Below are 57,671 nucleotides of genomic sequence, written 5' to 3'. Positions count from 1 at the left end.
ACCGCATCCTACAAATACGATGCCTTCGGCCGCCGCATCGAGAAAACCGTCGACGGCCACACCACTGAATTCCTCTGGCAAGGCGAACGCCTGATCGCCGAAAGTGCAGAAAATCGTTATCGCAGCTATATCTACGAACCGGGCAGCTTCCGCCCGTTGGCAATGCTCGACGGCGAAGGCCCGCTAAAAGCGGCCCCGTTCTACTACCAACTGGACCATCTCGGCACGCCACAGGAACTGACCGACTACAGCGGCGAGATCATGTGGTCAGCGAAGTACCGCGCCTACGGCAATCTCGCTGCACTGGACGTCAGCGAAATCGACAATCCGCTGCGCTTCCAGGGTCAGTATTTCGACGCCGAGACAGGCTTACATTACAACCGCCACCGCTACTACAATCCGGGCACTGGGCGTTTTTTGACACCGGATCCGATCAAGCTTGCGGGTGGGTTGAATAGCTACCAATACGTGCCTAACCCTACGGGGTGGGTGGATCCTCTAGGATTGAATACATGCCCCGGAGCCGGAGATAAAAATTCATCGGGTAACCGAACTGACCAAGAAGAACAAAAATCAAAAGTTGAGACGGCAGCCCCGAAGCTCCATATACCGGGCCGATCCCCAAGGCAATGCAGGACAAAATACTGTATGACACACGGAGCCCCGGCCATAATAAACCAGTAGGCGGCCATTCAGCGCAGGTTATGAACTCCCCAAAATATCAGTACGATATTGTCAGTACTAATAAGGACGGAACTACTAGCGTAAAAAACTTTAAAATGATTTTAGAGCGTAAGGATGGAACCATCGGCTGGTCTGCAGCAAAGTCTCCAAATAGACATACATTTGCGCCGAAATCCTGGAGTGACGCGAAAATTTTGAAAGTTACTGATGAGGTAGCAGCAGAGCCAGGCAGAGTGTTACGGAATGATCCCGGCGCGCTCGTGACCGAACACACCAAAATCGTGGACGGGGTTCAATGGCAGGTTATTAAAGAAAACGATGTCATCACTTCTTCATACCCTACGGGAGCAACTCCATGACGACTAGCAATGAAGAAAATCTTTATAAAAAGCTGTGCTCATGGATAGGTGAATCTGAAGATTCGCACTGGACCGAATACAGCACCGAGCTAGTTGCAAAAACGGTACTCATAGACTTCAACGACAAGGACTGGGAGGTCCTAAAAAAAACAATACTAAAAATGCCGGAATTCTGGCAACAAAGATGCGCCGTTTCACTTGGAGAAAATCGTACTGACCAAGCCATAGAGATTTTGAAAATTTTACTTTCGGAATCGAACTATAAAGATGTTAAAATTATTTCTATTTACGAGCTCGACTGGGCCGAAATACCGATCGAAAAAAAGTACTCCTACCATATAAAGGAGATAATAGACACCACACCAAAAAGCGAAATCGAACCAGAAATTTATAGCTTACTTGCAAAAGCGGAATCATCAGAAACATAATGAGAAACTTTACTAATTTTTTATACTAGAAAAATTATGAAAGCATCGCAGGTAGAGCACAACCACTGACTTACCAGAAAAAGCGCCAATACAAGACCTGTAACTAATAGAGGCAGTTATTTGATCAATTGGATGTCGAGAGAGCAAAATGAATATTTTCATTGATATTACAGAATCTTTTGGCGCAATCGATTTCGATAATGCAGGTGGAATCATATCCTACATAAATATTCCTCCAACTGAAAACACACAGGAAAAATTCCAAGTCGAAATGTTCAACTTCGTTCTCAACCTGTCTGACGAGCCGATAACATCCGCAATAGAAAGCCAAGATTCATCCTTTCTAGACAACATGGACGAAGATGGGTTCTTGATAATCGATAACGCAATTGTCACATTTGAAAAAATAAAAGGACACGAAAAACTAGTACGAATCTTAGACCAAACTCAAGATTACTTATTACACGACGTTTACAGACCTAAGTTAGAAGACAAAGACAAAATCTATGATATCGGCGGAAGATCATTCACATCACCTCAACTATTAATCAACCTTGCGATTATTTCACCAAAAAAAGTAACTCTTGAATTCCTCTCCTCAAACCATGCTTACATAGCAACATACGACGAACTGCGAAACGGTGCAGAAACTTTGAATTTACGAGCAAAACGTACGCAACCGCCAATTCAGGGGGTATTCGACACGGGTTACAGCAATCTGCACACGGCAAGTGATTTTGATGCAGGCTATCGAGTTTACAAATCATAGAAAAGAGACGACTCGACAACTAAGGGTGTTTGCCTTTTCAATGCCACGTCTCTGCAAAATTATTCGGTAAACAGGCCGCGCGCACGTAAATGTTTTGGCTGGAAAAAGCCAGCAATACATTACTTTTAAATGCAGTAAAAGAGCATTAAAACTACCGACAGCACTAAACAACCGCCCCCTTCGATGAAGAACTTAAGAAATTTTATCAGACCCCAGCATCCACATATAAAACTTAATAAGCCAGCGAATATGTCGGGTGAAAATTTAGAAATACTGAAGAACTCAATACGATGATCGTGCAGCAGGTTCTTGAAGCGCTCGATTCGGAGATGGCCACGTTTGTTGATGGCGTGCCTCCCGGCAGAAAAATGATCACCGCCATGGACGACGGTAACAACGGATTCGAGCGCGGCGCATTACTGTTGGACGACAAGGGGCATTTGCTCGCCGTAGGATTGGTCAATGGCCACTGCACCGTCAAGTCTCGTGAGGAAGCATTGACTTGTAACGATGCGCCGGAAACAGTGCTGACTATTTTCCAGCCAGAAGGCGCCAAGAAGGCTGACGCTGACTCTTTGGTCTCCTGGAGTAAGCAGTTGCCTCCTATGATGGCGCTGTGGGCGGAGAGTGATGACCCAGAACGCCGAGCCGCTGCGCAGAAGATTGCCCACGTTGAGTACATCGTGACTCAGCCGAAACAGGGAGCCTGGACTGCGGCTCAATTACCGTCCGATTTTCCAAAAGCGATGCTGGCATTGCTTCCGCAGCGAGCTCACCTGATTGGCGCCGGTGCTCACGGTGTCTTTACGACACCGGGTATGGAAGGCACGCCAATTGACGGTGATTGGGACAAAATAGCCGGACGCCCTCAGCATGAATATGAGGTCATTCTCAGGACTTTTACCGAATACGCGGATGTTATCGAGTTCTATCAGCAGCATGCGAAGGACGCCGAAGTCAGCGGCAACGAGCGCAAAGCACTGGTTGAGGGTCACATTGATGGTGGAACTTACAAGGTAGAAATCACTAATAGAACAGACGAAGGCACAGTAATCACGTTCTCCGCCTGGCGGCAGGAGGTCTGATTCGCGCTTCCTGCGGCAGCCAGACAGCTGTAATCACAGGCGCAAAAAGCAGATCTTTCTAACCGCGCTCAACTGTCGCTTTCCTCCAGTCTGCAGGCAAAAAAATCGCAGCCTAACACTGCGATTTTTTTAACGATAACTTTAAGCCCCCGCCAACCGCACCTGCCTCTCCAACTCCACCTTCAACCCCGGCTCCAATTTCAACTGCCGCGCCAGTTCATCCAGATAACTCTTCTCCATAAAATTCTCCTCATCCACCAGCATCACACTGGCGATGTACATCTCCGCCGCCATTTCCGGCGTGCTGGCCGCGCGGGCGACGTCGGTGGGGTCGAGGGGTTTGTTGAGTTCGGCGTGGAGCCAGTGTTGCAGCTCCTGGTCGTTGTCGAGTTTGGTGAATTCGCCTTCGATCAGTTCGCGCTCGCGCTCGTCGATGTGGCCGTCGGCTTTGGCGGCCGCGACCAGGGCTTTGAGGATTGCCTGGCTGTGCTGCTCGACTTGCGCGGGTGGCAGGCGGTCGAGGGTTTGTGGTTCGCGTTGGGGTGCGCTGCCTTTCTGGGCGTTGTAGTTGCCGTAGGCCTTGTAGGCCAGCACGCCCAGCGCGGCGAGGCCGCCGTAGATGGCGACTTTGCCGCCGACCTTGCGGACTTTTTTGTTGCCGAGCAGCAGGCCCATCGCGCCAGCGGCCAATGCGCCGCCGCCCGCGCCGGAGAGCAGGCCGCCGAGGCCGCTGGAGCCTGACGAGCCGCCGAGCAAGCCGCCCAGTCCGCTGGCAGCCGACTTGTTGGAAGCGCCACCAGTCTTGTTCTGCAGCATTTCCTGCCCGGACTTGAGCAGTTGATCGAGCAATCCACGGGTGTTCATGTTCCGTCTCCAAACAAGGGTTATCCGGATCTAAGGCCCTCAGCCTAGTTCGAAAGTGCCCGAACCCGCCCCGCGAGTGTGCTTCGAGATGTTGCTCAACCAGCAGCCGTGTGGGATGTACAGCCAATCAATCAAACCAACGACGGTTAACGTCTGCTGCTTACGCTGCGTCAAACCGTCATTTTGGTCTTCCGGCCCGGGGGGTATTCGGGTGCGTCGCCAACGCCCTTCGCGCCGGCTACCACACTCTGCCGAAATCATAAACCCCGAAAAGCATCATCAAAACAAAAGCTCTGCCTGATCGTGTTTCAACAAGGAAATACGATCGAACAGCCTGATTTTTTCGTTGGCTTTTTGCCTGGCGTGGTCGGACATGACTGCAATCAACTCCTCGAGCTGGCTGACATCTCCGACCACTTTGAATTGCTTTTCCTTGTTGACGAATACAAGAGACTTCTTTTTTCGCGATAACAGTTCAATGACATTGCTGAGCGTACCGGTACTCTTGGCATCCCAGATCATCAAGCCATAATCAGCCGCTTCGGCCATGACCACGTCTTTTTCGGTGAAAAAGGCTCTTGATCCCTTGGTATGTTTTGAGGCCACGGGCCTGGCGGGCCATTGCCCAAGGTTATTCCTGGGCACCGAGCCGCTGCAGAACACCGTTGTTCTGGAAGCTTCGAGACTCAGCAGGTACTCCTGAATGGAGCTATCAGCGCCACCCGCATCACCCACCACCACCTCAAAATCAGACGCAACGATATTATTGATGCGCTCTTTAACCTTTGGATCAAGGTTCTTGATGTTGATAGAGCCAGCAATAAATACAGTGGTCATTGAGTTCATTTCCAGGTTAGTGCCGCTACGTAGATCTTTCCGACCTTTGGATATTTACGTAAAACGGCGCAGGCCGCGTCCATCGACGCCCCACTATCAAACAGATCATCTACTACCAAAACATTCCAGCGCCCGTCAGTAGTGATTTCATCATTGATGCTAAAACTGTTTCCAATCGCAGCAACTTTCTCTGCTTTGGAATGCAGATCCTTGAGCGACTTTCCCGCCGCCGCCTTTCTGAGCAAATCCGAAAAAACCGGCCGCCCGATGATTCGTCCCAACGCCAGGGCAACCTCAGTCACCGGTTGTCGCTGACGGATATTCGAAGCTGGCATAGGCACTACAAACCCGACCTGGTCCAGTCTGGGGAACACATTCGTCGCTACGGCTTGAGCAAGTGGGCCGACCTGGTTCCAATCCTTCTGGTACTTGAGCTGGTAGGTTGCCTCACCTATCTCGGTACGCTGATTATCGAAACATGGGTGTCCGCGATCATCGTTGCCCAGAAAGGTACTACTTACCATGTGTTTGTCCAGCACCCAGCCCTGATCCCAAGGGCCGTTGATCTGCTTGAGGGATACTTTCATCGAATTCTCCGTTATTCATGACAATCTCTTAAGCCCTGAAACCAAGGGCCGAGCATCTGCAGCGACGCGCAAGATCAAACAAATAACGGAAAAAACACCTGCTAGGGGTGGTCACGCTGATGCCTGCACAAAAACAGGCATTTCCTACAGATACGACCTTCCTGAAAAACTCCCATTTCCTACGACATCATCCCGTTGCTGCCAAAAAACTGTGGCGAGGGAGCAAACTCCCTCGCCACAGGTCAGGTTGATTTATCCGTCCACCGTGGAAGCCAAATGGCTTTCACGGTGACTGCTTCAGCGCTAAAACCGCGAAACACTGCGCATCGCATCCACCAGATAGCGCATGGCGATCCGATCGCTCTCTGACAGCTCTCGATAACGCTCCACCAATTTCAATTCTTCGGAGTTGAGGCGGCGTCTTCTGCGCCCGCCGCCCAAGCAAGGGAAGATGCCTAACATTTCGGTGATGCCTTGTATTTTTGCCATGGACGATGTCCTTCTCTATTGAGTCAAGAAACTGCTGAACCTCACATCGCCCTGCCTCTTCGAGCAGCGTCGTGTGCCCCGCCGGCACGAAGGCTTGTATCCGGTCTTGCCCATAGAATAGGAATTAAATCGGCGTTGAAAAGTGGTTTTTAGAGTAATTAATCGAAAAAAGCAGATATGCCCTCTAAATCAGAGAGCCCTGTCAGAAAAATTACAGACATGTCTTGTTTCATTGCCAGATGACACGGTGCAAACAACCCTTTTTGCCCGACAATCGAACCGATTAAGCTAGCGGGCATCTGTTTATAGTCCGTTGCGTTTGGCCGAAGGCATGACCGAACCGTAATTTCCGATCCGACACGTGCCAGGAAAGGCGCGGGATTGCACACGACAGGTTGTATTTATGCACCGCAGGAATTTGCTCAAAGCGTCCATGGCCATTGCGGCCTACACCGGTCTTTCCGCGTCGGGCCTGTTGGCCGCTCGCGCCTGGGCGGCCAATGGTGGCGCCGCCGATGGCGAGGCTCAGGCCTTCGATTTCGAGTCGTTGAAGCGTCAGGCCAAGCAGCTCGCCAGCAATGCCTATCAGGATACGAAACAGGTATTGCCGCCGACCCTGGCGACCATGACTCCACAGAATTTCAACGCGATCCGCTATGACGGCGAGCATTCCCTGTGGAAGGAGAACAAAGGCCAGCTGGACGTACAGTTCTTCCATGTCGGCATGGGTTTCCGTCAACCGGTGCGCATGTACAGCGTTGATCCGAAGACACGCATGGCTCGCGAAGTGCATTTCCGTCCGGCGCTGTTCAATTACGAGAACACTTCGGTCGACACCCAGCAGCTCAAGGGCGACCTGGGTTTCGCCGGTTTCAAACTGTTCAAGGCGCCGGAGCTGGATCGCCATGACGTGGTGTCGTTTCTCGGCGCCAGCTATTTCCGCGCAGTCGACGCCACTGGCCAATATGGCCTCTCCGCACGTGGCCTGGCCATCGACACCTACGCGAAGAAGCGCGAGGAGTTCCCCGACTTCACCAAGTTCTGGTTCGAAACGCCGGATAAAAACGCCACGCGTTTTGTGGTCTACGCCCTGCTCGACTCGCCGAGCGCCACTGGCGCCTATCGCTTCGACATCGATTGCCAGGCCGAGCGCGTGGTCATGGAAATTGACGCGCACATCAACGCTCGAACCACCATCGAGCAACTCGGCGTGGCGCCGATGACCAGCATGTTCAGCTGCGGCACCCACGAACGGCGCATGTGCGACACCATTCACCCGCAAATCCACGACTCCGATCGCCTGGCCATGTGGCGCGGCAATGGCGAGTGGATCTGCCGTCCGTTAAACAACCCGGCGACGCTGCAATTCAACGCATTTGCCGACAAGGACCCGAAGGGCTTTGGCCTGGTGCAGACCGATCACGAATTCGCCAACTATCAGGACACTGTCGACTGGTACAGCAAACGCCCGAGCCTGTGGGTAGAACCTACAACCGCCTGGGGCGAAGGCTCTATCGATCTGCTGGAAATTCCTACAACCGGCGAGACGCTCGATAACATCGTCGCGTTCTGGACGCCGAAGAAACCAGTGGCTGCCGGTGATTCGCTGAATTACGGTTACAAGCTGTACTGGAGCGCACTGCCACCGGTGGGCACGCCACTGGCAAGGGTGCACGCGACGCGTTCTGGCATGGGCGGCTTCACCGAGGGCTGGGCGCCGGGTGAGCACTACCCGCCGGTCTGGGCCCGGCGTTTTGCCGTGGACTTCACCGGTGGCGGCCTCGAGCGCCTGCCACAGGGCACCGGGATCGAGCCCGTGATCACTTGCTCCAACGGCAAGGTGCAGGACTTCAGCGTGCTGGTGCTGGATGACATCAAGGGTTATCGGATTCTGTTCGATTGGTACCCGACCAATGACAGCGTCGAGCCAGTGGAACTGCGCTTGTTCATTCGCACCAACGATCGCACGTTGAGCGAGACCTGGCTGTACCAGTATTTCCCGCCGGCGCCGGACAAGCGTAAATACCCTTGAGGTTCTAAGGCGGCTGTTCTGGCGTCATTCGCGAGCAGGCTCGCTCCCACAGGGGTCCGCATTCCTATTGTGGGAGCGAGCCTGCTCGCGAAGAGGCCCGCCTGACAACGCAAACTTGTGCCGAATAGAAAAGCCCCGACCGTCACCGGCTCGGGGCTTTTGCTTTCCAGCCTTCAATCAATCACGCAAATCAGACTCATGAATCGGCTGATCGCGATGGGTCGCGCGTTGGTATTGCGCCGGCCACACCGCCTTGCGCCCGCCCAGATCGTCATCGGCGTGCAGCGGCCAGTACGGATCACGCAGCAGCTCGCGGGCGAGGAAAATGATATCGGCCTGACAGGTGCGCAGGATGTGCTCGGCCTGCGCAGGCTCGGTAATCATTCCGACAGTGCCAGTGGCAATGCCTGACTCCTTGCGTACACGCTCGGCGAAGCGTGTCTGATAACCCGGCCCGACCGGAATCTCCGCGTTGGCCGCAGTCCCGCCCGACGACACGTCGATCAGATCCGCGCCAAGGGTGTGCAGACGCCGCGCCAGCTCCACGGTCTCATCCGGATTCCAGCCATCTTCAACCCAATCGGTCGCCGAAACGCGGACGAATACCGGCAGTTCTTCCGGCCACACCGCCCTCACCGCTTCTGTGACCTGCAGCACCAGACGGATGCGATTCTCGAACGAACCACCGTACTGATCGCGGCGTTGATTGCTCAGCGGCGACAGAAACTGATGCAGCAGATAGCCATGCGCGGCATGCACCTCGACCACGCTGAAACCGGCCGTCAGCGCGCGTTTGGCCGCGTCGACGAAGGCCTGGATCACTTCAGCGATCTGCCCTTCATCCAGCTGTTTCGGCTGCGTATGCTGCGGATCGAAAGCAATCGGCGATGGCCCGACCGGGGTCCAGCCGCCATCTTCGGGTTTGACGCTGCCATGCTTGCCGATCCACGGCCGGTGAGTGCTGGCCTTGCGCCCGGCATGGGCCAGTTGAATACCGGCGACCGCGCCCTGGGCGGTGATGAAGCGGGTGATGCGTTGCAGCGGAGCGATCTGTTCGTCATTCCACAGGCCGAGGTCTTCGGCGGTAATGCGCCCGTCGGCAGTGACCGCCGTGGCTTCGGTGAAAACCAGCCCGGCACCGCCCACCGCGCGGCTGCCCAAGTGCACCAGATGCCAGTCGTTGGCCAGGCCGTCGACGCTGGAGTACTGGCACATCGGCGACACGGCAATGCGGTTGGGCAGGGTCAGTTGGCGAAGGGTAAAGGGTTCAAGCAGCAGACTCATGGGGCACCTCTCGAATCAGTGGGCAGGCTCCAGGGTTCTGTTTGAAAAGTCGACGAGTGACAGAAAAAGGGTGCAGCACCCGCCCCCGCGGGCAAAAATTCGACAAGACGTCACAAGGCCAATCAAGCAGTGCTTAGAGCCTAGTCGACAACCGGGAATGACGGAGGGTTCAGAGTAATTCAGTGTGTGAAAGGACACTTTCGCGAGCAGGCTCGCTCCCACAAAACTGCACCGTACCTGTGGGAGCGAGCCTGCTCGCGAATGGCGTCAGCGCGGTTCGATGTGAGCAATCATCAACTGCACAGTCTCGTTGCCACGAAACTCGTTAACGTCAAGTTTGTAGGCCAACTCGACCCACTGAATCGTCGGGTTCGGCCAGATATCCCGATCGATCCCAAACGCGATGCCATCGAGTTTCACCGAGCCGCATTCGCTTTTCAGCACCACTTTCAAATGCCGTTCGCCAACCACGCGCTGCTCGACCAGCTGAAACACGCCATGAAACAGCGGCTCGGGAAAATGCTGACCCCACGGCCCGGCGTGGCGCAAGGCGCGGGCCAGTTCGAGGTGGAACTCTTCGACGGCCAGCGTGCCGTCCGACAACATGCGCCCGGTGAGGTCTTCCTCGCGAAGTTGCCTACGCACTTCGGCGTCGAATGCCTCGGCGAACAGCGGAAAATTCTCCTGCGGCAAGGTCAGACCAGCGGCCATCGCGTGACCACCATATTTGGCGATCAGGTTTGGATGCTGCGCCGCGACCACGCTCAGCGCATCACGTATATGGAAGCCCTGCACCGAACGCCCGGAGCCCTTGAGCAAGCCATCACCAGCATCGGCGAAGGCAATGGTCGGGCGGAAATAGCGTTCTTTCATGCGCGAAGCGAGAATGCCGATCACACCCTGGTGCCACTCCGGATCGAACAGGCACAGACCAAACGGCATCGATTCGACCGGCAGATCCTTGAGCTGCGCCAGGGCTTCACGCTGCATGCCCTGCTCGATGGATTTGCGATCCTGGTTCATGCCGTCCAGTTGTGCAGCCATTTCCCGGGCCAGATTGGCGTCGCCGGTGAGCAGGCATTCGATGCCCAGACTCATGTCGTCCAGACGTCCTGCGGCGTTGAGGCGCGGGCCGACGATAAAGCCAAGATCGGTGGAAGTGATCCGCGCCGCCTCTCGCTTGGCAACTTCGAGAATCGCCTTGATCCCCGGCCGCGCCCGCCCGGCGCGAATCCGCTCCAGACCTTGATGCACGAGGATACGGTTGTTGGCATCCAGCGGTACCACGTCCGCGACGCTACCCAGCGCTACCAGATCCAGCAGCTCGCCAATGTTCGGTTGCGGTTTGCTCTCGTACCAGCCGAGACTGCGCAGGCGCGCGCGCAAGGCCATCAATACATAGAAAATCACCCCGACGCCGGCCAGTGCCTTGCTCGGAAACTCGCAGCCTGGCTGGTTCGGATTGACCAATGCGTCGGCCTGCGGCAGTTCATCGCCGGGCAAGTGGTGGTCGGTGATCAGCACTTTCAGCCCGGCGCGCCTGGCCGCCGCGACGCCTTCGACACTGGAAATGCCGTTGTCGACGGTGATCAACAATTGCGGTTCGCGGGTCAACGCAACTTCGACGATTTCCGGAGTCAGGCCATAGCCGTATTCGAAACGGTTCGGCACCAGATAATCGACATGCGCCGCGCCCAACAGGCGCAAACCGAGCACACCGACGGTGCTGGCGGTGGCGCCGTCCGCGTCGAAGTCGCCGACGATCAGAATGCGCTGGCGTTGCTCCAGTGCCGTCACCAGCAGGTCTACCGCCGCATCAATGCCTTTGAGCTGCTGAAACGGGATCAAGCGCGCAAGACTTTTGTCCAGCTCCGCCTCCGACTGCACGCCCCGCGCCGCGTAAAGCCGGGTCAGCAGTGGCGGCAGATCACCGAGAAAAGGCAGTGTGGCAGGCAGTTGGCGAGGTTCGATACGCATGGGGTGACGGAGGCTTCTCTTTGATTCGTGGGAAATATCGGCGGTGTCGCGACTTTAGCCGCGCTCACCTTGCAGCCATTGCAACTGGACTTCGTGCTGACCGCGATCGTCGGTGACGAAGATCGTGCCTTCGCTGATCATCACGTCCCACTTGATGACGCGCGGCATGTCCTTGGCCAGGGTTTCCAGCACTTCCTGCGGGACGGCAGCGATGTTGACGTTTTTCAGATTCTTGATCGCCGGGATCACCTTGGTCTCCCACACGCGCAGGCTGCCGTAGGCCAACAGGCTGGTGCGCTCGGTGCGGCGCGAGCACCAGGTCAGGCGGTCGGCATCCGGCTGGCCGACTTCGATCCAGTGCAGGACGCGGTCGTCCAGGCTTTTTTCCCACAAGGCCGGTTCATCCACGTCTGACAGACCACGGCCGAACGACAGCTGCTCGTTATACCAGAGCGCGTAGGCCAGCAGCCGCACGGTCATGCGTTCTTCGGTCTCCGAAGGATGACGGGCGATGGTCTGCTTGACGCTCTCGTAGACGCTGCGGTCGAGGTCGGTGAGGTTCAGTTCGAATTTGTAGGTTGTGGACGGCTGGGCCATGAACGGGCTTCTTGATACGAGGAAAGTCGGCAAGTCTAACCGATGCCACAGGCAATCATCGAATTGATGGCGATCAAGCTGCGGCGTCGGACAGCCGGCTATGTTAAAACCCCCTATCCGCTCAGCCTTGTCCTACAGGATTTCGCATGCCGTTCACCAGCAAACCGCTCTCGGGTCTGAAAGTCATTGAATTGGGTACGCTGATCGCCGGGCCTTTTGCCTCGCGCATCTGCGGCGAGTTCGGCGCCGAAGTGATCAAGATCGAATCGCCGGACGGCGGCGATCCGCTGCGCAAATGGCGCAAGTTGTACGAAGGCACCTCCCTGTGGTGGTTCGTCCAGGCGCGCAACAAGAAGTCGCTGACCCTCAATCTGAAACACCCCGACGGCTTGGCGATCCTGAAACAGCTGCTTGGCGAAGCCGACATCCTCATCGAAAACTTCCGCCCCGGCGTGCTGGAAAAACTCGGCCTGAGCTGGGAAACCTTGCATGCGCTGAACCCGAAACTGGTGATGGTGCGCCTGTCCGGTTTTGGCCAGACCGGGCCGATGAAGGATCAGCCAGGCTTCGGCGCGGTTGGCGAATCCATGGGCGGCCTGCGGTACATCACCGGTTTCGAGGATCGGCCGCCGGTGCGCACCGGGATTTCCATCGGCGACTCGATTGCCGCGCTGTGGGGCGTGATTGGTGCGTTGATGGCTTTGCGTCATCGCGAGGTCAATGGCGGACTGGGCCAAGTGGTCGACGTTGCGCTGTATGAGGCGATTTTCGCGATGATGGAAAGCATGGTGCCGGAGTTCGACGTCTTCGGTTTCATCCGCGAGCGCAGCGGCAACATCATGCCGGGCATCACGCCCTCTTCGATCCACACCAGCGCCGACGGCAAGCATGTGCAGATCGGCGCCAATGGCGATGCAATCTTCAAACGGTTCATGCAGGTCATCGGGCGCGACGACCTGGCGAACGACTCGGTACTGGCCAGCAATGACGGCCGCGACAGTCGTCGCGACGAGTTGTATGGCGTGATTGATCGCTGGGTCAATTCCTTACCGCTGCAGACCGTTCTCGACTTGCTCAATCAGGCCGACGTACCGGTCAGCCGGATCTTCAGCGCCGAGGACATGTTCAACGATCCGCAATACCTGGCGCGGGAGATGTTCCTGCATGCCAAGCTGCCGGACGGCAAGGATTTCAAGATGCCCGGCATCGTGCCGAAACTCTCCGAAACGCCGGGTTCGTCAGAATGGGTCGGACCACAGCTTGGCGAACACAACGCGCAGGTGCTTGGCGAACTGGGCTACGACGCGGCGCACATCGTCAGGTTGCGTGAAGACGGAGCCATTTAAGCACCGCTGGGCACTCTGGCTTTCGAGCAACCCAATGCGCCGTGAGCAAACGCCAGGCAAAAAGAAACCCCGAGAAGTGGGGAGACGACTCGGGGTTAAACGTGGTCTGCTTCGAGACCCGTAGCAGCAAGCGACAAGCACCGGAGCACAATGCTTGATCCTGCTGTTATGGGGTCTGACTGACAGGGATGCAGGAAGGTTCCCACAAAAAATATTTCATCTTTACAGGGCCGGACGCTTGTCCAGTGCCGCATTGCGCAACGCCGCGATGACGCAGGGTTCCAGCCGTCCTTCGGCGATCATCACGTCGCGGTGCAGGCCGTCCACCACATCTGTCAGCAAGCGCTTGTCGCTCAACTGGGCCTGATTGAATTCGCGCTCCACCACAATGGCGCCGCTGCTGTTCTTCAGCGTCACCAGACATTCACCATGGCTGCCGCGAGGGGTCAGCGTCACCTGATACGGGCTCAGAGCCTCACCGAGCAATAGACTGATACTTTCCATCTCGATCTCCACTCAATAGTCCGAAAACACAGTGCCTGGGGCGTGTTCACATTAAATGACCACCGGCCCGAGAAGAAAGTTCTGCCTCTCGCGCCCCAATCTCGTGGGGGCTGCGTCTGACAGAGCATGCACGGCGAAGATGACAGAAAAATAACCGTCCCCCTCAGGCCTCGATGAGTTCCGGCGGCGAGATCAGATAACTGTCCAGCAGGCCCCTCATCAACACTGCCGAGACCGGCGTTTGCAGACGCCCCAGCAGGCGCAGGCGTTGCTGGCGAAGCACCGGTTCAAGGTCAGTCAACAGGCTCTGCGCGACCGAGCCCAGCAGAATCAGCGCCCGTGCCTCATGGTGCGCGGCCAGATGGTGGATCAGGGCCAGGCCATCCCCACCCTTGAGTTGCGGATCGCAAATGGCGATATCGACCGCACCGCGGTGCCCCAGGGAACATAAGGCTGACGCTAACGAGGGGGCGGTAAGGACGTCGTAGATGCCGATGGCATTGAGCATTTGATGCAATGCCATCAGCTGGAACGGATTGGGTTCAAGAATCAGGACTTTAAGCGAGCGCATGGGCGACCTCTGGAGCGATCATCGCGGACTCTCACCGCAGTTGTCGTCCACTCTAGGCCAGGCGTCTTAAGCCTCCCATCAGAAAAGTAGTCGCGTCTTGCAGGACATTTCCCTTCTTCAATGCAGACATCGGCAGCCGCTCTCAGTCCGGCGTTGAGTGATGTCGGTCCAGCCACCCAACAAGCCGCGCAATTTGCCGTCACCGCTGTAAAACGGCACCGTCCACTGATAGACCTCACGTGGGCCGCCATTGAATAGCAGCTCGCGCTTGCTGAAGCGCGACTTGCGAGTCTGCAACTGCGCGATGAACTCATCGTGCAGCATCCGCGCGGTCGTTTCGGGAAACGCATCGACCTCGATCAACAACCGCCCCTGCATCTGGTCCAGGCGCACCGACAGCGCCTCTTCGTAACTGCGGTTGCAGATGATCAGACGCCCCTGGAGATCGCGCACGAACACCGGATCCGGCATGGAATCAATCAGGGCATGTTGAAACGCCAACTGATCACCCAACTCCTTCTCCGCCTCACAGCGCAACTTGATCACCGCCGCCAGACGCCTGTTCCACACCAGCGACAGTATCCCGAAAACACCGATCACCCCCATCGCCCAGCATCCCCATTCAACCAACTGCTGCCAGATCGATGGCACGGGCGCCGGTGAAATGCCTTCGAGCCACTTAAGCCGGATCGCGCGCAACTCAGCGGCCGGGAAAGCTTCCAGTGCCTTGTTGAGAATACTCAGCAGCTCGGGCATGCCTTTTCGTACAGCCAGGTGATCGGCTTCCCACTTGCCCTCTACCAAGCCACCGACTTTGAGCATGCCCAGCGGGTAGAGCTGCGCGCCGATTTCGTTTTCGATCGTGGCGTAGGCTTCACCACTTTCAACCAGCGCCCGGGCTTCGGCGTAGGTTTTCACTGAGCGTATTTCAATCGAAGGGAAATCACGCCGAATCACATCTTCCAGTGCGTGCCGGGCAGGCAGCACCAACACGCGCTTCGCCAGTTGCTCGAAAGAGTCCACCACTGGCGCATCCGCATGGCCGACAAAAACCCAGCCCGCACCACCGAAAGCGTGGCTGAAATCAAGGAACAGCTTGCGATCATCGCTCATGGCCAGGGTCGTACTGATGTCCGCAACCCCGCTTTGCAGGCGTTCGAGCATGTGGTCGGTGGAAAAGGATTCCTGATGCTCGAATTGCAGCCCGGTCATCGCGGTGACACGCTTGAGCACGTCGTTGTTCAGACCGTTCCACTGCCCGTGCTCGTCCTGAAACAGATACAGCGGGTATTGCACTGATGCCACTGTCACCTTCGGGTTTTCGCGAATCCATTGACGTTCGCGTGCGTCCAGTTCGACAGGCTGCACATTGACGGGCGCATTCGCCTGATCAAGTACCATTTGCGCTGCCATGGCGCTGTGCATCCACCCCAGCACCGCCGACAAAAACAACCAGCCCAGTGCCGGTTTCAAACCTCTGTAAAACAGCATTGCCATTTCCTTCGTGATCGACTCACCCGTCCTTCGTGGGTGAAAACCCGAGCAGTGTGGCAGCAGAAACAAAAAAGCCCGTCAGGAGACGGGCTTCAAAATGTGACAGCTTTTTCAGGCTTAGAGTGGCTTGCCGCGGTTGCCATGCTGGCTGACAAAGGCTTGCACGGCTTTCAGGTCGTTCGGCAGAACCGTGCAGCGCTCGTTTCGCTCAAACAAATCAGAAAGATGTGCAGGTAGTTCGAGCGCTTTTCCTACACCCGCTTTCTCCACTGCCTCGGGAAACTTGACCGGATGGGCAGTGCCCAGAATCACCATCGGGATGTCCAGACTGCGACGGCACTCGCGCGCGGCTTTGACGCCGATGGCGGTGTGCGGATCGAGGACTTCACCGGTCTGCTCGTAGACTTCGGCGATGGTTTCACAGGTCTGGGCGTCATCCACCGCCAGCGAATCGAACAGTTTGCGCGCTTCGGTCCAGCGCTCCTGTTCGACGCTGAAGCTGCCGTCCTTTTTGAACGAGCCCATCAGGCCGGCGATTGCCGCACCGTTTCGACCATGCAGGTCGAACAGCAGGCGTTCAAAGTTGGACGAAACCATGATGTCCATCGACGGCGACAAGGTCGCGTGCAGGGTTTCCTTGACGTACTGGTTGCCGCTCATGAAGCGGTGCAGGATGTCGTTGCGGTTGGTTGCGACGATCAACTGGTTGATCGGCAGGCCCATGTTGCGTGCCAGGTAACCGGCGAAGATGTCGCCGAAATTGCCGGTGGGTACCGAGAACGACACCGAACGCGCCGGACCGCCCAACTGCAGGGCCGCATGGAAGTAGTAAACGATCTGGGCCATGATCCGCGCCCAGTTGATCGAGTTCACCGCCACCAGACGCGTGCCTTTGAGGAAGCTCTGGTCGGCGAAGCTGTTCTTGACCATTTCCTGGCAGTCATCGAAGTTGCCTTCGATGGCGATGTTGTGGATGTTCTCGCCGAAGATCGTCGTCATCTGCCGACGCTGCACCTCAGAGACGCGCTGGTGCGGGTGCAGGATGAAGATGTCGACGTTCTCGCAGTGCTTACAGCCTTCGATGGCCGCCGAACCGGTGTCACCGGAAGTGGCACCGACGATCACCACGCGCTCGCCGCGCTTTTCCAGCACGTAATCGAGCAGACGCCCCAGCAGTTGCAGGGCGAAGTCCTTGAACGCCAGGGTCGGACCGTGGAACAGCTCCAGCACCCACTCGTTGCCGTTCAACTGACGCAGTGGCGCAACGGCACTGTGGGCGAACACACCGTAGGTTTCTTCGAGGATCTTCTTGAAATCAGCATCCGGGATGCTGCCGGTGACGAAGGGACGCATCACTCGGAACGCCAGTTCGTGATACGGCAGGCCGGCCCAGGAAGCGATCTCTTCCTGAGTGAAACGTGGCAGGTTTTCCGGGACGTACAGACCGCCATCGGTCGCCAGACCGGCCAGCAGGACCTCTTCGAAATTCAGGGCCGGGGCCTGGCCGCGAGTACTGATATATCGCATTTTTTTCAAACCTTCGGTTTGAGCTGCAAGCTGCAAGCTGCAAGCTGCAAGTAAAAGCCAGACTGCTTCTCTCTTGCCGCTTGCCGCCCGAAGCCTGCCGCTGCTTTTAGTTCAAGTGTTCGACGCGGATCCGTACAACCGGGCCGTCGACGCCAGCCAGTGCTTCCAGCGCAGTGATCGCATCGTTGATACGTTGCTCGACCACGCGGTGGGTCAGCAGGATCATCGGCACCAGGCCGTCATGCTCTTCGACTTCCTTCTGCATGATCGATTCGATATTGATACCGCGCTCCGACAGGATGCTCGCCACCTGAGCCAGTACGCCCGGGTGGTCCTTGGCGTGAATGCGCAGGTAGTAAGCGCTTTCGCATGCTTCGATCGGCAGGATCGGATGTGCCGACAGCGAGTCCGGCTGGAAGGCCAGGTGCGGCACGCGGTTTTCCGGGTCGGAAGTCATCGCGCGAACCACGTCGACCAGATCGGCGATCACCGACGAAGCGGTTGGCTCCATGCCAGCGCCGGCTCCATAGAACAGCGTCGAACCGGCGGCGTCACCGTTGACCATCACTGCGTTCATCACCCCGTTGACGTTGGCGATCAGGCGATCGGCCGGGATCAGCGTCGGGTGTACACGCAACTCGATGCCGGCGTCAGTGCTGCGCGCCACACCGAGGTGCTTGATGCGATAGCCCAGCGCTTCGGCATAGTTGACGTCGGCGGTGGTCAGTTTGGTGATGCCTTCGGTGTATGCCTTGTCGAATTGCAGCGGAATACCGAACGCAATCGACGCCAGAATGGTCAGCTTGTGCGCGGCATCGATGCCTTCGACATCGAAGGTCGGGTCGGCTTCGGCATAACCCAGCGCCTGCGCTTCGGCCAGCACGTCTTCGAACGTACGGCCCTTCTCGCGCATTTCGGTGAGGATGAAGTTGCCGGTGCCATTGATGATCCCGGCGACCCAGTTGATACGGTTGGCGGACAGGCCTTCGCGGATCGCCTTGATCACCGGAATGCCACCGGCCACCGCGGCTTCGAACGCCACGATCACGCCTTTCTCGCGGGCCTTGGCGAAAATTTCATTACCGTGAACGGCAATCAGTGCCTTGTTCGCGGTGACCACATGCTTGCCATTCTCGATGGCCTTGAGTACCAGCTCACGGGCAACGGTGTAGCCGCCCATCAGCTCTATGACGATGTCGATCTCAGGGTTCGTGGCCACTTCGAAGACATCGTTGGTAATCGCAATACCGGTCGTCTGGAACTGAGGCTTTGGCGTGCGCGTGGCAATTTGTGCCACTTCGATTCCACGCCCGGCACGACGAGCAATTTCCTCGGCGTTGCGCTGAAGTACGTTGAAGGTACCGCCACCGACGGTCCCTAACCCACAGATGCCTACTTTGACCGGATTCACTGTGAACTCCCCATGAAACGGCCGACGCAGGGTCGGCCGGAAAACAACCGCGTGCTCGCGGCTCTCTGTTGATGGCCCGGCGTTGTTGCTGCCGGACCACGATCGTCAACGGCTGCCCGTGACGATGCGAATTACTTCGCGCCCAGCGCCAGTTTGGCGACTTGTGGCGCAGGCTGGTAGCCCGGAATGACCTGGCCGTCAGCCAAAACGATGGCCGGTGTGCCGTTCACACCGATCGACTGACCGAGGGCGAACTGTCTGGAAACCGGGTTATCGCACTTGGCAGCCTTGATTTCCTTGCCATCGACCATTTTGTCCATGGCAGCTTTCTTGTCTTTCGAGCACCACACCGCTTGCAGCTGTTCGTCGCCCGGCGAATTCAGGCCCTGGCGCGGGAACGCCACGTAGCGCACTTCGATGCCGCGCTTGTTCAGCTCGGGCACTTCGGCGTGCAGTTTGTGGCAATACGGGCAGGTGGTGTCGGTGAACACGGTGATGTGCGATTTGGTCTCGCCCACCGCCGGGTACACCACGGTTTCGGCGACCGGAATGGCATTGATCAGTTTGGAAATGCCCAGGCGTTCGGTCTTCTCGGTCAGGTTGACCGGTTTGCCGTTCTCCAGCTGGTACAGGTTGCCCTGCACGATGTACTGGCCATCGGCGCTGGCGTAGAGCACGCGGCTGCCTTTGAGTTTGACTTCGTACATGCCGGGCAACGGGCTGGCATTGATGCTTTCGACCGGAACCTCGAGTTCGAGTTTTTCCAGGCTTTGACGAATGGCTTTGTCGGCCGCGTCGTCGGCGACGGCAAAGGTGCTCACCAGCGCAATAGCGGCGGCGGCGAAAATCTGGGTCAGACGCATGAGTACTCCTGAGGGCGGGCCAATGAAACGATCAGAACGCCCGTGCGAAACACCGGGTCATAACCGTCCATCGTGCAAACCGGGAAAGCCTAACACATAAGGCCGCGAGGGCCGAATGCGCCTGTCGCCACACATTTGAACGTCACCGCAGAATCCTTGTAGGAGTGAGCCTGCTCGCGATAGCGGTAGTCCTGCCGACACGGCTTTGACTAACAGACCGCTATCGCGAGCAGGCTCACTCCTACAAGGGTTTGGTGTTCAGCCGCGGGGGTGGTGCTTGGCGTGCAAGTCCTGCAGGCGGGCGCGGGCGACGTGGGTATAAATCTGCGTGGTGGAAAGGTCGCTGTGGCCAAGCAGCATCTGCACCACGCGCAAGTCCGCGCCATGGTTGAGCAGGTGCGTGGCAAACGCGTGGCGCAAGGTATGCGGAGACAGCGACTTGTTGATCCCGGCGACCTTGGCCTGGTGCTTGATCCGGTGCCAGAACGTCTGCCGGGTCATCTGCTCGCCGCGCTGGCTGGGGAACAGCACATCGCTGGGGCGGCCACCGAGCAATTCCTGACGGCCATCACGCATATAACGCTCGACCCAGACAATCGCCTCCTCGCCCATCGGCACCAGCCGTTCCTTGCTGCCCTTGCCCATCACCCGCAATACGCCCTGGCGCAGGTTGACCTGCTCCAGCGTCAGGCTGATCAGTTCGGTCACGCGCAAACCACAGGCATACAACACTTCCAGCATCGCGCGGTCACGCTGGCCGATGGCGTCACTCAAATCCGGCGCCTTGAGCAGCGCGTCGACATCGGCTTCCGAAAGCGACTTGGGTAACGGCCTGCCCAGTTGTGGCATGTCGACGCGTAACGTCGGATCGACACTGATCAGCTTTTCCCGCAGCAGATAGCGATAAAAGCCACGCACCCCGGAGAGAAATCTGGCGGTCGAGCGCGGCTTGTAGTTCTGCTCCAGACGCCACGCCAGGTGATCGAGGATCAACTCTCGGCCGGCATTGATCAGCTCGAGATTCTTCTCCTGCAACCAGCCGTTGAACAGCGCGAGATCGCTGCGATAGGCGTCGCGGGTATTGTCGGAGAGGCCTTTTTCCAGCCATAAAGCGTCGAGGAATTGATCAATCAGCGGATGGTCGATGGCAGGCATGGGGGCTCGGGCAGGCTGCTTTTCGCGCGGCGTGCAAATAGTCAGTAAAGGGGCGCCAGTCTTTCATAGCCGGCCAGTTCAAGAAACAGGCAGCTTCATTAAGCGAGGCGCGTGCAAGGCGTCCGGTAAATCGCAGGCAACAAAAAAGCAGCCCGTAGGCTGCTTTTTTCTGCATCGGAAGCTGGGCTTAAGCCAGTTTTTCCTTGATGCGGGCTGCTTTACCCGACAGGTCGCGCAGGTAGTACAGCTTGGCTTTACGTACGTCACCGCGACGTTTAACAGCCATGCTGTCGATCTGCGGGGAGTAGGTCTGGAAAGTACGTTCTACGCCAACACCGTTGGAGATTTTACGAACGGTGAACGCACTGTTCACGCCGCGGTTACGCTTGGCGATTACAACGCCTTCGAACGCTTGCAGACGGGAACGATCGCCTTCCTTCACTTTCACCTGAACGACAATAGTGTCGCCTGGGGCGAAGGTAGGGATTTCTTTGGTCATCTGCTCTGCTTCGAGTGCAAGGATGATTTTGTTGGTCATGCTGTGCTCCTAAGGTAAATCGTTCGATCTACCATCGATACGTTGTTAACTATCGTCCCGCTCGCGGATGTATTCCTCGAGCAGCTTCTTCTCTTCTCCAGAAAGCGAGCGGCTTTCCAGAAGATCGGCGCGTCGTTCATAGGTCCGACCAAGGGACTGCTGTAAACGCCAACGCCGGATATGCGCGTGATTGCCACTCAGCAACACGTCGGGAACACGCTGATCCGCATACACCTCCGGTCGGGTGTAGTGCGGGCAATCCAGCAGACCATCCGTAAAGGAATCTTCCTCAGCGGAATCCGCATGCCCTAAAGCTCCAGGCAGCAGTCGTGTAACCGCATCGATCAGGACCATGGCCGGCAGCTCGCCGCCAGACAGTACATAGTCGCCAATCGACCACTCTTCATCGACATGAGCCTCAATAAAGCGCTCGTCAATGCCTTCGTAGCGGCCGGCAATCAGGATCAATGCATCCGATTGTGCCAGCTCGCGTACCGCCGACTGAGTCAGTTGACGGCCTTGGGGGGACAGGTAAATCACCTTCGCCGCCTCCCCGGCTGCTGCCTTGGCCTGGGCCAGAGCATCTTCCAGGGGCTTGATCTTCATCACCATGCCCGGACCACCGCCAAACGGGCGATCGTCCACAGTGTGATGCCGATCCGTCGTGTAATCTCGCGGATTCCAACAGGTCAGCTGCAAGAGCCCCTGTTTGACCGCACGACTGGTGATGCCGTAATCGCCAATGGCGGAAAACATCTCGGGAAACAGACTGATCACTTCTACGCGCAAGTTAGCCACGTTCAGAAATCCGCGTCCCAATCCACCTTCATCTCGCCCGCTTCCAGGTCGACGGCCAACACGCATTGCTCCGTATAGGGCAACAGGCGTTCGCGATCATCCAGGCTGCCAGCGCAAGGCTTGACGACCATTACATCATTGGCGCCGGTTTCCAGAAGATGATCGATTTTCCCGAGCAATTGCCCAAGAGTGTCGATGACCTTCAGACCTTCCAGCTGGTACCAGTAGTACTCGCCTTCGGTCAATTCAGCGAACAGGTTGCGCGGCACGCAGATCTCATAACCGGCCAGAAGACGAGCTTCTTCACGATCATCGAGACCCTTGAGCTTGGCGACCAGGAACTTGTCGCTCCCGCGTCCACTGACCAGCTCGACCTGTTTGACATTGCCTTCGCGCTTGAGCGTCCAGGTTTTGTACTGCAACAGGTTTTCAGTCGGATCAGTAAAGGAATAAACCTTCACTTCGCCGCGAACGCCATGAACAGAATAAATTTTGCCAATAACGATCAAATCATCGGCAGGGGCTGGCGTCGCGTTCATATTGCTCAGGCCGCAGCCTTGGCAGATTCCTTCAACAACTGAGCAACGCGCTCAGAAGGTTGTGCACCAACGCTCAGCCAGTAGGCAACGCGCTCTTGGTTCACGGACAGACGGATTTCCTGACCACGGGCAACAGGGTTGAAGAAACCAACCTGTTCTTTGTGGGAGCCGTCACGCGGGTTACGCGAGTCGGTTACGGTCAGGTGGTAAAACGGGCGCTTTTTGGAGCCGCCAAGGGCAAGACGGATTGTTAGCATGTGAACATCGTTCCTGTAGTCGGTGCTGCAAATCTAAATGCACAGCGGGCATGGGTGCCCGAAAGGCCGCATATTCTAAGGAATATCCGGACTTTTGCAAATGCCTTTTTCCGGCGCCCATGGCATGCCGTGCAGATTTGCATAGAGAGCCGTCGATGAAAACGGCCAGTCAGCTCCCGCCGAGTGCGGGTTTGCTGTGGATCCTGCTTCCTTGCAGGGTCTGCGCCGGTGCGACGACCGGCGCGGATCTTGTGCCCGCCTTACCCATTTCTCTCGCCATATATAAGAAGAATGGATCAGACAGAACGTCTTACATCTTCGGCATGCCGCCGCCGGGCAACATACCGCCCATGCCGCGCATCATTTTTGCCATACCGCCCTTGGCGGTGAATTTCTTCATCATCTTCTGCATTTGCTTGTGCTGCTTGATCAAGCGGCCGATGTCCTGCACCTGAGTGCCGGAACCCATGGCGATCCGACGCTTGCGCGAACCGCTGATCAGCTCAGGGTCGCGGCGCTCGGCCGGGGTCATGGAATTGATGATGGCTTCCATCTGCTTGAACTGCTTCTCTGCGGCGTTCTGGGCATTGCCCATCTGCGACAGGTTGACGCCGCCGATGCTCGGCAGCTTGTCCATGAGCCCGCCGAGGCCGCCCATGTTCTTCATCTGTTGCAGCTGATCGCGGAAGTCTTCGAGGTCGAAGCCCTTGCCCTTCTTCAGCTTCTTGGCCAGTTTGTCGGCCTTGTCCTTGTCGAGGGTCGCTTCGGCTTGTTCGATCAGGCTGAGCACGTCGCCCATGCCGAGTATCCGCGAGGCGATCCGCTCAGGATGGAACGGGTCGAGCGCCTCGCTCTTCTCGCCCATACCGATGAACTTGATCGGCTTGCCGGTGATGGCGCGCACCGACAGCGCGGCACCGCCACGGGCGTCGCCGTCGACCTTGGTCAGGATCACACCGGTCAGCGGCAGCGCATCGCCAAAGGCCTTGGCCGTGTTGGCGGCGTCCTGACCAGTCATGGCGTCGACCACGAACAGGGTTTCCACCGGGTTGATCGCGGCGTGCAACGCCTTGATCTCGCCCATCATCTCTTCATCGATGTGCAGACGACCGGCGGTGTCGACGATCACCACATCGATGAATTTCAGTTTTGCTTCTTTAATAGCCGCGTTGGCGATGTCGACCGGCTTCTGGCTCAGGTCGGACGGGAAGAACGTCACGCCGATGTCGTTGGCCAGGGTTTCCAGCTGCTTGATCGCGGCCGGACGGTAGATGTCCGCAGACACGACCATGACCGACTTCTTCTTGCGCTCTTTAAGGAAGCGCGCCAGCTTGCCGGCAGTGGTGGTTTTACCCGCGCCCTGCAGACCGGCCATCAGAATCACGGCAGGAGGAACAGCGCTCAGGTTCAGATCTTCGTTGGCCGCGCCCATCAGGCTTTCGAGTTCGGCCTGGACGATCTTCACGAACGCCTGGCCTGGCGTCAGGCTGCGCGACACCTCGGTGCCGACAGCGCGCTCCTTGACCGAATTGACGAAGTCCTTGACCACCGGCAATGCGACGTCAGCTTCGAGCAACGCCATGCGCACTTCACGCAGGGTGTCTTTGATATTGTCCTCGGTCAGCTTCGCCTTGCCGGTAACATGGCGCAGCGTCTGCGAGAGACGGTCGGTTAAGTTTTCAAACATTGCGCGATCCTTTCAGGCCCTGTACAGACCGGGATAATGGCGGCCCAGACCGGAATCAACATGTGCTCGGCGAGCCTGCGGCGTGGGCAGGTCGCGGATTATAGCGAAGACTGCGGCCGGCGGACACCTCGCCGTCAGCTTGCGGAGTCTTTCGTGCCATGGCGGTTCTATGCCAAACTCAGCGCCTTTCGGGCTCGCCTAACAGGATTTATGCTCCCCTTGTCACCCAGTTTGCTGACCACCCTCGCCGCCGCCCTGCTCTATGCCGCTGCGACCGTCTATCAAAGTACCCGCCTGGCCACCGGCGCCAAGGCGAACAAGCGCCTGCTGGTCAGCCTCGGCGTGTTCGCCGTGCTCGCCCACGGCGCCAGCCTGCTCACTCATCTGTTGACCCCGATCGGCCTGGGCCTGGACTTTTTCAGCGCCTCGAGCCTGATTGCCGCCGCGGTGATTGCCCTGACCCTGCTCGCCTGTTCGCGGATCCCGGTGGAAAACCTGCTGGTGCTGCTGTTCCCGCTGGGCGCGATCACGGTATTGCTGGCGCAGTTCGCGCCGACCGGCACGGTGCAGATCATCGATGAAGAGCCGGGCATCCTCGCCCACATTCTATTGTCCATCCTCGCCTACGGCATGTTCACCATCGCCGTGTTCCAGGCGTTGCTGCTGCTGGTGCAGGACCATCAGCTCAAGCACAAGCACCCGTCCGGGCTGATCAAGAACTTCCCGCCGCTGCAAACCATGGAGAGCCTGCTGTTCGGTTTTCTGTGGGCCGGCTGGACGCTGCTGTCGCTGTCGCTGATCTCCGGCTGGCTGTTCGTCGAGAACCTGTTTGCCCAGCATCTGGTGCACAAGACCCTGCTGGCCTGCCTGGCGTGGATCGTCTTCAGCGTGCTGCTGTGGGGCCGCAACCGTCTGGGCTGGCGTGGCCACAAGGCGATTCGCTGGACCCTCGCCGGTTTCTGTCTGCTGATGCTGGCGTACTTCGGCAGCAAACTGGTTCGTGAATACATTCTGCACATCTGACGGGCGGCATAAATGGACGGTTTGCCCATAGGGCCGATGCTCGCGGTATTTGTCCTGCTGATTTTATGGTCGGGGCTGTTTACCGCCGTCGAAATCGCGCAGCAGTACCTGCTTGCGCAACGTGTCGCCTCGCGCGCCAGCGATAAACCGCTGGCCAGGCTGAGCTTCCCGCTCGACAGCCTGATCCTCTGCAACACCCTGTGCCGCGCCCTTGCGGTGATCATCGCGACGCTGCTGGCGATCTTCCTCTGCGAAGAAAACGGCCCGTGGGCGGCATGCCTTGGCGCCGGCGCCATCCTGCTGGTGTTCGCCGATTATTTCCCGCGCGCCGTAGCCCGGCGCTATCCCGACGCCGTATTGGCGTTCGGCAACGCTCTGCTGGCCGTGCCGATGAAAATCGTCTACCCGTTCGCCTGGCTGCTCAGCCGTCTCAGCGTTTTGCTGACGACTCCGTTCACGCGAACGGCTCAGGTGGTGCAGCAGAGCGAAGATGATTTGCCGGCCGATCCTGACGACGCCCCAGAGCACCCGGTTCGCGCCCACCCGGTCGCGGGCATTCACGCGCTGGACAACATTACGGTCAACGACATCCTGGTGCCGCGCAGTGATGTCGACGGCATCAATCTCGACGATTCGATCGAAGAGATCATCGAGCAACTGCGCAACAACACACGCACCCGCCTGCCGGTGTTTCACAGCGACATCAATCAGGTCGAAGCGGTGCTCAACACCCGGCAGATCGGCCATTTGCTGAGCAATTGCGAACTGACCCGCGAAGCGCTGCTGGCCGCCAGTTACGAGCCCTACTTCGTCCCGGAAAGCACGCCGTTGCAACTGCAATTGCTCAATTTTCACAAGCAGCAGCGCCGCCTGGGCATGGTCGTCGACGAGTATGGCGAAGTCCTCGGCATCGTCACCCTCGAGGACATTCTCGAAGAGATCGTCGGCGAATTCGAAAGCGAACACAGCCTCGACAACCCGCATATCCATCCACAAGCCGACGGGCGCATGCTGATCGATGGCGCCGCGTCGATCCGCGATGTGAACAAGTGCCTGGGCTGGCATCTGCCAAGCGACGGGCCAAAGACGCTCAATGGCCTGGTCACCGAAGCGCTGGAAACCATTCCGGAAAGCGCGGTGTGCCTGAAGATCGGGCGTTATCGACTGGAAATCCTCGAGACCGAGGAGAACCGGGTGAGCAAGGTGCTGATCTGGCACACCTCTTCTGCTCCTGCTTTGGTGCCCGCCAGATAAAAATCAAAAGATCAAAAGATCGCAGCCTTCGGCAGCTCCTACAGATGCACGCGTTCCAAATGTAGGAGTTGCCGAAGGCTGCGATCTTTTGCGCTTGTTTGATCGTTAGCCCCCTTCCTATAATCGAGGCGCTTACCCAAGCGCCGTCGATCCCTGTGCTTACCCGGCACTACCCGGATCCTGACTGTTTCCGCTGCAAACCGACGACTGTTCCTACTCGAAACAGCGCTCGCGCCCTACCCCACATCCCTGGGTGTTCGACCATAATAATTCGCTCCACTGGAGCTCATGACTGTCAGGGATCACCGCATGACGACCCATACCGCTTACAGCGAAACCGCGCCTGCCCAGCCGACCAATTCCGCCACCCGCGTGGCCACGGCAAGCTTTATCGGCACCGCAATCGAGTTCTACGACTTCTACGTCTACGCCACTGCTGCGGCGCTGGTAATCGGGCCGGTGTTCTTTCCGCAGACCTCCGGCACGGCGCAGATGCTTTCAGCGTTTCTCACTTTTGGTATCGCCTTTCTCGCCCGACCACTGGGTTCGGCACTGTTTGGCCACTTCGGCGACCGCATCGGTCGTAAATCCACGCTGGTTGCCTCGCTGCTGTTGATGGGGGTTTGCACAACCTTGATTGGCGTCTTGCCGGGCTACGACAGCATCGGTGCCTGGGCGCCGATTCTGTTGTGTGTGCTGCGCTTCGGTCAGGGTCTGGGCCTTGGCGGGGAATGGGGCGGTGCGGCGCTGCTGGCCACGGAAAACGCGCCGAAGGACAAACGGGCCTGGTTCGGCATGTTCCCGCAGCTCGGGCCATCGATTGGTTTTCTGGCGGCCAACGGCCTGTTCCTGACCTTGGCCATGACCCTGGATGACGAGCAGTTCCGCAGTTGGGGCTGGCGCATTCCGTTTCTGCTCAGCGCGGCGCTGGTGATGGTCGGCCTGTACGTGCGCCTCAAGCTGCATGAAACGCCAGTGTTTGCCAATGCCATCGCCCGTCAGGAGCGGGTGAAGGTGCCGCTGGTCGAGTTGTTCAGCCAGTACTGGGCGCCAACCCTGCTCGGTGCGGCGGCGATGGTGGTCTGCTATGCGCTGTTTTATATCTCGACGGTGTTTTCGCTCAGCTACGGCGTATCCACGCTGGGTTATAGCCGCGAGACGTTTCTTGGCTTGTTGTGCTTCGCCGTGTTGTTCATGGCGGCGGCTACGCCATTGTCAGCCTGGGCCAGCGACCGTTATGGGCGCAAACCGGTGCTGATCATCGGTGGTGTACTGGCGATTCTGTCCGGATTTCTGATGGAGCCGTTGCTGACTCAGGGCTCGACCTGGGGCGTGGCGCTGTTTTTGTGCATCGAGTTGTTTTTGATGGGCGTGACGTTCGCACCGATGGGCGCACTGCTGCCTGAACTGTTTCCGACCCATGTGCGTTATACCGGCGCTTCGGCGGCGTACAACCTGGGCGGCATCGTCGGGGCCTCGGCGGCGCCGTTCTTTGCGCAGAAACTGGTGGCAATGGGTGGATTGAGCTATGTCGGCGGGTATGTATCGGCGGCAGCGGTGTTGAGTCTGATTGCGGTGCTGTGCTTGAAGGAGACGCGCGGCAACGACCTGAATCGTGTCGCTTGATAGATAGCTATCGCGAGCAGGCTCACTCCTACAGGGGAACGCATTTCAAATTGTAGGAGTGAGCCTGCTCGCGATCGGCGCGACTCGCTTACAGCTCTACAACAACAGCCTTGGAAGCACGGGTCGCCTTGGCACGCGCCGCCTCGATCGACTCATCCCGCGCCAGCGCCACGCCCATGCGGCGCTGGCCGTTCACTTCCGGCTTGCCGAACAAGCGCAGCGCCGTGTCTGGCTCGCTCAGTGCAGCGCCGAGGTTGGCGAATGCAGTCTGGGTCGACTGGCCTTCCACCAGAATCACCGCCGACGCCGACGGGCCGAACTGACGGATCAGCGGCACCGGCAGGCCGAGAATGGCGCGGGCGTGCAGAGCGAATTGCGACAGGTCCTGGGAAATCAGCGTCACCAGACCGGTGTCATGCGGGCGTGGCGAGACTTCGCTGAACCACACCTGGTCGCCTTTGATGAACAGCTCGACGCCGAACAGACCACGGCCACCCAGCGCTTCAGTCACTGCTTTGGCGACACGCTCGGATTCAGCCAGGGCAATCGGGCTCATCGCTTGTGGCTGCCAGGATTCCTGATAGTCACCTTTCTCCTGACGGTGACCGACCGGCGCGCAGAACGTAGTGCCGCCGATGTGGCGCACGGTCAGCAGGGTGATTTCGTAATCGAAATCGATGAAGCCTTCGATGATCACCCGACCTTTGCCGGCGCGACCGCCCTCTTGCGCGTAATCCCAGGCTTTCTGCACGTCCTCGGCGCTGCGCAGCAGGCTCTGGCCCTTGCCCGACGAACTCATTACCGGCTTGACCACGCAAGGGAAACCCAGATCCTGAACGGCTTTGCTGTAGTCCTCGAATGTGTCGGCAAAGTGATACGGCGAGGTCGGCAGGTCCAGCTCTTCGGCGGCCAGACGACGGATGCCTTCACGGTTCATGGTCAGTTGCGCCGCACGCGCGGTTGGGATCACGGTGAAGCCTTCGGCTTCCAGCTCAACCAGAGTGGCGGTGGCGATGGCTTCGATTTCCGGCACGATGAAGTGCGGCTTCTCGGCTTCGATCACCGCACGCAGGGCCGCGCCGTCGAGCATGTTGATCACGTGGCTGCGATGCGCAACCTGCATGGCCGGCGCGTTGGCGTAGCGGTCGACGGCAATCACTTCAACGCCCAGGCGCTGCAGTTCGATTACCACTTCCTTGCCCAACTCACCACAGCCACACAGCAATACGCGGGTCGCGGTTGGCGACAATGGAGTTCCGATACGGGTCATCTCAGGTCCTCAAAGGAAGCGGATCATCGAGGAAAGCCACGCAAGTGCGCTTTCCATGGGGAGAAAGCGCGGCATTTTACATGAACCCGAGGGTTTGGCTTCAGCTGGCGACAGCCTGTTTGCGATCACGCCAGGCCATGATCAGCCAGACGGCAGTGACGCCGGCGAATTTCGAAGCCAGCGCAGTGATGATCACCGGTGGCGTCAAGGCGTCGATCATGCCGAAAAAGATGAAGGTATCCAGCGGAATGCTCAGCGCCGAGCTGATCCACAAGCGGTCGCGCAACGGCCGCTTGGTGATGCTGAACACCAGCCAGTCGATGCACTCGGAGACTGCAAACGCCGTGGCGCTGGCCAGTGCGATGGAAGGGTCGGAGGTAATGTAGGAAAGCACCAGCGCCGCCAGCATCGCCACGATCGCACCATGACCGAAGCGCGTTTGCACCATGTCGCGCAGTACGAACACCAGCCCGCCCCAGGCCGACCAGATGATGTCCAGGTGCGGCGCGGTGGAAAAGGCGAAGTTGATCAGCACGACGCTGCTGATGTAGGCGATGAGGAAGATCATGGGAGCGGCCTGTGAATTTGGCGCACAGGTTACTGGACCAGAAGGTCAAGAGCCACCCCCTCACCCCTAAGGGGGCGAGGGGGAAAGGGAGCAGACCGGGGGCTTTTCAAATCCTGAGTTCGACGTGGTATTTTCAGGTGGGCGTGACTCGTCCAGACAACACGGTCAGTCCCTCTCCCTCTGGGAGAGGGCTAGGGTGAGGGCATTCCAGAGCCGGTCATCGTTTTGCAGGCAACATCCAAACCAACCCACTCGCCTTCGCCCGCTCATGACACAACCCCAGCACCGCCCGACGCTCGTCGTTACTCATGCGGCCCCAGCGGGTGATCTCCTCGACCGTGCGTTGGCAGCCGGTGCAGATATCGTCTTCATCCAGCGCGCAAATATTCACGCATGGCGAGGCAACAGGTCGTTCGATACTGGTCATTCTTCCTGCTCAACCAGATCGCGGGCGTACCGCTGCGAGTTATGCACATAGTGCGCGGCGCTGGCTTCGAGCATCTTTTTCTGCGGCTCGGTGAGTTCGCGCACAACCTTGCCCGGTGAGCCCATCACCAGCGAACCGTCAGGAATTTCCTTGCCTTCGCCGATCAGCGAATTGGCGCCGATGATGCAGTTCTTGCCGATCTTCGCGCCGTTGAGAATCACCGCGTTGATACCGATCAGGCTGTAATCGCCGACCGTGCAGCCGTGGAGCATGGCGTTGTGGCCGATGGTCACGCCGGTGCCGATGGTCAGCGGATAACCCATATCGGTGTGCATCACCGTGCCGTCCTGCACATTGCTGTTCTTGCCGATGAGGATCAGTTCGTTGTCGCCGCGCAACACGGCGTTGAACCAGACGTTGGCGCCCTCTTCCAGGCGGACCTTGCCGACGAGCACGGCATTGGGCGCGACCCAGCTTTGCGGATGGGTTTCGACACGGGCGTCGCCCAGGCGATATTTCATCTTGTTTTCCTCGGGGCTCACGGCCGTTCGAACGACGGCTCAGGTATCGATAAAGCTTTTCGGCGGTTGGTGCAGGCTGATTTTGGCGTCATAGAGCAGGTTGATCAACTCGACGATCATGATCGCCGTCAGCCCCCAGATCTTGTACCCGCCGAAGCGATAGCTCGGCACATACCAACTGCGGCCCTGATAGTCGATGCGATGGGTGTGCTCGCGGGGATCTTTGCGGAAGAATTCCAAGGGCACGCTGAAGACGGCGGCGATTTCGGCATCGTTGGGTTGGTATTCGACAAAGTCCGGAATCACCCCGACATACGGCGTTACCTTGATACCGTGCAGGGAAATCAGCGGACTCAGCGGGCCGATGACTTCGACCAGCCCCGGCGGCAGTCCGATTTCTTCTTCGGCTTCACGCAGCGCGGTGAAGATCAGGTCCGGGTCTTCCGGGTCGCGGCGTCCACCAGGGAAGGCGACTTCGCCGCCGTGGGTCGAAAGCCCGCTGGCGCGCAGGGTCAGGACCAGTTCCGGTTCGTCACTGCGGGTGATCGGCACCAGCACGGCGGCTTCGGGGAAACGTGCGTCGGTCTCCAGCGTGCGCGGTGTGTGGTTGCTTACCCTATGCAGTAGCTCGTCCAGCATGAGTGTTCTCGATCGGTGCCTTGCTCCGCATCATGCACCAATCAAAGCGAGCGCCCAAGCCCCTGAAACCCGTCGTGTCGCGAAACGACAACTTGCCGACCGGCCCCGCTGCACGCCAAGATAGGCACAGCATTCAGGAACCCGAGCATGAAATTTTGCAGCCACTGCGGTAACCCGGTCACCCAGCGCATTCCCGAAGGCGACTCGCGGCTGCGATTTGTCTGCGACAGCTGTCAGACCATTCACTACCAGAATCCCAATATCGTCGCCGGTTGCGTGCCGACCTGGGGCACGCAAGTGTTGCTCTGCCGCCGCGCCATCGAGCCACGTCTCGGTTACTGGACGCTGCCGGCCGGCTTCATGGAAAACGGCGAGACCATCGAACAGGCGGCCATCCGCGAGACCGCCGAGGAAGCCTGCGCCCGGGTGCGTAACCTGAGCATCTACACGTTGATCGACGTGCCGCACATCAGTCAGGTGCACGTGTTCTTCCGCGCCGAACTGGCCGACCTGGAGTTCGCCGCCGGCCCTGAAAGCCTTGAAGTGCAGTTGTTCGATGAAGCCGACATCCCGTGGGACGAGCTGGCTTTCCGCACGGTCGGGCGTACCTTAGAATGCTTCTTCGCTGATCGGCGCGTCGAGAACTACCCGGTGCGTTCGGAATCGATCCCGCCACTGGTGCAGCCGGTCATTGTTGGCTAGAAGATCAAAAGATCGCAGCCTTCGGCAGCTCCTACCTAAAACCTGATTGCGTCACTCCCTGGGGAATCGTTTCAATGCGCTGGTTGCTTGCCCTGTTCTGCCTGTCGTTCGTCAGCGTTTCGCAAGCGTCATTCGTGACCACCGTGACGCCATCGAATACCCCGCTGATCGAAAAAGTCCTGGTACTCAAATCGGCCCACCAACTGCAGTTGATCGCCGACGGCAAGCCGCTGAAGACCTATCGCATTTCCTTGGGCAAAGGCGCGAAGAAAGGGCCGAAACTGATCGAGGGCGATAAACGCACACCCGAAGGTTTCTATTGGATCGACTGGCGCAAGACCAGCGAGAAATTCAACCTGTCGATGCACATTTCCTACCCGAACATCAGCGACGCCGCCCGCGCGCGCCGTGAAGGTGTCGAGCCCGGTGGGATGATCATGATCCACGGCACCCCGGACTCGGAAGACAACCCGGAGCAGCTGTTCCACACCCTCGACTGGACCGATGGCTGCATCGCCATGCGCAACGTCGACATGCGTGAAGTGTGGAACCTGGTGCCGGACGGCACCATGATCGAGATTCGCCCGTAACCTCGACCGCTGGTCACCCGTAAAAAAATAAATCAAAAGATCGCAGCCTTCGGCAGCTCCTACAGGGGTGATACCACTCCGAATTGCAGGAGCTGCCGCAGGCTGCGATCTTTTGCTTTTTATCGCCTATCGTTAATACCACTTGATACCACCGCCCCTGAACACCGCCCTTTCACTAGGTTAGAGGCCATTTACCTGCGTTGACATGGTATTCAAGTGGTATTAGTTTCCGCCCCACAAGCGAGCCACAACAATCCTATACTCGCGACGGAAACGACCTACATGAACGACCTCCAATCCCTACGTCCCGACGACGCCCAGCCGACGCCGCTGTACTTGCAGCTGGCGCGCAATCTGGAAGCGGCGATTCATGCCGGGCAGTGGAAGGCCGAACAGGCAATGCCGTCCGAACGCAACCTCAGCGACCAGCTCGGCATCTCCCGGGTCACCGCGCGCAAGGCATTGGAAGTCTTGCTCGATCAAGGTCTGATCCGCCGCCTGCAAGGCTCTGGCACATTCATCACCCCACGTCTGGAACAACCGCTGTCGCGGCTTTCCGGCTTCAGCGAAATGCTGCGTTTGAAAGGCTTCGTACCCAGCTCGAAGTGGCTGGAGCGGGAAATCACTCTGCCGACCCACGAAGAACTGATCCGCCTCGGCCTGTCGCCCAACGACAAAGTCGCGCGGATGAAGCGCTTGCGCAAAGCCGATGACACGGTCATGGCGATTGAAATGAGTACCCTGCCCGCGTCGATCATGCCCAAACCGCAAGCGGTGGGTGATTCGCTCTACGAATACCTTGACGGCATCGGTAAACCGATCGTCCGCGCCCTCCAGCACATTCAGGCGATCAACGCCTCTGACGAGTTCGCCGCGCTAGTCGGCATCGCCCCCGGCACCGCCATGCTGCTGATGACTCGGGTCGGCTATCTGGAAGACAACACGCCGATCGAAGTCACCGACACCTATTGCCGCAACGATTACTACGACTTTGTTGCAGAGCTGCGCCGCTGAGCGCGGCCCCAAGCGAGAACGAAAATGTCCGAAGACAACATCCTCACCGCCAGCGGCTGGGTTCGCGGCCGGCTGATTCACGAACACGGCAAGGTCGTGTCGATCGACGGCGTGCCCTGCGATCCGGCCGATAACGATCTGCCTTATCTGCTGCCGGGCTTCATCGATCTGCACGTTCACGGCGGCGGTGGCAAAGACATCATGGAAGGCGCCGATGCCTTCGAAACCATCAGCAAAACCCACGTGCGTTTTGGCACCACCTCGTTGCTGGCCACCACCATGACTGCGCCGAGCGCCGAGATCTCCAGCGTCCTCAAAGCGGTAGGAGAATTCTGCGAACAGCGTCCGAAAGGCGCCGCGCGAGTGCTTGGCGTGCACCTTGAAGGCCCGTACATCAACCCGGGAAAACTCGGCGCCCAACCCAATTTCGCCCACACCGCGTTGATCGCCGAAGTCGAAGAATATCTGGCGCTGGCGCCGATCCGCGTGATTACGATCGCCCCGGAAATCGCCGGCCACGATGCATTGATTCGCGAACTGAGCAACCGTGGCATCCGCATGCAGATCGGCCACACCCTCGGCAGTTACGAGGAAGGCGTCGCCGCGCTGGCTGCCGGTGCGACCAGCTTCACTCATCTGTACAACGCCATGAGCCCGCTGCATCACCGCGAGCCGGGCATCGTCGGCGCGGCACTCGCCCATGCGCAGTATGCCGAGCTGATCCCCGATCTGCTGCACGTGCACCCCGGCGCCATTCGCGTGGCCCTGCGCTCGATCCCGTGCCTGTATTGCGTGACCGATTCCACCGCCGCCGCCGGTATGCCTGACGGTGAATACAAGCTCGGCAGCCACACCGTGACCAAATGCCTGGGCGGCGTGCGCCTGCCCGACGGCACGCTGGCCGGCAGCACCCTGACCATGGATCAGGCCCTGCGCAATCTGGTGAAGATCGGGTTGCCGATCGCCGAGGCCTCGCAACGTCTGTCGCAATTTCCCGCCGACTACCTCGGCATCACCGAGCGCGGGCGCCTGGCCCCGGGTGCCTGGGCCGACTGCGTGCGGCTCGATCGCTCACTCACACTGACCGCCGTCATGGTCGAAGGAGAAGACATTGACTTCAAAAATGCTTGAAGAGGCGCTGTCCTCGTTCGAGGCCGTGCAAGCCCAACTGCAACAGCTCGACGCGCCGATGATCGAGATCGCCGGGCGCCTGCGCCGGCAGCCGCCGCAAGTGGCGATGACCGTCGCTCGTGGCAGCTCCGACCACGCGGCGAGCTACTTCGCCTACCTGACCATGCAGCAACTCGGCGTGCCCGTGGCCTCATTGCCGATGTCCGTAGTGACCATGCAGCAAGCGCCATTGAAAGTCAGCGGTCAGGTTGCCTTCGCGTTTTCGCAGTCGGGACAGAGCCCGGATCTGGTCAACAGCCTGCGCCTGTTGCGCAAGCGTGGCGCGCTCAGCGTGTCGATGGTCAACGCCGCCGATTCGCCACTGGAAGCAGCCTGTGAATTCAGCCTGCCGCTGCTTGCCGGGACTGAAAGCAGCGTCGCCGCGACCAAGAGTTTTATCGCCACCCTTAGCGCCAGCGCCCGCTTGATCGCGCACTGGAAAGAAGACAGCGAATTGCTCGAGGCCGGCAACGCCCTGCCTGAAGGTTTGCGCGAAGCCGCAAAACAGGACTGGAGCGTCGCCATCGAAACGCTGCGCGATTGTCAGCGCCTGATGGTGATCGGCCGTGGCGCCGGTTTCGCCATCGCCCAGGAAGCGGCGCTGAAATTCAAGGAAACCTCGGCGATTCAGGCCGAAGCGTTCAGCAGCGCCGAAGTCCGTCACGGGCCGATGGCGCTGATCGACGAACACTATCCACTGCTGGTCTTTGCCCCACGCGGCGCCGAGCAGGCTGGCCTGCTGAGCCTCGCGGCAGAAATGCGCCAACGCGGCGCCCGGGTACTGCTCGCCGCCCCGGATGACGTCAGCGAACGCGACCTGACCCTGACCCGCGCCGAGCACCCGGCCCTCGATCCGATTCTGGCGATCCAGAGTTTCTACGTGATGGCCGCAGGTCTGGCCGTGGCGCGGGGCATGGACCCGGATCAGCCACGCCATTTGAGCAAAGTGACCCGCACGCACTGACCGCCGAGATTCAACTGATGAGACCCAGCCATGCCCGACAACAATAAAGAGCTGACCCTCAGCGCCCCGCTCAGCGGCCCCGTGCTGACGCTCGCCAACGTCCCGGATGCGGTGTTCGCCAGTGGCGCGATGGGCGACGGCATCGCCATCGACCCGCTCAACGACACGCTTTATTCGCCCTGCGCCGGCGTGATCATCCACGTCGCGCGCAGCAGCCACGCGGTGACCGTGCGCGCCGACAACGGCGCCGAAATCCTTCTGCATCTGGGCCTCGACACTGTTGAGCTGAACGGTGAAGGTTTTGCCATGCTGGTCAAGCAAAGCGACCGCGTCAGCCTCGGTCAGCCGCTGTTGCGTTATGACCTGGACAAGGTCGGACAGCAGTGCAAAAGCCTGGTCAGCCTGCTGATTCTGACCAACAGCGCGGATTTTCAGGTGCGACCGATCACCGTCAAAACGGTGAAGGTCGGCGAGCCACTGCTGCACATCATCGCGCGCCAGGTGGTGGCAGCGAATGCCGATACAAGCGGCGGCCCCGAGGCTCGGGGCCAGGTGCGGGTCGCTCATCGCGGCGGCCTGCATGCGCGCCCCGCTGCACTGATCCGGCAAACCGCCCAGGGTTTCAACAGCCAGGCACAGCTGCACTTCAACGGCAAATCAGCGCCGTGCAACAGCCTGATCGGCTTGATGGGGCTGGCGATTGGTGAACAGGATGAAGTGCAGGTCAGTTGTCAGGGGCCGGACGCCGATGCCGCATTGCAAGCGCTGCTCAGCGCATTGGCCACGGCGCTGCCGGACGATCATCACGGGCAAGCGCCGCTCAGCACTGCGGCGCTGAAACGCCCGGCCGAGGCTGGCGTGTTGCACGGCGTCTGCGCGGCGCCGGGGCTGGTCGCCGGGCCGTTGTTTCGCTTGAACGCAATCACGTTGCCGGCGGATGCAGGCAATCACGATCCGGTGCAACAGCAACAGACTCTCGAAACGGCGTTGAACGCGGTGCGCAGCGAAATCGCCGCTACTCTCGCCCAAGCGAAAAAGCACAGCAACGCCGACGAAGAAGCGATCTTCGCCGCGCACATGGCGCTGCTCGAAGATCCGGCCCTGCTCGACGCCGCGCAGCAATTCATCGCGCAAGGCACCGCAGCGACGCACGCCTGGAGTCAGTCGATCGACGCCCAGTGCGCCATGCTTCAAGGCACCGGCAGTCCGCTGCTGGCCGAGCGTGCCAACGATTTGCGCGACCTCAGGCAGCGCGTCCTGCGCGCCCTGCTTGGCGAGGCCTGGCAATACCAGGTGCCGGCCGGCGCCATCGTCGCGGCGCAGGAACTGACGCCGTCGGATCTGCTGCAACTCAGCGCGCAAGGTGTCGCCGGGTTGTGCATGGCCGAGGGCGGCGCCACCTCGCACGTCGCGATCCTGGCGCGCGGCAAAGGCCTGCCGTGCATCGTCGCTTTGGGTGCGCAATTGCTCGATCAACCGCAAGATCAGGCCGTGGTACTCGACGCCGACGGCGGTCGTCTCGAATTGACGCCGAATGCCCAGCGCCTGGCCGACGTACAGCAAGCGCAAGTCGAGCGCCAGCAGCGTCGCGAAAGCCAGCAAGCCAAAGCCCATTTGCCCGCTGAAACCCGCAATGGCGTACACATCGAAGTGGTCGCCAATGTCGCCTCCAGCAGCGAAGCGGCAGACGCCTTTGCCAACGGTGCCGATGGCGTCGGCCTGTTGCGCACCGAGTTTCTCTTCGTCGATCGCCAGACTGCACCGGATGTCGAAGAGCAGCGCAGCGCCTATCAAGCGGTCATCGATGCCATGGGCAACAAGTCGGTGATCATCCGCACCATCGACGTAGGTGGCGACAAGCAACTCGACTACCTGCCGCTGCCCGCCGAGGCCAACCCGGTGCTCGGTCTGCGCGGCATTCGTCTGGCCCAGGCGCGCCCGGACATTCTCGATCAACAATTGCGCGCACTGTTGCAGGTCAAGCCGCTGCAGCGCTGCCGGATTCTGTTGCCGATGGTCACCGAAGTTGACGAACTGCTGCAGATTCGCCAGCGCGTCGACGCCTTGTGTCTTGAGCTGGGCATTGCCGAGCGCCCGGAGATCGGCGTGATGATCGAAGTCCCCGCCGCCGCGCTGCAGGCCGAACAACTGGCCGAACACGCCGACTTCCTCTCGATCGGCACCAACGATCTGTCGCAATACACCTTGGCCATGGACCGCGATCACGCCGGCCTGGCAGCGCGAGTCGACGCCCTGCATCCGGCGCTGCTACGCCTGATCGCCATGACCTGCGAAGGCGCGGCGGTGCACAAGCGCTGGGTCGGCGTCTGCGGCGCCCTCGCCTCCGACCCGCTGGCGACGCCGGTGCTGATCGGCCTGGGCGTCACCGAGCTGTCGGTGAGCCCGGTGCAGATCGGTGAGATCAAGGACCGCGTGCGCCAGGTGCACGAAGCCGAATGTCAGCGCCTGAGCCGCGACCTGCTCAAGCTTTCCAGCGCCGCCGCCGTTCGCCACGCCTGTCATCAACATTGGCCTCTGCGCTAACAAAAACAACAAGGACCAACGCCATGTACCAACTCTTCATCGAAGGCCTGCAACGCCTCGGCCGCGCGCTGATGCTGCCGATCGCGATCCTGCCGATCGCCGGCCTGCTGCTGCGCCTGGGCGACACCGACCTGTTGAACATCGCGATCATCCACGATGCCGGGCAAGTGATCTTCGCCAACCTGGCGATGATCTTCGCCATCGGCATCGCCGTCGGGTTCGCCAAAGACAACAACGGCACCGCCGGCCTGGCCGGGGTGATCGGTTATCTGGTGATGATCTCTACCCTCAAGGTGCTCGATTCGACCATCAACATGGGCATGCTCGCCGGGATCGTCAGCGGCCTGTTGGCCGGCGCGCTGTATAACCGCTTCAAGGACATCAAGCTGCCGGAGTATCTGGCGTTCTTCGGTGGCCGGCGTTTCGTGCCGATTGTCACCGGGTTCGCGGCGGTCGGGCTGGGCGTGCTGTTCGGCTACATCTGGCCGCCGATCCAGCAGGGCATCAACGCGTTCGGCGCGCTGATGATGGAAAGCGGCAGCATTGGCGCGTTCGTCTTCGGCGTGTTCAACCGCCTGCTGATCGTCACCGGCCTGCATCACATCCTCAACAACATGGCGTGGTTCGTCTTCGGCAACTTCACCGATCCGACCACTGGGGCATTGGTGACTGGCGATCTGTCGCGCTATTTCGCCGGCGACCCGAAGGGCGGCCAGTTCATGACCGGCATGTTCCCGATGATGATCTTCGGCCTCCCCGCCGCCTGTCTGGCGATGTACCGCAATGCCCTGCCGGAGCGGCGCAAGGTGATGGGCGGGATCTTTTTATCGATGGCGCTGACCTCGTTTCTGACCGGCGTGACCGAGCCGATCGAGTTCGCCTTCATGTTTCTCGCACCGCTGCTGTTTTTGCTGCATGCGCTGCTGACCGGGCTGTCGATGGCGATCACCAACGGCCTGAACATTCATCTGGGCTTTACCTTTTCCGGTGGCTTCATCGACATGATTCTCGGCTGGGGCAAGTCCACCAACGGCTGGCTGGTGGTGCCTGTCGGCCTGGCTTACGCGGTCATTTATTACCTGGTGTTCGACTTCTGTATCCGCCGCTTCAACCTCAAGACGCCGGGACGCGAAGACGTGGCCACGGCAGAAAAAGCCGTGCTTTCGCAAACCGAACGCGCCAGCGCTTACATCAAGGCCTTGGGCGGCGCAGAGAATCTGCTGACCGTCGGCGCGTGCACGACCCGACTGCGCCTGGAAATGGTCGACCGCAACAAGGCGTCGGACGCCGGGCTGAAAGCGCTGGGCGCGATGGCCGTGGTGCGCCCGGGCAAGGGTGGCAGTTTGCAGGTCGTGGTCGGACCGCTGGCCGATAGCATCGCTGATGAAATCCGCTTGGCGATGCCGGCGCTGGGCCGTGGGGCGCTGGTTGACACTGCCGTGACAGTCGAGGAGCCGAAGACCGTTGCACTTGCCAGCAACGAGGCGCAGCAGTGGCTGAATGCTCTGGGCGGCCGCGACAATGTGCTGCAGCTTGATTGCATCGCCATGACCCGGATTCGCCTGCAACTGGCCGATGACAAGGCGTTGTCCGAGACGCAGCTCAAAGCGCTGGGCTGCCTGGGTGTCAGCCGCCTGGACGGTGGGGTCTGGCATTTGCTGGTGGGCGACAAGGCAGCGAGTTTGAGTGGGGCGCTGGAGGGGTTGGTCAGTCGCCGGGAGGTCAGCGCGCAGGTTTGAATCTGCGCTGGCGGGCCTCTTCGAGCAGGCTCGCCGCCACCCAGACAGGCATCCATAAAGAGGCTCCCGACACATACATATATACCACCCCGCAAAACACCTCCCTCGCCATGCTGAGCCTTCATCCTCAGCCTGGAGAAAGTGCCCGTGAGCACCCCCAAAGCCCCCACCCCCGAAGAGATCAGAAGCGACCTCAACCAGATCGGCGATTATCTGTTCAACACACCCACGCCGCTGCTTCCCGAACTCAAACCGACCACCGGACAGACCTACCTTAAACGCCTCAACGAACAGCTGAAAACCTACCGGACAAGCTATCAGCAACGCAGCCGTCTGCTTTTTCAGGAGCTGGACACCAGCGACCTGCAAAGCGAAAACGGCAAGAAGCTGATCGCAACCCTGAAGATCAGGCTCAACACCCAACTGATCAACATGGACCTGCGGGACCAGATCGACGGCAAGCCGGCAAAAACCTTCCTCAAATATGACGCGGGCTTCACCGCCATCGAACACGAGGCACAACAGGCCGTCAGTGATCGCCTGCTGCACCCGCAAGCCGGCGAGTTGCTGAAAAAAACCGGCCTGGGCCCGATGCTGCGTCCCGCCATGTATGCACTGCAGTTCAGCTATCAGGCCACCACCGTCGAATTGGCCGGCGCCTTTGTCGTCACGCAAAATGACAGCCCGCGAGTCACCGACCTGCTGAGCGGCTCAAACGTCGGCTACGCCGTGCTGTTCACGCCCGCACGAGGCATCGAGTTCTTCAATTCTCTGACCGATCTCGATAGTCACCTGCGCGAGTCGCTGAATTCGCGCAGTGGCCGTCTCGACTTCATCCAAATGCTGCCGACGCGCTATCACGACGTCGGTGCCGCCGGGATCTGGCCGCTATCGCTCGCGCCAATCGACAGTAAACCCCTGTTCGAACACACCTACGACGCGCTGATCGAAAAACGCACGCAGGATATCGAGCGCGCCTTGAGCTTCGCCGACAACCCGCAACAAGACCCCGCGCTGTTGGTCACAGCGCTGGAAAAAGCGGTCACCGCCACCCTGCCAGATCTCACGCCGCGCCTGGAGTTACGCGCACTGACCCTGTTCGAACGCCACTTGCGCTACAGCGCGCCGGACTGGTACCGCAGCGCCAGCAGCGCCAAACAGATCGAACTGGCGCAGCACTTGAGCAACTACCAGCAGGCGCGGGAACGTTTGCTCGATCTGATGGAGCCCGTCGGCAGTCTGATCGCACTGGCGCGCCAGCAATGGCTGGAACGCCTGAGCGACGATCTGGAGATCGACGATCTCGAGCCGGAAAAACTGCAGATCAGCACCGATCGCCGAGTGCCAGGCTATGGCGTTTATACGCATCAATGCAATCTGCTCGATCTGTCCTTGCGCGGCCCGCACACGGGCGATGAATTGCCGGGCTCGGAATTCCTGAGCTACACCACGCTCACCTACGACGGCGCGCCCTTGCCGGAGCGTTATGTCGACTTGACACCGCAATGGCTGGTCAAGGAAGCGATAAGCCTGGAGCCCCGGGTTGACTTCAATCGCCTGCAAAAAGACATGCACGCCCGAGCCGCAATCAAGCCCGCCATTGAGCGAATGCTTGATCAACGCATCGTCGCCCTCGCCCATACGGCAGTCCTGCAGGGGCACCTGCTCGACAGTGATTTGTCGTTGATCCAGCGCTTGCGCAGCGGCGGCGATCCGCTCCTGAGCGCCGCCACTCTGTCGGTGCACGGCGCACAACTGCAGGATGTATGGGTCTTGCGCCAGAGCGACGCCAGCGGCGCGGTCAAGCGTGTCTTGCTGTGCACGCCGCAGGCCCCTCGCGAGCGACAGTTCCAGGCCTTCGACAGTGAGCTTGAATGCCAGACCCATCTGCTGGGCTGGGCCACACACAGCGATACCGCCGACAGCATGACGGGCTACCTGATCAGCCGCGCACCGATGCGCTTTCGCCCGGCGCTGCGCAAAGTACTGGCGGGCCTGAGCTTCAGACCTGAGGCGATGGAACACCAGAAGGTCACTTTCGAACACTGTGGCGACCATCTCGTCTGCCTGAAGGCGATGGCCGTTCACATGCTCGCTACCCGCGTCGATGACTACGACTTCAGCACCCCCCTGTGGTATCGCTCGACCACCGCTGCCGATCGCAGACAACTCTCGACCCTGAGCGAAGAGGCCGAAGGCGCGTTGCGCGGTTTCAACCAGCACGCCTTGTCCGGCAGCCAATTTCCGGCTTTTGATGACTACGTACACCAACAGGCGAAGATCAGTCTGAACCGCCTGCTCAAGCGCTCGGCCAATGATGTCGACCCGGATACCGTCTGGGCCTACGCGCCGATGTCCATCGTGCCCTCATTGACGCCGAAACCGCTGACGTATACCCAGTTGTATCGCGACGGCTATGCCGATGGCGTCGGCTTTCTCGATGAGAAATTCTCCCGTTCGGCACGTTTCAAGGGGCCGCCGGGCATCGATGTCAGCAACCTGACCGCACAGAACGTCGCACGCTCGGTCACCGGGGTGTGGATCGGCGAACGCTACACCAACAAGGTCAGGGATGACCTGCAGAGCTCGACCAGCGAGGGCTACGATTTCAGACGCAACGCGACCCTGGCGATTACTCAGCGCCAGATGAAGGGCGCCGCGCTGGAATGCCAGCTGCAAGGACATATCAGCCGCAGCGATCGGCAATGGCTGGAGCAAAGCATCACCAGCATGGAGGAAACCTCGGGGCCGACGCGCACCAAATACCCGATCCATCGATTGATGATCGATGGCGAGTGGGTGATGGATGTGTGGCTGTTCAGCCATTCCGATAACCCGGTGTTGCTCTATACCCCGGACGCACCCGACGGTGTCAGGTTTCGCGAAGCGCGGCTGTTCAACTACCTGCTCCAACAGCAGGCCGGCATGATCGAATACCTCACCTCTCGGGTAGGCGTGAGTGCTCAGACGCGAGTGCGGACGTTCCTCGAAAACGCAAAAAAACAGCTCCCCAAAGACCTCGACAAGACTACGCCCAGCCCGGCGCGCTACGATTCAACGCCCGCCACCGCTGCCGTCAGCGATTTGCGCTCGGCGCTGTACAACATGAAGCTGCAGCGCCGGATCGACAACGTCCACGCCACGACCACCAGTCGAGCGCAGATGATCGCCGGGCTGATCTGGACCAGTGTCGAATGGATCGCGGCCATTGCCACCGCCCCTTTCCCGCTGCTCAGTCTGAGCACCGGACTGCTGCTGGCTTTCAAGGACGCGATGCTCGCCCTGCACGCTTATCGGCAGGGTGACCACGGTGAAGCTTTCCAGCATTTGCTCGGTTACCTGTTCAACAGTGTCGGCGCGGTGCTGACCGATCTGCGCCCCGCCCTGCGCTCACTCAAGCTCGCGCGCCGACCGCTGCGCCAAGCGATCGCTAGTGCTGGCAACGACCAGCAGAATGTCGTGACCTTGGTCGATCAGGTAGCGCCTCGACCTGACTGGGATGACATGCGCCCGGTGGTTTTCAGAGGCCGGATTTACCTTGCCGGGAAAAATCCCGACGCACTCGGTCGTTATCTGCTCTATCGCAGCAAGCCGAACTCCCCTGACATCGTCTCGACCGGCATCCTCGTTGTTCGCAATTCAGACGGGGTGATGGTGCGCAGTGGCATGGTCGGCGGCGCGCCGAAATACGATGCCGTGCCAGACACACCGAGCCCACGCAAAGACTACGGCGTGGTGCCCAAATACCGGGAGCGCGTCGCGATGCTGATGAATCCGCAATTCCGCGACGACGTAATCAAGAGAGGTCAGGACTACATGGGCGTCTCGCCCCTCTCAACCATGACCGGCGTAGTTGAGGGTCTGGCCTCGACACGCGCCGCCTATATGGATCAGGTAGAAAAACTCACCACCGATGCCACAGGTCATTTCGCCGAACTCGCCGCCCTGCCCGCTCGCGCCGAAGTCCCGGCAGTTGCTGCCGATACTTCATTTGCGCAGTTGATCAACAGCGACGCATTCAAAGGGAAAAACCTGGTGATCGGCGCCCAACCCGGTTCCATCGCCAGCAAACAGGTGCTGATCGATTCTCTGGACGAACTCATTGCCAGCGGTTTCAAGCGCTTGCATGTCGAGTATCTGGCGGACGACATCTTTCATGCCAAGCTGGAAAATTTCAACAAGAAGCTCAGTTGGGAAAACATCAAAACCCACCTCAGAGGTGTTGACCACGCGCTGGGGCACACGGAGAAGGCGCCGTTCTCCTATCTGGCACTTATGCGCGCCGCCCGGAAAAAGAACTTGCGCGTCCATGCTCTGGACGCCTCGACCAGTTATCAACTGGAGCGCGCCATGACGCTGGCCGACGCCTCGCCGTTGACCCCACGAAGCAACAGCATCAGAAATTTTTATTCGCACAGGAAACTGTCTGCCGATATCGCCGACGCCCCCGACGAACGCTGGATCATCCTCACCGAACAGTCACGCATGTGCACCTTCGACGAGACACCAGGCCTGGCCGACCTGCACGATGCCATCGCCGTGCGGATTGAAGACATCGACCTGGGTCAATCCGCACGCATCAGCCTCGATTCACCCGGTGCGATCAGCGGTGATGCAGCCGCGAAGGGAGATTATCTTGTGCAAATGCCGACTGCGTACAAGGCACCACGGGCCGTCCCGAAGCCAGTGGCACCGGCCGCGGCTTCCGCTCAATTGGGCAACTACGACATGGCGTCGTCGTTTCACGAGGGTGTGGTCAGGCTGATGCGCGACCGAAACGGCCTCGACACTTTCTTCAATCCTGCGAAAGAGGACCGTGAATTGTTCACGGCCTTTATCGCTACCCGACAGCGCCTGGGCAAAGCGGCCAGAGCCGCCTCTAGCGAATTCAAACATGCGAAGCCAGACGCGCTGCCGGTGATTGCCAGCGACGAAACCTTTGACACGTTTCTGCAAAAACTGGCCGACGGCCGCTTGAATCTGCTGATCGGAGAAAATCCAACCGAGGTGTCAGGCAAGGCGCTGCTCAGGAAACACATGAAGGCATTCAAGGATGCGGGTTATGACACGCTGTACCTTGCGAATATGTTCACCGATCTGCATCAGGCCGAACTGGATATTTTTCATCTGACGCAGCGCATGCCCGAGCGCCTCAGAGCCCATCTGCAAAAGCTGAGCGCGGACCGCCCGAGTGGTTATGTGGGTAACGACAATTTCAACGAGGTCTGTGAGGCGGCGGCCAAATACAACATCCGTATCCGCGCCATCGATTGCGTCGCCAGCTACCACGTCAAAGGGCTGCCGGATCCCGAGCTGTCGAGGAAAGAGATATTCAGCTATTTCGCCACGCAAGTGATCAAGAATGACCAATTGGTGCACGGGCCGCATAAATGGATGGCCCTCGTTGATGCCACACAGACCAACTACAGCCTGGGAGTTCCGGGGCTGGGCGAGACGCTGGGCGCGGTCAGTCTTCACGTCCGCGACAGTACGCCTGGTCTGGCCAGCTCGATCCAACAGGGCGCGTGGTCGACAATGATTCCGGAAAAAGCGGTCAACACACGGGCCGTGCGCAGTGATTTCACCCTGAACATCGCGGTGCCTGGCAAAAAGAACATTGCGCCGACGCCGCCTGTCAGACGCAGCAAACTGACCCACCCCGGTATGTTCCTGATCGAAAACGAAGGCACTAGCGGAACACGTCTGGTGCATAAATCCAAAGCGGGTGAAATTGTCGTCACGCCGATTCAGGCCAACGACCAAGGCTTGTTGTTCATAGATCGCTGGGATAAGAAAGACCAGGGGTTCAAATACCTGCGAACGCTGATCGAGATGCTTGTGACCGACGTGAAACTGACCCAGGTGAAATAACACCGGTTCGCTTGCGCGTTGTGTAAGAACCACTGGGTCTGGAAGCCCAGTGGTTTTTTTATGACCGAAAGCAAGCGAACGGCCAGGGACCCGGGTTTCAGGTTCGCGGATCAACCCGATCCAGCGCCCGATTCACCGCCAGCTCCGCGAGCATGATGATCTGCTGAATGGCCAGCGCCGTATTGCGCTGCGGCCGCCCCAGCTGATCGGCGAAATCGCTGGCCAGAGTGTTGGCTGAAGCGAGGGATTCACAGGCGTGGGCCAGGAGGGTTTCGGTGTCGATTTCCGGCTGGATCACAAACATGGTGCTGGGCGGGTGCGGTTTGCCTGGCTGCGGGCACAGGTAAAAATCCAGAGCACGCTTGATCGCTTCGCGGTTTTTGGCGAGGTCGTCGGCGCGGATGGCTTGTTCGAGGGGGGTTGTGGGTTCGAGGGGTGGGTCGGGGACAGGTTTTGACATTGATACGTTCCTAATCAATAGCCAATCACTTGCCGTTTCTCACGCGGCGGAGTGGTGGCAGCAGTGTGCGGGGTGAGAAACCGGTAGGAACAAGCCCGGCCGGACCGAAGTCCGCCCGCACACAGCCGCCATAACAATGCAGACAGCAGAAATGCCGGCGGTGATTATGGTGGTACTGACTGTGGATTAACAGTTCCTAAGGGTTCTCACACCCGATCGCCGAGTTTTCGACGACCCCCAGAGACTAGAGCCCACACGTCCGACGGACAACCTGAAAACCTTGTGGGAAGGTTCTGGTCATCAGGTACAGGATTTAAACAATCTCAAGTTGTCGGGCGTCTGGATGGGCCTCATCGCGAGCAGGCTCACTCCTACAATTGGAATCTTGGCATCCGGGAGAAACAGGTCGCCTGTCAGGCCGCCTTCGCGAGCAGGCTCGCTCCCACAGAAAAGCAAAGGCAAGATCAAAAGATCGCAGCCTTCGGCAGCTCCTACACGATGAGCGTTAGCTCGAGTAAAGCTTTTGATCTTGATCCACCGGCGACGTCGGAAGGCTGAGTGGAGGGATTGATCCGGGCGTGGGAGCGCAGCGACCGTCTGGCGCAGCCAGACACAGCGAGTGTAGGTGCAGCGGAGCAAACCGGAGCCGCTGCGCCCGGATCGATCCCGCAGCGAAGGAACCCGAGCCTGCGAGGGCCGAACGCAGGAGCAAGCCTTTTGGGTTACCTTTTTGGCGTTTGAAAAAGGTGACTCGCCGTAAGGGCGAAACCACCAGCCGCAGCCCCCGAAGAAACGGATATTCACTCAGTCAGCCAGAGCATGGTCGCCTATAAGGGCGCCATCGCGAGCAGGCCAACTCCTACAGAAAAGCAAATCGCAGGCAACAAAAAACCCGCAGACAATCCCTCATCTGCGGGTTTCCCGTTTCAGCAGCCAAGAAGATCAGAAATCTTCCAGCCGCCACACCTCATAAGCTGGCGTCTCATACGGATGACTGAGCTTCAACGCCGCCACCACGGCAACGATCAACTCATCCGCAACGACAAGCTCAACCTTCCATTCCTCAACCTGCTCAACCTGCCCCGCCTCACCGATAAACGGCTGACTGCCGTCCAGAGGCCGAAACTGGCCAGTGCCAAGCACCTGCCAGGCGCAGTGGTCATAGTCACCAATTCGCCCACCTCCGGCAGCGAACACAGCGCCCTTGACCACCTCGACATGGCTGTCAGGAACAAAAAAGGCGAGCTTGTACACAGGCCTCAGTTGACCCAGACGCGGGCGTTACGGAACATGCGCATCCACGGCGCGTCCTCGTTCCAGTCCTCCGAACGCCACGAGTTCTGCACCGCGCGGAACACTCGCTCCGGGTGCGGCATCATGATCGTCACGCGACCGTCACGGCTGGTAAGACCGGTGATCCCGCGCGGCGAGCCGTTCGGGTTGGCCGGGTAGGCTTCGGTGACCTTGCCGTGGTTGTCGACAAAACGCATCGCCACGCAACCGGACAGATCGGCTTCCAGCAGCGCTTCTTCGCTGGCGAACTCGGCATGTCCTTCACCGTGGGCGATGGCGATCGGCATGCGCGAACCGGCCATGCCCTGCAGGAAGATCGAGTTCGACTCCTGGATCTGCACCATCGCCACCCGCGCTTCGAACTGCTCGGAGCGGTTGCGCACGAAGTGCGGCCAGAACTCGCTGCCCGGGATCAGCTCGTGCAGGTTGGACATCATCTGGCAACCGTTGCACACGCCCAGCGTGAAGCTGTCGTTACGTTCGAAGAAGCCCTGGAACGCGTCGCGGGCGCGGCTGTTGAACAGCGCCGACTTGGCCCAGCCTTCACCGGCGCCGAGCACGTCGCCGTAGGAGAAACCGCCGCAGGCCACCAGGCCTTTGAACTCGTTGAGGTCGACACGACCGGCGAGGATGTCGCTCATGTGCACGTCGATCGCACTGAAACCGGCGCGGTCGAATGCGGCGGCCATTTCCACCTGACCGTTGACGCCCTGCTCACGCAGCACGGCAACCTGTGGGCGGATGCCTTTCTTGATGTAAGGCGCAGCGATGTCCTGATTGACGTCGTAGCTGAGCTTGACGCTCAGGCCCGGGTTGTCTTCTTCCAGCAGCGCGTCGAATTCCTGCTCGGCGCAGTCGGCGTTGTCACGCAGACGCTGGATCTGGTAACTGGTCTCGGCCCACTGACGCTGCAGCAGACGACGCTGGCCTTCGAACACGGTGTCACCGTTGAAGGTGATGTTGATCTGGCCATTGTTGATCGGCTGACCGATCACCGACACACAATCGCCCAGACCGGCGGCGCTGAACTGCGCGAGGATGTCCGGGGTGGCGTCCTGGCGAACCTGGATCACCGCGCCGAGTTCTTCGTTGAACAGGATCGCGGCGATTTCCGACGCGGATTCGGCAACGCTGTCCAGGTTCAGGCTCAGACCGCAGTGGCCGGCGAAAGCCATTTCCACCACGGAGGTCAGCAGACCACCGTCGGAACGGTCATGGTAAGCCAGCAGGTGACCGTCGGCGTTGAGGCCCTGGATCACGGCGAAGAAGGCCTTCAGGTCTTCGGCATCATCGACGTCCGGCGCGTGTTTGCCGAGCTTGCCGTGTGTCTGAGCAAGGATCGAAGCACCCATACGGTTCTGACCGCGACCGAGGTCGATCAGGATCAGGTCGGTGGTGCCCTTGTCCATGCGCAGTTCCGGGGTCAGGGTCTGACGGATGTCAGCCACTGGCGCGAAACCGGTAACGATCAGCGACATCGGCGAAGTCACGGTCTTGTCTTCGCCGTTGTCGTTCCAGCGCGTGGCCATGGACATCGAGTCCTTGCCCACCGGAATGGTGATGCCCAGCTCCGGGCACAGCTCCATGCCGACCGCTTTGACGGTGTCATACAGACGCGCGTCTTCACCCGGGTGGCCGGCCGCCGACATCCAGTTCGCCGACAGCTTGATGTCGGAGAGCTTGTTGATGCGCGACGCGGCAATGTTGGTGATGGTTTCGCCGATGGCCATGCGGCCCGAGGCCGGGGCGTCCAGCAGAGCCAGCGGAGTACGCTCGCCCATTGCCATCGCTTCACCGGTGTAGACATCGAAGCTGGTGGCGGTGACGGCAACGTCGGCCACCGGTACCTGCCAAGGGCCGACCATCTGGTCACGAGCGACGAGGCCGGTGATGGTGCGATCGCCGATGGTGATCAGGAAGCTCTTGCTCGCCACGGCCGGGTGATGCAGAACGCGTTCGATGGACTCGCTGATGTCGAGGTCCGACGGATCGAAGTCATCGCCCAGTTCGGCTTCGCGAACCACCGACCGGTGCATGCGCGGGGCCTTGCCGAGCAACACTTCCAGTGGCATGTCCACCGGGTTGTTGCCGAAGTGGCTGTCGGTCACGGTCAGTTGCGGTTCGGCGGTGGCTTCACCGACGACGGCAAATGGGCAGCGCTCGCGTTCGCAGATCGCCTGGAAGCGCTCGAAGTCTTCCGGGCCGACCGCCAAGACGTAACGTTCCTGGGATTCGTTGGACCAGATCTCGTGCGGGGCCATGCCCGGCTCGTCATTGGGGATGTTGCGCAGTTCGAAACGGCCACCGCGGTCGCCGTCATTGACCAGTTCCGGGAAGGCGTTGGACAGACCGCCCGCGCCGACGTCGTGGATGAAGCTGATCGGGTTCTTGTCACCCAACTGCCAGCAACGGTCGATGACTTCCTGGCAGCGACGCTCCATTTCAGGGTTTTCACGCTGTACGGAAGCAAAATCCAGATCCGCCGAGCTGGTGCCGGTGGCCATCGACGAAGCCGCGCCGCCACCGAGACCGATCAACATCGCCGGGCCGCCGAGCACGATCAGCTTGGAGCCGACGACGATCTCGCCTTTCTTGACGTGCTCTTCGCGGATGTTGCCCATGCCGCCGGCGAGCATGATCGGCTTGTGGTAACCGCGCACTTCATCACCGTGCGGGGTGCTGATCGACTGCTCGAAGGTACGGAAGTAGCCGGTCAGCGCCGGACGACCGAATTCGTTGTTGAACGCGGCGCCGCCGAGCGGGCCTTCGATCATGATGTCCAGCGCAGTGACGATGCGCTCAGGCTTGCCGTACGGCACTTCCCACGGCTGTTCGAAGCCCGGGATCTGCAGGTTCGATACGGTGAAACCGGTCAGGCCGGCCTTTGGCTTGGCGCCGCGACCGGTTGCACCTTCGTCACGGATCTCGCCACCGGAACCGGTGGATGCGCCCGGGAACGGGGCGATCGCGGTCGGGTGGTTGTGGGTTTCGACCTTCATCAGGATGTGCACCGGCTCCTGCACCGCGCCGTACTGGCGGGTTTCAGGGTTCGGGAAGAAGCGGCCGGCAACATTGCCGACGATCACCGAAGCGTTGTCCTTGTAAGCCGACAACACGCCTTCGCTGTGCATCTGATAGGTGTTCTTGATCATGCCGAACAGGCTTTTTTCCTGGCTCTGGCCGTCAATGTCCCAACTGGCGTTGAAGATCTTGTGGCGGCAGTGCTCGGAGTTGGCCTGGGCGAACATCATCAGTTCGATGTCGTGCGGGTTGCGCTTGAGACCGTTGAAGGCATTGACCAGGTAGTCGATCTCGTCTTCGGCCAAGGCCAGGCCCAGCTCGGTGTTGGCCTTTTCCAGCGCGGCGCGGCCGCCACCAAGAATGTCGATTGCGGTCAGCGGCTTCGGCTCGGCGTGGCTGAACAGACCGGCAGCCTGCTCGAGGTTGGCCAGCACGATCTGGGTCATGCGGTCATGCAGCGCGTCCGAAATCAGCCGGGCTTCGGCTTCGCTGAACTGCCCTGCAACATAGAAGGCGATACCGCGTTCCAGGCGCTGGACCTTGCTCAGGCCGCAGTTTCGGGCAATGTCGCTGGCCTTGCTCGACCACGGCGAGATGGTGCCGAAACGCGGCAACACCAGAAACAGACGACCGGTCGGCTCTTGAACCGGAACACTTGGGCCGTACTTCAGAAGGCGCGCTAGCACCTGCTGTTCGTCGCCGGTCAGGACGCCGGTGACTTCGGCGAAGTGAGCGAATTCAGCATACAGGCCACTGACAGCTGGAACCTTCTGGCTCAGTTGCTCAAGGAGTTTGCTGTGGCGAAAGGCAGAAAGGGCAGGAGCGCCGCGCAGGATCAACATCTTCGGGACAGCCTCGGGAAGGGGTGTGCTTTGAGGCCGTGCATTCTAGCCTAAACCGACCTCAACATCACCCGAAACGCTACGCACGGTTGCACTCGGGTAGCGATCTGTGTTTCTGCCTCCGGGGTCAGGTAAATCGGGCGTTCAGGGACGGCTTATTTTTACTGTAACAAAATGCCGGCAAGGCCCGTATTCAAGGGATTTCGCTCGGATTTGTGATCGCTAGCAGACTACTCCTACGCTGTCGAGATATGGCGCCCGTGGCCGTTTGCGTATACTGCGCAGATGTTTTTCCCAACGGCTTTGCGTCCGCGATACGCCAAATGGCTGATCGCAACCGGACTCTTCCTGATGCTCGGTGGTTGTGTTGATAAACCCAACACACTCGAGCGCGTAAAGGAGGACGGTGTGCTGCGCGTGGTTACCCGCAACAGCCCCGCCACCTACTTTCAGGATCGCAGCGGTGAAACCGGCTTCGAATACGAGCTGGTGAAGCGCTTTGCCGACGATTTGGGCGTCGAGCTGAAGATCGAAACCGCCGACAACCTCGACGACCTGTTCAATCAGGTCGGCAAGCCGAACGGCCCGGTGCTCGCGGCGGCCGGTCTGGTCAGCAGCGACGAGCGCAAGAAGCAGGTGCGGTTCTCCCACTCCTACCTTGAAGTTACCCCGCAGATCATCTACCGCAACGGCCAGTCGCGGCCCACCGATCCGGCGGATCTGGTCGGCAAGAAGATCACCGTGCTCAAGGGCAGCACCCACGCCGAGCAACTGGCCGAGCTGAAACAGAAATATCCCGGTATCGAATACGAAGAATCCGACGCGGTTGAAGTGGTCGATCTGCTGCGCATGGTCGATGAGGGCCAGATTGACCTGACCCTGGTCGACTCCAACGAAGTGGCGATGAATCAGGTGTACTTCACCAACATCCGCGTGGCCTTCGACCTTGGCGACGCGCGCAGTCAAAGCTGGGCGGTTGGTCCGGGCGAAGACAACAGCCTGCTCAACGAAATCAACGCCTACCTGGACAAAGTGCAGAAGAACGGCACCCTGCAGCGCCTGAAAGACCGCTACTACGGCCACGTCGATGTCCTCGGTTACATGGGCGCCACCACCTTCGCCCAGCACCTGCAGCAGCGCCTGCCAAAATACGAACAGCACTTCAAGAATTACGCGAAGAAAGAGAAAGTCGACTGGCGCTTGCTGGCAGCGATTGGTTATCAGGAATCGCTGTGGCAGCCGACGGTGACGTCAAAAACTGGCGTACGCGGCCTGATGATGTTGACCCAGAACACCGCGCAGGCGATGGGCGTATCCAACCGCCTCGATCCCAAGCAGAGCATCATGGGCGGCGCCAAGTACCTGGCTTACATGAAGGATCAGCTCGACGATTCGATCCAGGAACCGGACCGCACCTGGTTTGCCCTGGCGGCGTACAACGTCGGCAGCGGCCATCTGGATGACGCGCGCAAACTGGCGGCGAAGGAAGGACTGAATCCGGACAAGTGGCTGGACGTGAAAAAGATCCTGCCGCGCCTGTCGCAGAAGCAGTGGTACAGCAAGACCCGTTATGGCTACGCCCGCGGCGGCGAACCGGTGCATTTCGTGGCGAACATCCGGCGCTACTACGACATCCTGACCTGGGTGACCCAGCCGCAGCTGGAGGGCGACCAGGTCGCCGAGGGCAACCTGCATGTGCCGGCGATCGACAAATCAAAACCGGCGCAAGAGCCCGCCCCGCTCTAACCCACACCACAAATCGAATTGTAGGAGTGAGCCTGCTCGCGATAGCGGTGTGTCAGTCAATTTGATGTTGGCTGACACACCGCTATCGCGAGCAGGCTCACTCCTACAGGGGGTTGCGGTGTGGCTTATTGCTTGGCGGCCGCGAGGATCAGCGCTTTCATTTCCGACACAGCCGACTTGAAGCCGACGAACAACGCATGCGCCACCAGCGCGTGGCCGATGTTCAGTTCGTTGATGCCCTTGATTGCCGCCACGGCCTCGACGTTGTGGTAATGCAGGCCATGCCCGGCATTGACGATCAGGCCCTGCGCCAGACCGAATGCGACGCCATCAGCGACACGCTTGAGCTCTTCAGCCACTTCGGTCGGGGTTTCGGCATCGGCGTAGCGACCGGTATGCAGCTCGATGGCCGGCGCACCAACGCGCCTGGACGCGGCGATCTGGCGCTCGTCAGCATCGATGAACAGCGACACTTCGCTGCCGATTTTCGACAAACGTTCGACCGCAGCCCTGATGCGCTCTTCCTGCCCCGCTACATCCAGGCCACCTTCGGTGGTCAATTCCTGACGGGTTTCCGGGACCAGACAGATGTGCGCCGGGCGAATGCGCTCGGCGAACGCCATCATTTCTTCGGTGACGCCCATTTCGAAATTCATGCGCGTTTGCAGCACATCCTTGAGCAGCAGCACGTCGCGCTCCTGGATGTGCCGGCGATCTTCGCGCAGGTGCACGGTGATGCCATCGGCGCCCGCCTCTTCTGCGTCCAGCGCCGCCTTGACCGGATCCGGGTAGCGCGTGCCACGGGCCTGACGCAGGGTGGCGACGTGGTCGATGTTCACGCCGAGAAGAATGCGATTGCTGCTGGTCACGGATGCGCTCCTGAATTGAGAGATTCGGCGCACAGCATATCAGGGCTTGCGAAACAGCTCGCGACTGACAAGCGGACGCCCGCCCAAATGTACCGCGAGTGCCTGGCGCATCAGACGCTTGGCCGCTGACAGCGCACCGGGCGCCGACCAGTCGGCCTCGGCCATGGCCAGCAGTTCAGTGCCGTTGAACAGGCCCGGCTGCAGCAGATAAACCCGCTCGAGTCCGGCGTCCACTTGTAACCGATAGAGACCGTCCGCAGCCACAGGCTCACCGTGAATGTCGGTGTTCATGGAGAAGCCGTAGCCGAGATCATCAAGCAATCGCCATTCGAAGGAGCGCAGCAACGGTTCCAGTGGTCGACCTTCGGCCAAGGCCAGCAGGGTCGCGGCATAGTGGTCGAACACTCCTGGGTGCGGATCTTCCGCGGGCAACAGGCGAATCAGCAATTCATTGAGGTAGAGACCGCTGAACAGCGCCTCGCCGTTGAGCCATGCGGAGGTACCGGAGCTCTCCATACGCCCGACATTCTTCAGCTCACCCTTGCCACGGAATTCAACCTCCAGCGCCACGAACGGCCGCGCCAGTGTGCCGGCCTTGCCCCGCGCACTGCGCAACACCGCCCGCAGCCGACCTTGCGGCGTGAGGAAATCCACCAGTGCACTGGTTTCGCGGTAGGCGCGCGAATGCAGGACGTAGGCGGGTTGGGCGGGAGGCGGGGTTTGCGACATTGAGTTCTCGATGAAGAAACGCGGTTTTACATTCAACTCAAAACCACTGTGGGAGCGAGCCTGCTCGCGAAAGCGGAGTGACAGTCAACATCGATGCTGAATGTTACATCCTCTTCGCGAGCAGGCTCGCTCCCACAGTGGGTATCGGTGTTCTCGAGATCGCTACTTACAGGTCGCCGTAACCCAGCGAACGCAGCGCGCGCTCGTCATCGGACCAGCCGCCCTTCACCTTGACCCACAGGTTGAGCATGATCTTGGAGTCGAACAGCAGCTCCATGTCCTTGCGCGCTTCGGTGCCGATGCGCTTGATGCGCTCGCCCTTGTCGCCAATGATGATTTTCTTCTGGCCGTCACGCTCGACGAGAATCAGCGCGTGGATGTGCAGGGTCTTGCCCTGCTGCTTGAACTCTTCGATTTCGACGGTGATCTGGTACGGCAGCTCGGCGCCCATCTGGCGCATGATTTTCTCGCGCACCAGTTCGGCAGCGAGGAAACGGCTGCTACGGTCGGTGATCTGGTCTTCCGGGAAGAAGTGATCGTTCTCCGGCAGGTGATCGGCGATGACCTTTTCCAGCGCATCGAGATTGTGCCCGTGCTGCGCGGAAATCGGGATGATCTGGGCGTTAGGCAATTGTTCCTGCAACCAGCTCAGGTGCGGCATCAGCTCGGCTTTGTCTTCGATGCGATCGGTCTTGTTCAGCGCGACGATCAGCGGACCGGTCACATACTGCACACGTTCGAGCACCATCTGGTCTTCGTCGGTCCACTTGGTGCGGTCAACGACGAAGATCACCACGTCGACGTCTTTCAACGCCGCCGAAGCGGTTTTGTTCATGTAGCGGTTCAGGGCCTTTTCGCCGCCCTTGTGCATGCCCGGGGTGTCGACGTAGATCGCTTGCACATCGCCCTCGGTCTTGATGCCGAGCATGTTGTGCCGCGTGGTCTGCGGCTTGCGCGAGGTGATCGCGAGCTTCTGCCCGAGGATGTGGTTGAGCAGCGTCGACTTGCCGACGTTGGGACGGCCGACGATGGCAACATAGCCACAGCGAGTTGCGTTTGTATCAGTCATTGCCATTCTCCACGCCCAGGGCAATCAGTGCTGCAGCGGCCGCTACCTGTTCGGCAATGCGACGGCTCACACCCTGACCTCGGCTTTTCTCATTCAGTAAGACCACTTCGCACTCGACGAAGAAGGTTCGGCAGTGCGGTTCGCCCTGGATATCCACCACTTCGTAGCGGGGCAGTTCGCAACTGCGCGATTGCAGGTGTTCCTGCAAGCGGGTTTTCGGATCCTTGTTGGTGTCGACCAGCGTCAAGCCTTCGAACTCACCGGCCAGCCAGGCCAGTACGCGCTCACGGGCGACGTCCATGCCGGCGTCGAGGTAGATCGCACCGATCAGGGCTTCGAGGGCATCGGCGAGAATCGATTCACGACGGAACCCACCGCTCTTCAGTTCACCCGAACCCAGGCGCAGATAATCACCGAGGTCGAAACCGCGAGCCAGTACGGCCAGCGTCTCACCTTTCACCAGGCGTGCGCGCAAACGCGACAACTGGCCTTCGCGGGCCAGCGGAAAGCGATCGAACAGCGCCTCGCCAGCGACGAAGTTGAGGATGGCATCGCCGAGGAATTCCAGACGCTCGTTGTTGCGCCCGGCAAAACTGCGGTGCGTGAGGGCCAGAAGCATCAGCTCCTGATCCTTGAAGGTGTAACCGAGCTGGCGCTCGAGACGACTTAGAGAAACGCTCACGGTTTACCCACGCTGAGTTCGTGGCTGGTTTCCACGGCCATCGCCGGGGTACGGCGCAGGCCTGGGACAATTAACGCTGTGTTCAAAAAATAGATCCTGGCGATTGCGAAGCCGATTGTACCGGCTCCAGAAATGCATTCGGCGCTGTGGTCAACAGCGCCGTGTGTAGTTACTTGATCAGACCGACCCGCGAGAAATTCGGCAGGTGGCTGAGTTTCGGCTCCGGCCAGCTCATCCAGACCGCGAAGGCCTTGCCGACGATATTGCGGTCGGGGACCATGCCCAGCAGATCCTTGGGAATGTTCGGATCATCCCAATAGCGACTGTCGTTCGAATTGTCGCGGTTGTCACCCATC

51 protein-coding genes (2 of these 51 cut by a window edge) are annotated in these 57,671 nt (G+C 59.6%); 19 read left to right on the top strand and 32 right to left on the bottom strand.

Going from position 1 to position 57,671, the window contains the following annotated elements:
• The 5 genes from QRN33_RS26595 to QRN33_RS14270 form a co-directional block, all read left to right on the top strand.
• A protein-coding gene (locus tag QRN33_RS26595; protein WP_350310281.1) for an RHS repeat-associated core domain-containing protein crosses the window boundary here: on the top strand, positions 1–684 show its end. Its footprint begins 3,867 nt before the window's first position; 684 of the gene's 4,551 nt are visible here — the last part of the coding sequence; its start codon lies off the left edge, out of view; its stop codon occupies positions 682–684.
• A gap of 20 nt (positions 685–704) precedes the next feature.
• Entirely contained in the window at positions 705–1,043 is a 339-nt protein-coding gene (locus tag QRN33_RS14285; protein ID WP_285409085.1) for an EndoU domain-containing protein, read from the top strand.
• Positions 1,040–1,471 carry a HEAT repeat domain-containing protein gene (locus QRN33_RS14280; RefSeq protein WP_285409084.1) on the top strand — a complete coding sequence of 144 codons (432 nt, stop codon included), beginning with the start codon at positions 1,040–1,042 and terminating at the stop codon, positions 1,469–1,471. Before QRN33_RS14285 ends, QRN33_RS14280 begins: the two co-directional genes overlap by 4 nt.
• A 148-nt stretch (positions 1,472–1,619) precedes the next feature.
• Positions 1,620–2,240, top strand: coding sequence for a hypothetical protein (locus tag QRN33_RS14275; RefSeq protein ID WP_285409082.1), 621 nt, complete (start codon positions 1,620–1,622; stop codon positions 2,238–2,240).
• A 290-nt stretch (positions 2,241–2,530) separates the two neighbouring features.
• On the top strand, positions 2,531–3,325 hold the full coding sequence (locus QRN33_RS14270) for a hypothetical protein (RefSeq protein WP_285409080.1): 795 nt from the start codon (positions 2,531–2,533) through the stop codon (positions 3,323–3,325).
• A 141-nt stretch (positions 3,326–3,466) separates the two neighbouring features.
• Here the strand turns inward: QRN33_RS14270 and QRN33_RS14265 are convergent, their stop codons facing one another.
• The 4 genes from QRN33_RS14265 to QRN33_RS14250 all read right to left on the bottom strand — a co-directional run bounded on the left by QRN33_RS14265 (position 3,467) and on the right by QRN33_RS14250 (position 6,102).
• Positions 3,467–4,189 carry a tellurite resistance TerB family protein gene (locus QRN33_RS14265; RefSeq protein ID WP_252881379.1) on the bottom strand — a complete coding sequence of 241 codons (723 nt, stop codon included), beginning with the start codon at positions 4,187–4,189 and terminating at the stop codon, positions 3,467–3,469.
• Between the two features lie 279 nt (positions 4,190–4,468).
• Entirely contained in the window at positions 4,469–5,026 is a 558-nt protein-coding gene (locus QRN33_RS14260) for a hypothetical protein (protein WP_042606925.1), read from the bottom strand.
• 5 nt (positions 5,027–5,031) lie between these two features.
• The gene (locus QRN33_RS14255; protein WP_252881377.1) at positions 5,032–5,613 is read right to left on the bottom strand and encodes a ComF family protein; all 582 of its coding nucleotides are present in this window, start codon (positions 5,611–5,613) and stop codon (positions 5,032–5,034) included.
• Positions 5,614–5,916: 303 nt separating this feature from the next.
• On the bottom strand, positions 5,917–6,102 hold the full coding sequence (locus tag QRN33_RS14250) for a hypothetical protein (protein WP_016771524.1): 186 nt from the start codon (positions 6,100–6,102) through the stop codon (positions 5,917–5,919).
• A gap of 403 nt (positions 6,103–6,505) precedes the next feature.
• Between QRN33_RS14250 and QRN33_RS14245 the strand changes: the two genes are divergently transcribed.
• On the top strand, positions 6,506–8,134 hold the full coding sequence (locus QRN33_RS14245; protein WP_042606924.1) for a glucan biosynthesis protein D: 1,629 nt from the start codon (positions 6,506–6,508) through the stop codon (positions 8,132–8,134).
• A 177-nt stretch (positions 8,135–8,311) separates the two neighbouring features.
• On the opposite strand, the gene QRN33_RS14240 is transcribed toward QRN33_RS14245, so the two are convergent.
• The 3 genes from QRN33_RS14240 to QRN33_RS14230 form a co-directional block, all read right to left on the bottom strand.
• On the bottom strand, positions 8,312–9,418 hold the full coding sequence (locus tag QRN33_RS14240; protein WP_041478189.1) for an NADH:flavin oxidoreductase/NADH oxidase: 1,107 nt from the start codon (positions 9,416–9,418) through the stop codon (positions 8,312–8,314).
• A gap of 267 nt (positions 9,419–9,685) precedes the next feature.
• Positions 9,686–11,395 carry a single-stranded-DNA-specific exonuclease RecJ gene (gene recJ, locus QRN33_RS14235; RefSeq protein WP_065615862.1) on the bottom strand — a complete coding sequence of 570 codons (1,710 nt, stop codon included), beginning with the start codon at positions 11,393–11,395 and terminating at the stop codon, positions 9,686–9,688.
• A 54-nt stretch (positions 11,396–11,449) separates the two neighbouring features.
• Entirely contained in the window at positions 11,450–11,992 is a 543-nt protein-coding gene (locus QRN33_RS14230; RefSeq protein ID WP_007908961.1) for a YaeQ family protein, read from the bottom strand.
• Positions 11,993–12,138: 146 nt separating this feature from the next.
• On the opposite strand from QRN33_RS14230, the gene QRN33_RS14225 reads away from it, so the two are divergent.
• Entirely contained in the window at positions 12,139–13,338 is a 1,200-nt protein-coding gene (locus QRN33_RS14225; protein ID WP_285409078.1) for a CaiB/BaiF CoA transferase family protein, read from the top strand.
• Between the two features lie 222 nt (positions 13,339–13,560).
• Here the strand turns inward: QRN33_RS14225 and QRN33_RS14220 are convergent, their stop codons facing one another.
• The 12 genes from QRN33_RS14220 to ffh form a co-directional block, all read right to left on the bottom strand.
• On the bottom strand, positions 13,561–13,842 hold the full coding sequence (locus QRN33_RS14220; protein ID WP_016771530.1) for a DUF3509 domain-containing protein: 282 nt from the start codon (positions 13,840–13,842) through the stop codon (positions 13,561–13,563).
• Positions 13,843–14,005: 163 nt separating this feature from the next.
• Positions 14,006–14,413: a response regulator gene (locus QRN33_RS14215; RefSeq protein WP_042606921.1), complete on the bottom strand. Its 408-nt coding sequence runs from the start codon at positions 14,411–14,413 to the stop codon at positions 14,006–14,008.
• Positions 14,414–14,530: 117 nt separating this feature from the next.
• Positions 14,531–15,904 (bottom strand): transporter substrate-binding domain-containing protein, encoded by a 1,374-nt coding sequence (locus QRN33_RS14210; protein WP_064364380.1) that lies wholly within the window; start codon positions 15,902–15,904, stop codon positions 14,531–14,533.
• 120 nt (positions 15,905–16,024) lie between these two features.
• Positions 16,025–17,434, bottom strand: a complete 1,410-nt coding sequence (gene thrC, locus QRN33_RS14205; protein WP_083354283.1) for a threonine synthase — start codon at positions 17,432–17,434, stop codon at positions 16,025–16,027.
• Positions 17,435–17,540: 106 nt separating this feature from the next.
• Positions 17,541–18,845 (bottom strand): homoserine dehydrogenase, encoded by a 1,305-nt coding sequence (locus tag QRN33_RS14200; RefSeq protein WP_024011722.1) that lies wholly within the window; start codon positions 18,843–18,845, stop codon positions 17,541–17,543.
• Positions 18,846–18,976: 131 nt separating this feature from the next.
• Positions 18,977–19,708, bottom strand: a complete 732-nt coding sequence (dsbC, locus tag QRN33_RS14195; protein ID WP_042606918.1) for a bifunctional protein-disulfide isomerase/oxidoreductase DsbC — start codon at positions 19,706–19,708, stop codon at positions 18,977–18,979.
• A gap of 258 nt (positions 19,709–19,966) precedes the next feature.
• Positions 19,967–20,863: a site-specific tyrosine recombinase XerD gene (xerD, locus tag QRN33_RS14190; protein WP_064364382.1), complete on the bottom strand. Its 897-nt coding sequence runs from the start codon at positions 20,861–20,863 to the stop codon at positions 19,967–19,969.
• Positions 20,864–21,050: 187 nt separating this feature from the next.
• Positions 21,051–21,401 carry a 50S ribosomal protein L19 gene (rplS, locus tag QRN33_RS14185; protein WP_003175895.1) on the bottom strand — a complete coding sequence of 117 codons (351 nt, stop codon included), beginning with the start codon at positions 21,399–21,401 and terminating at the stop codon, positions 21,051–21,053.
• Positions 21,402–21,446: 45 nt separating this feature from the next.
• Positions 21,447–22,199, bottom strand: a complete 753-nt coding sequence (trmD, locus tag QRN33_RS14180) for a tRNA (guanosine(37)-N1)-methyltransferase TrmD (RefSeq protein ID WP_038860625.1) — start codon at positions 22,197–22,199, stop codon at positions 21,447–21,449.
• A gap of 2 nt (positions 22,200–22,201) precedes the next feature.
• Complete coding sequence (gene rimM / locus QRN33_RS14175) at positions 22,202–22,738, bottom strand: ribosome maturation factor RimM (protein WP_016771538.1); 537 nt, start codon at positions 22,736–22,738, stop codon at positions 22,202–22,204.
• Positions 22,739–22,743: 5 nt separating this feature from the next.
• Entirely contained in the window at positions 22,744–22,995 is a 252-nt protein-coding gene (rpsP, locus tag QRN33_RS14170; RefSeq protein ID WP_003185073.1) for a 30S ribosomal protein S16, read from the bottom strand.
• A 310-nt stretch (positions 22,996–23,305) separates the two neighbouring features.
• Positions 23,306–24,682, bottom strand: a complete 1,377-nt coding sequence (ffh, locus tag QRN33_RS14165; protein ID WP_007967791.1) for a signal recognition particle protein — start codon at positions 24,680–24,682, stop codon at positions 23,306–23,308.
• A 210-nt stretch (positions 24,683–24,892) separates the two neighbouring features.
• On the opposite strand from ffh, the gene QRN33_RS14160 reads away from it, so the two are divergent.
• The 3 genes from QRN33_RS14160 (at position 24,893) to QRN33_RS14150 (ending at position 28,585) form a co-directional block, all read left to right on the top strand.
• A complete protein-coding gene (locus QRN33_RS14160; RefSeq protein WP_016771539.1) occupies positions 24,893–25,705 on the top strand; it encodes a cytochrome C assembly family protein in 813 nt (270 codons plus the stop codon).
• Between the two features lie 12 nt (positions 25,706–25,717).
• On the top strand, positions 25,718–26,959 hold the full coding sequence (locus tag QRN33_RS14155) for a transporter associated domain-containing protein (protein WP_285409077.1): 1,242 nt from the start codon (positions 25,718–25,720) through the stop codon (positions 26,957–26,959).
• Positions 26,960–27,268: 309 nt separating this feature from the next.
• A complete protein-coding gene (locus QRN33_RS14150; protein WP_285409076.1) occupies positions 27,269–28,585 on the top strand; it encodes an MFS transporter in 1,317 nt (438 codons plus the stop codon).
• Positions 28,586–28,673: 88 nt separating this feature from the next.
• Here the strand turns inward: QRN33_RS14150 and purT are convergent, their stop codons facing one another.
• The 5 genes from purT to QRN33_RS14125 form a co-directional block, all read right to left on the bottom strand.
• Positions 28,674–29,855, bottom strand: a complete 1,182-nt coding sequence (gene purT / locus QRN33_RS14145; RefSeq protein ID WP_123418145.1) for a formate-dependent phosphoribosylglycinamide formyltransferase — start codon at positions 29,853–29,855, stop codon at positions 28,674–28,676.
• Positions 29,856–29,955: 100 nt separating this feature from the next.
• Positions 29,956–30,423, bottom strand: a complete 468-nt coding sequence (locus tag QRN33_RS14140; RefSeq protein WP_016771544.1) for a VUT family protein — start codon at positions 30,421–30,423, stop codon at positions 29,956–29,958.
• Positions 30,424–30,640: 217 nt separating this feature from the next.
• On the bottom strand, positions 30,641–30,850 hold the full coding sequence (locus QRN33_RS14135; protein ID WP_252875652.1) for a DUF1289 domain-containing protein: 210 nt from the start codon (positions 30,848–30,850) through the stop codon (positions 30,641–30,643).
• On the bottom strand, positions 30,847–31,371 hold the full coding sequence (locus tag QRN33_RS14130) for a gamma carbonic anhydrase family protein (RefSeq protein ID WP_042606912.1): 525 nt from the start codon (positions 31,369–31,371) through the stop codon (positions 30,847–30,849). The genes QRN33_RS14135 and QRN33_RS14130 overlap by 4 nt, the downstream gene beginning before the upstream one ends.
• Before the next feature lie 39 nt (positions 31,372–31,410).
• A complete protein-coding gene (locus QRN33_RS14125) occupies positions 31,411–32,010 on the bottom strand; it encodes a CoA pyrophosphatase (RefSeq protein ID WP_064364386.1) in 600 nt (199 codons plus the stop codon).
• Between the two features lie 147 nt (positions 32,011–32,157).
• On the opposite strand from QRN33_RS14125, the gene QRN33_RS14120 reads away from it, so the two are divergent.
• From QRN33_RS14120 to QRN33_RS14085, 8 genes are all read left to right on the top strand, one after another.
• Positions 32,158–32,712, top strand: coding sequence for an NUDIX hydrolase (locus QRN33_RS14120; protein WP_042606910.1), 555 nt, complete (start codon positions 32,158–32,160; stop codon positions 32,710–32,712).
• Positions 32,713–32,786: 74 nt separating this feature from the next.
• Positions 32,787–33,302, top strand: coding sequence for a L,D-transpeptidase family protein (locus QRN33_RS14115; protein WP_042606909.1), 516 nt, complete (start codon positions 32,787–32,789; stop codon positions 33,300–33,302).
• Positions 33,303–33,584: 282 nt separating this feature from the next.
• The gene (locus tag QRN33_RS14110) at positions 33,585–34,316 is read left to right on the top strand and encodes a GntR family transcriptional regulator (RefSeq protein WP_065615855.1); all 732 of its coding nucleotides are present in this window, start codon (positions 33,585–33,587) and stop codon (positions 34,314–34,316) included.
• Between the two features lie 24 nt (positions 34,317–34,340).
• Positions 34,341–35,447 carry an N-acetylglucosamine-6-phosphate deacetylase gene (gene nagA / locus QRN33_RS14105; RefSeq protein WP_285409075.1) on the top strand — a complete coding sequence of 369 codons (1,107 nt, stop codon included), beginning with the start codon at positions 34,341–34,343 and terminating at the stop codon, positions 35,445–35,447.
• The gene (locus QRN33_RS14100) at positions 35,428–36,450 is read left to right on the top strand and encodes an SIS domain-containing protein (protein WP_123418147.1); all 1,023 of its coding nucleotides are present in this window, start codon (positions 35,428–35,430) and stop codon (positions 36,448–36,450) included. Before nagA ends, QRN33_RS14100 begins: the two co-directional genes overlap by 20 nt.
• Before the next feature lie 30 nt (positions 36,451–36,480).
• The gene (gene ptsP / locus QRN33_RS14095) at positions 36,481–38,994 is read left to right on the top strand and encodes a phosphoenolpyruvate--protein phosphotransferase (RefSeq protein WP_285409074.1); all 2,514 of its coding nucleotides are present in this window, start codon (positions 36,481–36,483) and stop codon (positions 38,992–38,994) included.
• A gap of 23 nt (positions 38,995–39,017) precedes the next feature.
• The gene (nagE, locus tag QRN33_RS14090) at positions 39,018–40,733 is read left to right on the top strand and encodes an N-acetylglucosamine-specific PTS transporter subunit IIBC (RefSeq protein ID WP_227973743.1); all 1,716 of its coding nucleotides are present in this window, start codon (positions 39,018–39,020) and stop codon (positions 40,731–40,733) included.
• A gap of 147 nt (positions 40,734–40,880) precedes the next feature.
• A complete protein-coding gene (locus QRN33_RS14085) occupies positions 40,881–46,604 on the top strand; it encodes a membrane-targeted effector domain-containing toxin (protein WP_285409073.1) in 5,724 nt (1,907 codons plus the stop codon).
• 97 nt (positions 46,605–46,701) lie between these two features.
• On the opposite strand, the gene QRN33_RS14080 is transcribed toward QRN33_RS14085, so the two are convergent.
• The 3 genes from QRN33_RS14080 to purL all read right to left on the bottom strand — a co-directional run bounded on the left by QRN33_RS14080 (position 46,702) and on the right by purL (position 52,220).
• Positions 46,702–47,064, bottom strand: a complete 363-nt coding sequence (locus QRN33_RS14080; protein WP_042607741.1) for a DUF6124 family protein — start codon at positions 47,062–47,064, stop codon at positions 46,702–46,704.
• A 942-nt stretch (positions 47,065–48,006) separates the two neighbouring features.
• Positions 48,007–48,318 carry a YqfO family protein gene (locus tag QRN33_RS14075; protein WP_285409072.1) on the bottom strand — a complete coding sequence of 104 codons (312 nt, stop codon included), beginning with the start codon at positions 48,316–48,318 and terminating at the stop codon, positions 48,007–48,009.
• Between the two features lie 5 nt (positions 48,319–48,323).
• Positions 48,324–52,220 (bottom strand): phosphoribosylformylglycinamidine synthase, encoded by a 3,897-nt coding sequence (gene purL, locus QRN33_RS14070; RefSeq protein WP_285409071.1) that lies wholly within the window; start codon positions 52,218–52,220, stop codon positions 48,324–48,326.
• 285 nt (positions 52,221–52,505) lie between these two features.
• Between purL and mltF the strand changes: the two genes are divergently transcribed.
• A complete protein-coding gene (gene mltF, locus QRN33_RS14065; RefSeq protein ID WP_080902468.1) occupies positions 52,506–53,966 on the top strand; it encodes a membrane-bound lytic murein transglycosylase MltF in 1,461 nt (486 codons plus the stop codon).
• A gap of 125 nt (positions 53,967–54,091) precedes the next feature.
• Here the strand turns inward: mltF and pdxJ are convergent, their stop codons facing one another.
• The 5 genes from pdxJ to lepB form a co-directional block, all read right to left on the bottom strand.
• A complete protein-coding gene (gene pdxJ, locus QRN33_RS14060; protein WP_064364394.1) occupies positions 54,092–54,835 on the bottom strand; it encodes a pyridoxine 5'-phosphate synthase in 744 nt (247 codons plus the stop codon).
• 39 nt (positions 54,836–54,874) lie between these two features.
• Positions 54,875–55,564 carry a DNA repair protein RecO gene (gene recO, locus QRN33_RS14055; RefSeq protein ID WP_064364395.1) on the bottom strand — a complete coding sequence of 230 codons (690 nt, stop codon included), beginning with the start codon at positions 55,562–55,564 and terminating at the stop codon, positions 54,875–54,877.
• A gap of 166 nt (positions 55,565–55,730) precedes the next feature.
• Positions 55,731–56,633, bottom strand: a complete 903-nt coding sequence (gene era / locus QRN33_RS14050; protein WP_007909024.1) for a GTPase Era — start codon at positions 56,631–56,633, stop codon at positions 55,731–55,733.
• Positions 56,626–57,315, bottom strand: a complete 690-nt coding sequence (gene rnc / locus QRN33_RS14045) for a ribonuclease III (RefSeq protein ID WP_042607736.1) — start codon at positions 57,313–57,315, stop codon at positions 56,626–56,628. The genes era and rnc overlap by 8 nt, the downstream gene beginning before the upstream one ends.
• A gap of 169 nt (positions 57,316–57,484) precedes the next feature.
• Positions 57,485–57,671, bottom strand: the 3' end of a protein-coding gene (lepB, locus tag QRN33_RS14040) for a signal peptidase I (RefSeq protein ID WP_042607735.1). The gene runs 668 nt beyond the window's last position; only the last 187 of its 855 coding nucleotides appear in the window; the start codon falls outside the window, past its right edge; the stop codon is at positions 57,485–57,487.

It is taken from the genome of Pseudomonas sp. FR229a (assembly GCF_030209115.1).
Classification (GTDB): Bacteria; Pseudomonadota; Gammaproteobacteria; order Pseudomonadales; family Pseudomonadaceae; genus Aquipseudomonas; species Aquipseudomonas moraviensis_A.
The sequence above is the reverse complement of the archived record's forward strand: the minus strand, read 5'-3'. Positions and strand labels throughout refer to the sequence as shown.

Coding starts and splice junctions, on each gene's coding strand:
- QRN33_RS14285 (WP_285409085.1), top strand. CDS start 705: ATGAACTCCCCAAAATATCAGTACGATATTGTCAGTACTAATAAGGAC.
- QRN33_RS14280 (WP_285409084.1), top strand. CDS start 1,040: ATGACGACTAGCAATGAAGAAAATCTTTATAAAAAGCTGTGCTCATGG.
- QRN33_RS14275 (WP_285409082.1), top strand. CDS start 1,620: ATGAATATTTTCATTGATATTACAGAATCTTTTGGCGCAATCGATTTC.
- QRN33_RS14270 (WP_285409080.1), top strand. CDS start 2,531: ATGATCGTGCAGCAGGTTCTTGAAGCGCTCGATTCGGAGATGGCCACG.
- QRN33_RS14265 (WP_252881379.1), bottom strand. CDS start 4,189: ATGAACACCCGTGGATTGCTCGATCAACTGCTCAAGTCCGGGCAGGAA.
- QRN33_RS14260 (WP_042606925.1), bottom strand. CDS start 5,026: ATGACCACTGTATTTATTGCTGGCTCTATCAACATCAAGAACCTTGAT.
- QRN33_RS14255 (WP_252881377.1), bottom strand. CDS start 5,613: ATGAAAGTATCCCTCAAGCAGATCAACGGCCCTTGGGATCAGGGCTGG.
- QRN33_RS14250 (WP_016771524.1), bottom strand. CDS start 6,102: ATGGCAAAAATACAAGGCATCACCGAAATGTTAGGCATCTTCCCTTGC.
- QRN33_RS14245 (WP_042606924.1), top strand. CDS start 6,506: ATGCACCGCAGGAATTTGCTCAAAGCGTCCATGGCCATTGCGGCCTAC.
- QRN33_RS14240 (WP_041478189.1), bottom strand. CDS start 9,418: ATGAGTCTGCTGCTTGAACCCTTTACCCTTCGCCAACTGACCCTGCCC.
- recJ (WP_065615862.1), bottom strand. CDS start 11,395: ATGCGTATCGAACCTCGCCAACTGCCTGCCACACTGCCTTTTCTCGGT.
- QRN33_RS14230 (WP_007908961.1), bottom strand. CDS start 11,992: ATGGCCCAGCCGTCCACAACCTACAAATTCGAACTGAACCTCACCGAC.
- QRN33_RS14225 (WP_285409078.1), top strand. CDS start 12,139: ATGCCGTTCACCAGCAAACCGCTCTCGGGTCTGAAAGTCATTGAATTG.
- QRN33_RS14220 (WP_016771530.1), bottom strand. CDS start 13,842: ATGGAAAGTATCAGTCTATTGCTCGGTGAGGCTCTGAGCCCGTATCAG.
- QRN33_RS14215 (WP_042606921.1), bottom strand. CDS start 14,413: ATGCGCTCGCTTAAAGTCCTGATTCTTGAACCCAATCCGTTCCAGCTG.
- QRN33_RS14210 (WP_064364380.1), bottom strand. CDS start 15,904: ATGCTGTTTTACAGAGGTTTGAAACCGGCACTGGGCTGGTTGTTTTTG.
- thrC (WP_083354283.1), bottom strand. CDS start 17,434: ATGCGATATATCAGTACTCGCGGCCAGGCCCCGGCCCTGAATTTCGAA.
- dsbC (WP_042606918.1), bottom strand. CDS start 19,708: ATGCGTCTGACCCAGATTTTCGCCGCCGCCGCTATTGCGCTGGTGAGC.
- xerD (WP_064364382.1), bottom strand. CDS start 20,863: ATGCCTGCCATCGACCATCCGCTGATTGATCAATTCCTCGACGCTTTA.
- rplS (WP_003175895.1), bottom strand. CDS start 21,401: ATGACCAACAAAATCATCCTTGCACTCGAAGCAGAGCAGATGACCAAA.
- rimM (WP_016771538.1), bottom strand. CDS start 22,738: ATGAACGCGACGCCAGCCCCTGCCGATGATTTGATCGTTATTGGCAAA.
- rpsP (WP_003185073.1), bottom strand. CDS start 22,995: ATGCTAACAATCCGTCTTGCCCTTGGCGGCTCCAAAAAGCGCCCGTTT.
- ffh (WP_007967791.1), bottom strand. CDS start 24,682: ATGTTTGAAAACTTAACCGACCGTCTCTCGCAGACGCTGCGCCATGTT.
- QRN33_RS14160 (WP_016771539.1), top strand. CDS start 24,893: ATGCTCCCCTTGTCACCCAGTTTGCTGACCACCCTCGCCGCCGCCCTG.
- QRN33_RS14155 (WP_285409077.1), top strand. CDS start 25,718: ATGGACGGTTTGCCCATAGGGCCGATGCTCGCGGTATTTGTCCTGCTG.
- QRN33_RS14150 (WP_285409076.1), top strand. CDS start 27,269: ATGACGACCCATACCGCTTACAGCGAAACCGCGCCTGCCCAGCCGACC.
- purT (WP_123418145.1), bottom strand. CDS start 29,855: ATGACCCGTATCGGAACTCCATTGTCGCCAACCGCGACCCGCGTATTG.
- QRN33_RS14140 (WP_016771544.1), bottom strand. CDS start 30,423: ATGATCTTCCTCATCGCCTACATCAGCAGCGTCGTGCTGATCAACTTC.
- QRN33_RS14135 (WP_252875652.1), bottom strand. CDS start 30,850: ATGACCAGTATCGAACGACCTGTTGCCTCGCCATGCGTGAATATTTGC.
- QRN33_RS14130 (WP_042606912.1), bottom strand. CDS start 31,371: ATGAAATATCGCCTGGGCGACGCCCGTGTCGAAACCCATCCGCAAAGC.
- QRN33_RS14125 (WP_064364386.1), bottom strand. CDS start 32,010: ATGCTGGACGAGCTACTGCATAGGGTAAGCAACCACACACCGCGCACG.
- QRN33_RS14120 (WP_042606910.1), top strand. CDS start 32,158: ATGAAATTTTGCAGCCACTGCGGTAACCCGGTCACCCAGCGCATTCCC.
- QRN33_RS14115 (WP_042606909.1), top strand. CDS start 32,787: ATGCGCTGGTTGCTTGCCCTGTTCTGCCTGTCGTTCGTCAGCGTTTCG.
- QRN33_RS14110 (WP_065615855.1), top strand. CDS start 33,585: ATGAACGACCTCCAATCCCTACGTCCCGACGACGCCCAGCCGACGCCG.
- nagA (WP_285409075.1), top strand. CDS start 34,341: ATGTCCGAAGACAACATCCTCACCGCCAGCGGCTGGGTTCGCGGCCGG.
- ptsP (WP_285409074.1), top strand. CDS start 36,481: ATGCCCGACAACAATAAAGAGCTGACCCTCAGCGCCCCGCTCAGCGGC.
- nagE (WP_227973743.1), top strand. CDS start 39,018: ATGTACCAACTCTTCATCGAAGGCCTGCAACGCCTCGGCCGCGCGCTG.
- QRN33_RS14080 (WP_042607741.1), bottom strand. CDS start 47,064: ATGTCAAAACCTGTCCCCGACCCACCCCTCGAACCCACAACCCCCCTC.
- purL (WP_285409071.1), bottom strand. CDS start 52,220: ATGTTGATCCTGCGCGGCGCTCCTGCCCTTTCTGCCTTTCGCCACAGC.
- mltF (WP_080902468.1), top strand. CDS start 52,506: ATGTTTTTCCCAACGGCTTTGCGTCCGCGATACGCCAAATGGCTGATC.
- recO (WP_064364395.1), bottom strand. CDS start 55,564: ATGTCGCAAACCCCGCCTCCCGCCCAACCCGCCTACGTCCTGCATTCG.
- era (WP_007909024.1), bottom strand. CDS start 56,633: ATGACTGATACAAACGCAACTCGCTGTGGCTATGTTGCCATCGTCGGC.